Origin of the sequence: Aeromonas sp. EERV15 (genome assembly GCF_900079845.1) — a bacterium.
In the GTDB taxonomy this organism is placed as follows: Bacteria; Pseudomonadota; Gammaproteobacteria; order Enterobacterales; family Aeromonadaceae; genus Aeromonas; species Aeromonas sobria.
The window spans coordinates 1-57,671 of record NZ_FKKY02000003.1 but is presented as its reverse complement, the minus strand read 5'-3'; the positions used below and the strand labels follow the sequence as shown (position 1 = coordinate 57,671).

The following is a 57,671-nucleotide window of genomic DNA, read 5'->3' as shown; positions in this document are numbered from 1 at the left end:
CCAGCAGACCCTGGGGAATGCGCTGGATCAGGTCACCCAGCAGTCGATGCCGCTGGTGATCGCCAGCAGTCAGACCCAGATCGCCCTGCTCAGCGCCAACAAGTGGCTGGGGGATGTGCTCACCGAGCAGGATCCCAAGCTGTTGCCCGCCGAGGTGGCGGAGTTAAAACAAGCCAAGGCCGAGGTCGACAAGATACTAGGCACCCTGCGCCAGCAGCTGGCTCATCATCCTGAGTTGCAGGGGGAGATGGGTGCCCTTGGCCAACAGGTCGACCGCTATCTGCAACTGACCGATACCCTGCCTGGTGAACACGAGGCGTTGCTGGCCCGACTGCACAAGGTCAATCTGGCCAAGGGGCAGTTTCAGGTCAGCCTGCCCCAGTTCAAGAAGAATCTGGGTGACATGATGATCACCATCGACGACAGCTTCATCAAAATGCTCTCCGAGACCCTGACTACCAAGCTCTCCGCCATCGAACTCTCCACCATGGATGCCCTCAATCAGACCATTCCGGCACCCATTGAAGGGGCGCTCAAGCGCAACAAGATGCAGATCGAAGGGTTCAACAGCACCATCAAGGATCTGCAAGGGGAGCTGAAGAATTTCGACAACGACATGGGCCACTATGTTCACGGCTTTGTGCGTGACACCACCGCCAGCGAAGGGGTGCTCTCCCAATATCTGGCGCTGATGAAGCAGCAAGAGCAGATGCGGGAGAAGAGCAAGCAGGCCAGTGCTCTCATCGTCGAGATCCAGAACCGGCTTGAGCGGATCACCGGCCAGAGCCAGCAGTTGATGGGCCAGAGCATTGCGCACGCCAGAGCGGTGCAGAGCCAGAGCACCCTGACCCAGGGGTCCAGCATCGTGGTCGCCATCCTGATCGCCATGCTGGTGGCCTACACCCTGGGCAAGGCCATACGCCGTCCGCTCAAAGAGCTGCTGCAGGTACTGACCTGTGTGACCCAGGGCGATATGACCCAGCGCATCGGTTTTCGCAGCAACAACGAATTTGGTCAGTTGGCTAGCCAGATCAACCTGCTGATCGCCCAGATGGGGGAGGTGCTGGCCCAGCTTTCACAGGCATCGACCCAGCTCAACGATGCCGCCCACGGCAACCGTCACACCACCGAATTGGTGCGGGCGGATCTGGAGAAACAGCGGCAGGAGACCGCCTCGGTCGCCGCGGCCATGACCCAGATGGAGGCCTCGGTGCGTGAAGTGGCGCAGGCGGCCAACCAGACCCTGGAGCGGGTGCAGGATGTGGAGAAGGCCTCCGAGATGGGGCGCAAGGTGATGGCAGGCAATATCACCACCACTCATCAACTGGCGGGCAAGCTGCAACAGACCGGCAAGGTGATTGGCGATGTGAGCGCCATGAGCAGCCAGATCGGCAATATCCTCGATGTTATTCGCGGCATCGCCGAGCAGACCAATCTGCTGGCCCTCAACGCCGCCATCGAAGCGGCGCGGGCAGGCGAGCAGGGGCGCGGCTTTGCGGTGGTGGCGGACGAGGTGCGCAGTCTGGCGGGCCGCACCGCACAATCCACCAGCGAGATCCAGACCATGATCGAGAACCTGCAGCAGGGGGTTGCCAAGGCGGTGACCGTGATGCAAGAGTGCTCCCGCGAGATGGACAGCTGTGTGGATCAGAGCTCTCATGCCAACAACGCCATGGAGGAGGTGCAGGGGATCGTGGTGCTGATCAGCGATATGTCGAGCCAGATCGCCTCTGCCGCCGAGCAGCAGCAGGCCACCAGCGCCGATATCGCCACCAATCTCAATCGCATCTCCGATATCTCGGATCTCAACTATCAGGGTATCGAGCGGGTGGCCCAGACCAGCCAGCAGCTGGACTCACTGGCCGAGCAGCAGGAGAGCCTGGTCAAGCGATTCCGCCTCATCGCCTGATGAGTCGGAACTTAAAACACAAGGCCCCGCAGATGCGGGGCCTTGTAGTTAATGGGGTTAGCTGAGCGCTTATGCGTAGGCGATAGCGCCTTTGCCGACCCCTTCATAGGCGACAATCTTGACGAATTTATCGCCCACCATCTGCTTCACTTCGTGGGCGATGTAGCAGGCCAGCAGCTCGACCGTGGTGTCGGTGTCGATCATCTCCACCTCGGCGGCGGGAATGGCCAGCTGGAACAGCCCTTGCGGTGCCACATATTTGAAACCCAGATGGTGATCACCCAGCTGGGTATTGGCGCGAGGGCTCAACGCCAGCTCGGTCAGCGCCACCTTGTCCTCTTCGGTGCCGAGGTAGATATCGCTCCAGCGTTCGGCCCAGTTGAGTTCCAGTTCATCATCGCGCTCACCATCCACGTGGATCTCGATGGGAGAGCGGTGGCCGTGGGCGATGCGCTGGCAGTTGCCATCGTGCTTTTTCAGGCCGTGGCTGTAGTGGTAGAAGGCACCGGTGATCGCCTCCTGACGCAGGGTCAGGGAGAGATCCTTGATATTGTCCGGCAGCCGTTTGGCCAGTACCGCCAGCAGGTAGCGGGTCACCGACTCTTTATCGACCTGGGGGGCTTCAATAAAGGCAAAGCCCTGGGTCGGGCAGCGCAGGTGGATGGAGCGCTCCGGGCGCAGCAGATCCACCGTGCTTTCGTCATCGTCCAGAGTCTCGATGTGGATCAGCGGGCACTCGGTCGGCACCAGCAGCTTGTGATCCACCTCTTCATCGATAATCGACTTGATCAGCTTCTTTACCCGGCCAAAGTCCAGCAGCATGCTCATTTCGTTGAGCTCACCGCTCATTTCGATATCTACCAGCCAGCTCTCGCCCACCATGCCGCGGCGTTCGCACAGGTAGCTGGAGTCGATCACGGTCAAATCTCTTACAAATAACTTCATCAGTCAGGCCTTGCTATAGCGAAAGGGCAGTTTGCGATATTATGACTCGCGATTATCGGCAAAGGAACTGGAACCCCCCATGAACAAACTGCTTATCAAGAATGCCACCCTGGTCAACGAAGGCCGCATCTATGCCTCCGACGTGTTGATCGAGGGGGAACGGATTGCCCGCATTGCACCCGATATCGAGGCGCCGGATGCGCTGGTCATCGATGCCGCAGGGCGTCACCTTATCCCCGGAATGATCGATGATCAGGTCCACTTCCGGGAGCCGGGGTTGACCCACAAGGGAACCATCGCCAGTGAATCCCGGGCCGCCGTCGCTGGTGGCACCACCAGTTTCATGGAAATGCCCAACGTTAATCCCCAGACCACTACCCTCGATGCCCTCGAAGCCAAATACCAGATCGCTGCCAACTCCTCTGCGGCCAACTACAGCTTCTATCTCGGCGCTACCAACGACAACCTTGAAGAGATCAAACGGCTCGATCCCAAGCAGTCCTGCGGGGTCAAGGTGTTCATGGGCTCCTCGACCGGCAACATGCTGGTGGATAACCAGGAGACCCTGGCGGCCATCTTCCGCGACTGTCCGGTGATGATCGTCACCCACTGCGAAGACACCCCGACCATCGCCAAGGCGGAAGAGGCAGCACGGGCCAAGTGGGGCGAGGATGTGCCGATGGGCGAGCATGGCCGCATTCGCAGTGACGAGGCGTGCTACAAATCCTCCAGCATGGCGGTGGCGCTGGCCAAGCAGTACGGCGCCAAGCTGCACGTGTTGCACCTGACCTCCGCCAAGGAGCTGTCGCTGTTTACTGCCAGCCACGATCTGAGCGAGCTGAAAGACAAGAACATCACCGCCGAGGTGTGTGTCCATCATCTGTTCTTTAACGACACCGATTACGACACCCTAGGCAGCCAGATCAAGTGCAACCCGGCGGTGAAGAGTACCGCCGATCAACACGCGCTGCTCGATGCGGTGCGCAATGATGTGCTCGATATCATCGCCACCGACCACGCTCCTCACACCTGGGAGGAGAAGCAGAACAGCTACTTCAAGGCGCCGTCAGGCATTCCGCTGGTGCAGCACTCCCTGCAGGCACTGCTGGAGCTCTATCACAACGGCGTGTTCAGTCTGGAGACTATCGTCAAGAAGACCTCCCACGCGGTGGCCGAGCGCTTCCAGGTAGAGGATCGCGGTTATATCCGCGAGGGTTACTTCGCCGATCTGGTGCTGCTGGATCTGGGCAAGCCATTTGTGGTCAACGATGACAACATCCTCTACCACTGTGGCTGGTCGCCCTTCAACGGCTACCGCTTCCATAGCACGGTGGAGATGACCCTGGTGAACGGCCAGATCGCCTGGCAGAACGGTCAGGTCAGTGACGGGATTTTAGGCAAGCGGCTGACCTTTAACCGCTGATTGTTCGCAAAGCAAGCGAACGCACCATAGACGGGGTTTTGCTCTCTTTTCCTTGTTGACAGGGCGGGGTCATCTCCATAAACTCTGCCCCCGTCAGCCGAGCTGACTCCGTCGGTGTGTAGCGCAGCCAGGTAGCGCATCTGCATGGGGTGTAGAGGGTCGGAGGTTCGAATCCTCTCACACCGACCAAATTCCCCGGTAAAGGCCTTGTCAAACGACAAGGCCTTTTCTTTTGCGCGCAATTTGGCGCCTGTGTGGCCCAGACTGGCGCAGACAAGCGAGGCGGGCAGGAGCGGCGGGTCGAGGTGAGCAGACGAGTAGAGTACACAGATAGAGGATTCGGGCAGAGGAAACCGGCTCTGTGATTGTGCCGCCACCGGGGTTTGTGCTGTAGTAACGACTACGTTGCCCACATCCCAGCCGAGGTCCTTTGTGCCTGCTCTCCTGTCAAAAGCAGTTTGTCTGCTGATGCTCACCCTGCTGCTGGTGGGCTGCGCCACCCCTTATGAGAGTGAAAAGTCGTTCTGGAATGGCCAGACCGGTTTCTCCCAGACCCGGCTTGGCCCGGACAAGTGGCAGCTGGAGTTTGTCGGCAACGATCTGGTGGACAGAGAGACCGCCCGCAAATATGTGCTCAAGCGAGCAGGGGAGCTGGCGCTCGCAGAGGGCTACTCCTGGCTCAAGGTCGATGAGCTGACTATTACCCGTGATGCTGTCAGCGTGACGCCGTCACGGCCGGTCTTCGGTTTTGACGAGGATGAGCCGGATCTCTTTATGGCCCAGATGCAGGTGCAGCACCGCATCTCGGCGCTGCTCACTTTCCGTTTGTTGCCACAGGCTGTCGATCAGCAGAGTCTGTCTGCTAAATATCTCGCAGAAATAAAAACAAGCAGTGATTAATAGTGGCTTTTTGCAAGATCCATATCACATACACCTAATGACAGCATAAAATTCTAGTGAAGCCTCTGGATTTAGCCCCTGCTTTTAGGCATTCTCCCAGCATACCGGCCGCCAGGAATCAACGGCCCGGATCACAAAAACGGACTGTAGTGGCTCCCACGCCATTGTTTACGGCTTGCACCAATCAAACCCGGGACTCCCCCATGAAAATGAATAAACTGACGGTTGCCATCCTCATCGCCATGATGTTTGGCATCCTAACCGGCCAGGGCTATCGCATGTTTGCCGCAGATCAGGCGGCGGATTTTGCCAATAACATCACCATCCTCACTGATATCTTCCTGCGACTGATCAAGATGATCATCGCCCCGCTGGTGTTCACCACCCTGGTGGTCGGTATCGCCAAGATGGGCGACACCCGCACCGTGGGGCGTATCGGTGCCAAGACCCTCGGCTGGTTCATGCTGGCCTCCCTGATGTCCCTGAGCCTGGGTCTGGTGATGGTGACCCTGATGCAGCCGGGCGTGGGCCTCTCCCTCTCCCTGCCCAATGACACCGCCAGCTCAGGGATTGCGGCCGGTGCCATTAGCCTGAAAGATTTCGTGACCCACGCCATTCCCAAGAGTGTGGTCGAGGCGATGGCCACCAACGAGATCCTGCAGATCGTGGTGTTCTCGCTCTTCTTCGGTCTCGCTGCCGCTGCGCTGGGCGATCTGGCCAAGCCGGTGGTGGTGCTGATGGCCAGCGCCGCCGAGATCATGTTGAAAGTGACCGGTTACGTGATGAACTTTGCGCCGTTCGCGGTATTCGGTGCTATCGCCGCCATGGTGGCCAAAGAGGGGCTGGGTATTCTGGTGACCTACGGCAGCTTTATGGCCCAGTTCTACATCGCGCTGGCTTGCCTCTGGCTGCTGCTGATCGCTATGGGCAGCATTTTCCTGCGTGGTCGCGTCATCAAGCTGCTGGCGATGATCCGCGAACCCATCCTGCTGGCATTCTCTACCGCCAGCTCTGAAGCGGCCTATCCGAAGACCCTGGATCGTCTGGAGAAGTTCGGTTGTGACAAGCGCATCGCCAGCTTCGTGCTGCCGATGGGTTACTCCTTCAACCTCGACGGCTCCATGATGTACTGCACCTTCGCGGTGATGTTCATCGCCCAGGCTTATGGCATCGAGCTCTCCATGGCCCAGCAGATCACCATGCTGCTGCTGCTGATGGTCACCTCCAAAGGAATGGCCGGGGTACCGCGCGCCTCTCTGGTGGTGATTGCCGCCACCCTGAACCAGTTCCATATTCCGGAAGCGGGCATTCTGCTGCTGCTGGGGATCGACCACTTCCTCGACATGGGCCGCTCTGCCACCAACGTGCTGGGCAACGCCATCGCCGCCAGCGTGGTGGCCAAGACCGAAGACAGTCTGGGTGAAACCGTCGCGCTGGGCGAGAGTGAGCCAGCCAAAGCCTGATCACAACGTCATGAAAAATAAACAACAACGGCCCGCCAATGCGGGCCGTTGTTGTTTATGGCTCGTCTACACTGCTAGATAGTTTTCATCTGGAGTGTACGGTTATGAACATTGCTCGTCGGCTTCAACTGATAGCGCTGCTGGTTATGCTGGCGCTTGTTTTCCTCAGCTGGTTCAGTATCAACCGCCTTGGGGCTGGCAATCGAGACTTGAGCTATGTGACGGACAATACGGTGCCCAGTATTGCGCTGATCAAGGAGGTGCAGGCTGCGTTTTATGAGCTGCACTCCCGAGTGCAAAGTCACATTCTCAATACCGATGATGGCAAGATGCAGCAGATAGAAGCCGATATTGCCGAGCATCGCAAACAGATCAATTCGCAACTGGAGAAATATAAAGCAGAGATGCTCTCCAATGACGAAGACCGGCGCCTGACCGACGATGATCAGCGCATTATTGCGCAATATTATCAGGAGATAGACAAGGTTCTGCAGCTCTCCAGACAAAACAAGAACGATGAAGCGCGAGACATGCTGGCGGGAGAAGCCACCAGAGTGTTCCAGCAGTTTGCCAAGGCAATCGAGCTTCACGTCAACTTCAATATGGATTTGGGGCTGGCGCTCAAGAAGCAGGGCCAGGAGAATTATGACAACAGCCTGCAAACCCTGTTGTTTATCGCCGGTGGTGCCACCGTACTGACGATGGGGTTGTTTGTCTGGTTGTTCAATCAGGTGGCCAATCCCCTTCGCACCGCCATGGATACCCTGACCCGGATCCAGCGCGACCTCAACTTTACCCTGAGAGCAGATGTGAAACAGCAGGATGAGATTGGTCTGACCCTCAATGCGGTCAACCGGCTGCTCGATACGCTGCAACAGACATTTACCGAATTTTCCGTCGGCAGCTTGCAGATCAAGAGCACTGCCGAATCCCTCTCTCAGGCAGCGCAGCACCTGGCCAGCTCGGCTAATCAGGCCAATGATGCCACCAGTCTGATAGCCGCCGGTGTGGAAGAGATGACGGTCAGCATCACAGATATCTCCCAGCGCACTCAGGAGACGAGCCGTATCACCAACGAATCGGGGCAACTGGCGACCGAAGGGGGCCGGACCATCGAGCGCACCGTCCATGCCATCAACGAGATAGCCGACTCCATTCGGCAGGCCTCGGCCGAGGTCATTGCGCTGGGTGAGGGCATTTCGCGCATTGGCGGTGTGGTCAACGTGATCCGTGATGTGGCGGGGCAGACCAACTTGCTGGCCTTGAACGCGGCCATTGAAGCGGCGAGGGCCGGGGAGTCCGGCCGTGGTTTTGCGGTGGTGGCGGATGAGGTGCGCAAACTGGCGGAGCGGACGGCGCAATCCACCCAGGAGATCTCCGCCACGGTAGAGGCGATCCAGCAGGAGTCGAACAATACGGTCTCCCGCATGCATCTGGTTGAGGAGAAGGTGAGCCAGGGGGTCACCATGGCGACCGAGAGTGGCGCCATTATTGCCGAAATCCGCAGTGCGTCGCACCGGGTGATGGATCAGGTGGGCGAGATCACCAATGCCATCCGCGAGCAGAGTTCGGCCGCCGAGTCGATCGCTCATCAGGTAGAGCAGATTGCTCAGGTCGTGCAGCAAACCAGCAGCACAGCGGAGGAGACCTCAGCCGCAGCCGAGGAGCTCAATGTCACCACCGAGAGCATCCACCAGCAGATATCCCGCTATCGTATTCAGTAACGCCGAGAGTTGTTATCCATCCGCTATCCCCGCCAGCCAGCTGGCGGGGATTTTTTTATATGGCTTGCTTAGAAACCTGAGCCCGGTTGCTGCAAAAATGCCGCCTCTTCCGGTGTGCTGGTGCGACCGAGTATGTCGTTGCGGTGGGGGAAGCGGCCAAAGCGTTCGATGATCACCTGATGGCGGCGGGCAAAGTCGGCAAAGCCCGCGAAGGTCGCCTGCGCCGGTGTGCCAGCCTGCTCGGCAGCGAGTGCCTCGAACAGAGCCACGCTTCTGGCCTGCTGTTCGCGGGATTCGGCATGCTCCAGCGGCAGATAGAAGAAGACCCGCTCCAGTGGCGAGAGGGATTTGTCAGCCCCGATGGACAGCCCTTTCAGGCAGAGATCCCTTGCCAGCGGATCCTGGGCAAAGGCCGCAGGCGTGCCGCGATGGATATTGCGGGGCAGCTGGTCGAGCAGCAGGATCAGCGCCAGCCGACCGCTGGGGAGATCGGCCCAGTGGGCCAGCTCCCCGTTGGCGGCAGCCTCTGCTTGCGCGCCAAATTGCTTGGCCAGCAGGGCATCCATTTCGCTGCTTTTTCCCCACCAGAGCGGGGCTTGCCGTGTGGCCCGCAGGACGTCATCGGCTTCGTCGCCAAACCAGAGATCGAGCAGAGGTTGCCAGGGTTGCATGGGAACTCCTTGAGGTGATTCAGAGGGAACCAGGAACAAATGGCTCAGGGGTGCTGCCGAAACGGCGGCTTCTCGTTACACTGTGCCATCTTTTGCCCGAAAGACGTAACCCCCCGATGGCGAGCACCGGATTCTTGGCTCGGCCGATGATGGCCTGCGATCGCCATGAGGTGGTCCTGTTGACCTTGGTGGTTATCGGGACGTACACCTCTCTCCCGGGGTTGTTCTCACTGATATAAGGAATCTTTGATATGGCCGGAACCAGTTTGTTGGCCCTGCTCGACGATATCGCCAGCGTGCTTGATGACGTGGCGCTGATGACCAAGATGGCGGCGAAGAAGACTGCCGGGGTGTTGGGGGATGATCTGGCCCTCAACGCGGAGCAGGTTTCCGGAGTGCGTGCCGAGCGGGAGCTGCCGGTGGTGTGGGCGGTGGCCAAGGGCTCATTTCGCAACAAGCTGATTCTGGTGCCCGCCGCCATCGCCATCAGTGCGCTGGTGCCCTGGCTTATCACGCCTCTCTTGATGCTGGGAGGCGCTTACCTCTGTTTTGAGGGGGCCGAGAAGCTGGCCCACAAGTTCCTGCCTCATGAAGTGAGCGAGGGTGAGGCACACACAGCTCCTATTCCCGATGATCTGGTGGCCTTCGAGCAGCAGAAGGTGAAGGGAGCGATCCGCACCGATTTTATTCTCTCTGCCGAGATCATCGTCATCGCCCTTGGCACGGTTCAGGGGGCAAGCCTCGCGCTGCAGCTCTCGGTAGTGGCAGGCATCGCCCTGCTGATGACCATCGGGGTCTACGGGTTGGTGGGGCTGATCGTCAAGCTCGATGACATCGGTCTGCATCTGCTGCAAAAGCCCGATGGCAGCGCCCTGCGCCGCGCGGTGGGGCAGGGGCTGCTGGTGACGGCGCCCCGCCTGATGCACCTGCTGGCACTGGTCGGCACCATCGCCATGTTTATGGTGGGCGGTGGCATTCTGGTGCATGGCTGGCCCTTTGCCCATCACCTGATTGAAGGTGCAGCCGCTGTTGTCGCCACCCTGCCCACAGTGGGGGCCGTACTGGCGGCGGTGACGCCGACTCTGCTCAACGCCGTGGCCGGTGTGGTGGCGGGTCTGCTGCTGGTTGCCGTGATGACGCTGGTGAGCCGTCTTGCCCCGGCCAAGGGATAAGCGAGCTTGCGGGCCATTGTCTCTTTTTTCCTCTCTTCATTTTTTGGCCTTCGGGTTGCCCGGTCTCTGACTTGCTGCCCGCAGGTCTGCTGCGCCTCCCGATAAAGGCCTTTGCGAGAAGCTATGTATCAACAACAGTGGAATAACGACCATATCTACCAGGGCCTCGACAGCACCGAGCTGGAAGCGGACATGCATGCAGCCCGCCACGCGCTGGAAGAGCTGGCCAGCTATATGGCGGGTCTGGACGGGGTGCGCGACGCTGACGCAGCGCTGCTGGATTTCTTGCGGGAAGTGCGGTTGCGCGCCAGTGATATTCGCCATATCGGCTGGAACGTCGCCATTCTGGCCGCGTGCCGCGGCAGTCAGGATGCGCGGGATCCGCAGGCCAAACAGCTGGCATCTCGCGCCCGCGCCCTCAACGCCGATCTGTTCAAGACCCTGGCGCCGGTGGAAGATCTGATGCTGGCGCTGCCGGAAGATCAATTCGCCGCGCTGATGGCGGATCCGCTGCTCGGCGAGGAGGCGTACCGCTTGCGCCATGAGCGTCGTTTGCAGGATCAGCGCCTGCCGGTGGAGGCGGAGCAGCTGGTGATTGGTCTGGGCACCGATGGCCTGCACGGCTGGGGCAACCTCTATAACGATCTGGTGGGCAAGATCCGCTTAACCATTGATGGCCGCGAGATGGGGCTGGCGGAGGCGAGCAATTTGCTCTCCAGCCCGATACGTGCGCTGCGTTTAGAAGCCTTTGATGCCATCAGCGCCGGTTGGGAAGGGGAGCAGGAGACGGTTGCCGCTATCCTCAATGCCCTTAACGGCTGGCGGTTGGAGCTGGCCCGTCAGCGCGGCAAAACCCGTGTGCTCGATGCGCTGGATCTCTCCTGCCATCAAAGTCATATCGAACGCGCCACCCTCGATGCCCTGATGAGCGAAACCTGGCGGGCCCGTGGGCTGGGTCAGCGCGCCTTGGGATTGATGGCCGCGCGGCTCGGACTCGACGAGCTGGGGCCGGAGGATCTCTTTGCACCGCCCCCGGCTGCCAGTAGCCGCGAGATCCCGTTTGAGGAGGCGATCGAGTTGATTGCCGATGCTTTTAGCCGTTTCGATCCCGAGATGGGGGAATTTGCCCGCATGATGGCCGAGAAGGGATGGATTGATGCGGCGCCCACGCCAAATCGCCGCACCGGCGCCTACTGCACCAAGTTTGCTGCGCCGGTGGAGCCGCGGGTCTTTGTCACCTATGCCGGCACCATGGATAACGTCATCACCCTGGCTCATGAGCTGGGCCACGCCTGGCACAACTGGGTCATTCGCGATCTGCCGATGAGCCAGCGCAGCTACCCCATGACGCTGGCGGAGACCGCCTCCATCTTCGCCGAGACCCTGGTGCGCAGCGCCCTGTTCGAGCAGGCGCAAAGCCCGGAAGAGCAGCTGGCCATCGCCTGGGCGGAAGCCGATGGCGCCGCCACCTTCCTGGTCAATATCCCAGCCCGCTTCGATTTCGAGCAGGCCTTGGTGGCCGAGCGGGCGCAGGGCTATGTGCCGGCAGAGCGGCTCAAGGCGTTGACCGACGAGGCGTGGGGGCGTTGGTATGAGGGAAGCCTGACCCGCTATCACCCCATGTTCTGGGCCGCCAAGGCGCACTTCTCCATCGCCGGGCTGGGTTTTTACAATTATCCCTATCTGTTCGGTTATCTGTTCAGCCTCGGGGTCTATCAGCAGTTGATGAGCCGCAAAGCTGCAGGGGAAGAGGGGGTGGCCGAGGCGTATCGCGCCTTGCTGCGCGATACCGGCCGGATGAGCGCCGAAGATCTGGTGGCCAAACATCTGGGGCAGGATATCCGTGAGGCTGCCTTCTGGCAGGGGAGTCTGGCACAGGTAGCGCAGGCGGTGGCGCGCTTCGAGCAGCTGCCCGCCTGATTGGCTGAGCTGTGATGTGAGTAGCAGGCCCCCGGACCGCGAGAGTGTCCGGGGCCTGTTTGTTATGCCTGCTCCTGCTCCGGTTTGACCGGGCCGACCAGCAATGGTTTAGTCTGGTGAGTCAGGTCCGGTTGATAGCCGTTGAAGAAAAGGTTGAGTACCACCGAGCTGATGGTGGCCAGCAGGATGCCGCTATGGACCAGTGGTTGCAGCGCCGCCGGAAAGTGCTGGAAGAAGGAGCCGGAGACAGTCGGGATCATGCCAAGACCGAGGCTGATAGCGACAATGTAAAGGTTGTGGCGGTTGCTGTTGTAATCAGCACGGGCAAGGATGCGAATGCCGGTCGCCAGCACCATGCCAAACATCACTATGCCAGCACCTCCCAGTACGAAAGGAGGGATGGAGGCAACCATCAATGACATTTTTGGGATCAGGCCAAAGGCGAGCAGGATCCCCCCCGACATCACGCAGACCCAGCGACTCGATACCCCGGTCACACTCACCAGCCCGATATTTTGGGAAAACGAGGTGTGGGGGAAGCTGTTGAAGACTCCGCCGACGATGGTGCCGATGGCATCGACCCGCAGCCCGCGCACTATGTCGCCGCGACTGGCCGGATGGCCGACGATGTCGCCAAGGGCCAGAAACATCCCCATCGATTCGATAAAGGTGATCAGCATGATCACCGTCAGGGTGGCGATGGAGATAGGGTCGAAGGTGGGCCAACCAAAGGCGAACGGCACTATGGGAGCAAACCAGGCCGCGTCGCCAAGGCCGTCGAGGCTCACTTCGCCCATACCGATGGCCACCACGAAGCCGAAGATGATCCCCAGCAGCACCGAGATATTGCTGAAAAAGCCCTTGGTGAAGCGGGTCACCAGCAAGATGAAGGCGAGCACCGCAAAGCTGGTGCCGATATAGCGCAGGCTGCCATATTCCGGATTGCCCTTGCCCCCCGCCATCCAGTCGATCCCCACCTGCATGATGCTGATCCCGATGGAGGTGATGACCACCCCGGTCACCACTGTGGGGAAGAGTGGCATCAGCCTGCCGATCAGCGGCACCAGCAGGGTGGAGATGATACCTGCGGCGATGGTGGCGCCAAAAATGCCGGTCAGCCCCAGATCCGGGTTGGCACCGATGGCCAGCATCGGCATCACGGCGGCAAAGGTGACCGACATGATGACCGGCAGCCGGATCCCGGCAAAGCGGCCAATCCCGACACATTGCAGCAGGGTGACGATGCCACAGCAGAATAGATCTGAACTGATGAGATAGGATATTTGATCCTTGGGCAGCCCCAGACTGCCGCCAATCACCAGTGGCACCGCCACGGCACCGGCATACATCACCAGCACATGTTGCAGGCCCAGGGTAAAGAGCTGGCCCATGGGGAGCATGCGCTCCACTTCATCCACCGGGCACTTGCGCGCACCCGGTCGGGGGGAGGGGGGATTGGTCTCGTTCATGAACACAGCACTCCTTGAAGCCCGCGCAACCGCCACAGGCAAGATAGTGAAAGCCGCAGCTTTCCCGGTCATTGATAGCGAGCATGGTCTGACGTACCCGATCCATCTGCAGGTGTGATGAGGGGATCTGGTGCTGGTGTTGGTCAGTGCACAAAACATGCACAACGCCGGTCATGAGCGAAAACGTTTGGCTGTAACGCCTTGTTTTTGTGGGGTGAGTCACATCCCGGCTTGATAAATGACCCTGGTCAGGGGGCGGGCGTTCGCAGTGGCATCTCAGATTGGTAAGCGTTTTATCATTATCGTTCTGGCGATCTCACTTTGATAGCTACGCTCGGGCAAGAGCCTGATGGCGCCCCCTTGCCCCAATGCGTAATCAGGGGGCGGGCGTGATCCAAAGCAAGAAAGTGCGATGTTTTGGTGGCGCACGGGGCCGCCGCTGGGGTAGTTTCGATAAAACCGACACAGATCCTGAGGTCTTATCCATGATCATCTATCTGCATGGCTTTGATGCCACCAGCCCCGGCAATCACGAGAAAGTGCTGCAGTTGCAGTTTATTGATGATGATGTGCGTTTCGTGCACTACAGCACGGTTCACCCCCGTCATGATATGAGCCACCTGCTTAAGGAAGTGAAGAAACAGCTCGACATGAGTACCGATCCCAAGCCGCTGATCTGCGGTGTGGGGCTCGGTGGTTACTGGAGTGAGCGGATCGGCTTTCTGTGCGGCATTCGTCAGGTGATTTTCAACCCCAACCTCCATCCGGCAGAGACCATGCAGGGCAAGATCGACCGGCCAGAGGAATATGACGATATAGGCACCAAGTGTGTAACTGAATTTCGTAATAAAAATTCAGGAAACTGCCTGTGCATCCTTTCCGTTCAGGATGAAGTGCGCGATAATCGGGACACTGAACGTGAATTGAAGAACTATTACGACATTGTGTGGGATGAGCGCGAGACCCATAAATTCAAGAATATCTCGCACCATCTGCAGCGGATGAAGGCCTTCAAAGAAGCTTGAATCATCACGTCGACCGATTTCGTTTTAGGGAGCCACTGGCTCCCTTTTGTTTTGAGGAACCGAGGAAAAATCATCATGATGAATATTGTCGTTGTCGGCGGCGGCGCCGGTGGTCTGGAGCTGGCCACCAGTCTGGGTCGCAAGCTGGGCAAAAAGAACAAGGCCAAGATCACTCTGGTTGATCGTAACCGTACCCACCTGTGGAAGCCGTTGCTGCATGAAGTGGCCACCGGCTCAATGGACGCGGGCATCGATGCCCTGAGCTACCAGTCCCATGCCAAGAACCACGGGTTTGATTTCCAGCTCGGCACCCTGACCGACATCCAGCGCGACGAAAAGCGCATCGTGCTGGCGCCGATCCATGACGAGAATGGCGAGATCGTGGTCAATGAGCGCGCCTTGCCTTATGACATGCTGGTGATGGCCATCGGCTCTGTTTCCAACGATTTCAACACCAAGGGGATCAAGGATCACTGCATCTTCCTTGACAGCCCTTCCCAGGCCCATCGTTTCCACAACAGCATGATGAACCGCTTCCTGCAGTTCGCCACTGAATACAAACCGGGTGACAAGGTGAAGATCGCCATCGTCGGCGGCGGCGCCACCGGTGTTGAACTCTCTGCCGAGCTCTACAACGCGGTTGAGCAGCTTTATGCCTACGGCTTCAAAAACCTCACGGCCGATAGTTTGAAAGTGACTCTGGTGGAAGCGGGTCCCCGCATTCTGCCGGCCCTGCCGGAGCGTATCAGCGGCGCCGCCCATCAGGAGCTGGTCAAGCTGGGGGTCGATGTACGTACCGCCACCATGATCACCGAAGCGACCAGCGAAGGTCTGCACACCAAGGATGGCGAGCTGATTGAAGCGGATCTGATGGTGTGGGCGGCCGGTATCAAGGCGCCTGACTTCATGAAGGATATCGCTGGCCTTGAGAGCAACCGCATCAACCAGCTGGTGGTGAAAGAGACCCTGCAGACCACCCGTGACGAGAACATCTTCGTGATCGGTGACTGCGCCGCCTGCCCGCAGCCGGATGGCAAGTTTGTGCCACCGCGCGCCCAGTCTGCCCACCAGATGGCCAGCCAGGCGTTCAAGAACATTCTGGCCAAGATGAACGGTGGCGAGATGAAGCCCTACCTCTACCACGACCACGGTTCGCTGGTGTCCCTGAGCCGCTTCTCCACCGTGGGCAGCCTGATGGGTAACCTGATGCGTGGCTCCATGATGGTGGAAGGCTACATGGCACGTATGGTCTACATCTCGCTGTACCGGATGCACCAGGTCGCCCTGCACGGCTACGTCAAGACCGGCCTCATCATGCTGGTGGGCCGTATCAACCGGGTGCTGCGCCCGACCCTGAAGCTGCACTAAGCCTGCAGTTGGCCCCCTTCAGAACGTAAAAAGGAGAGACCATGGTCTCTCCTTTTTTATGAGCCCTTGTCAGGAAAACTGGTTATTGGCCCAGATAGGTGCGATCGAAGAAGGTGTTGACCCAGTGGGGACGGTAGATGGCAAGCACCGTCATCGCCATGCCGTTGAGCAGGGCTTCGGGGAACAACAGCAGTGGCCAGATGGAGAGGTAGTCTGCCGTAATGGTGTGCCAGGGGTAGCTGTCACTTAGCCCCATTAGCAGCGCGCTGGCCGCCACCTTGACCGAAATGGTGATGGCGCCGCCGAGAAACGCCGCCACGAAGATATAGACAAAGAGATGGCGCGGCAGCCAGGCCCAGCTTGCCAGAAACAGCAGCCAGCTGGTGGCCACTGGCAGGGCGATACCAAGCAGCGCTTGCCAGCCGAAGTCAGCCAGATTGGTGACGCCGAAGTAGCCGAGTACCAACAGGGTCAGGCAGGGGGCGAGCAGCGCCAGTCGCCAGCCCAGCAACAGGGTGAGGGTGGTGAGCCCGAGAAAATGTACCTCCAGCCCCTCATGCAGACCGGCCCGTAACGTCCAGAGTGGTACCAGAGCGATGGCACTGCCCAGCAACAGGTGCTGATAGAGTGGGGTGTCATGGAGGGTTTGCCACAAAGAGCGGCGCAGGCTAAAGGCCAGTAGTACCAGCCAGAGCAGGAGGGCGGCGAGTTGTCCTTCACTCATCTTGTCGTCCAGTCATGAAGTTGGGGTGAGTCCGGGCGGCCTTCCTGACCGGCCCATAGCAAAACAGGCTGACGAGTCAGCCTGTTTTCACCATCAATATTTGACGTTGTCGTGGTACTTGCCGAGGATGCCCTTGACCCGTTCCATGACCTCTTTACTGGGGGGCTTGATCCCGCTCAGCTCGTAAGGGTCGCCCAACACATCCCACTTGTGTTTGCCCAGCTCGTGGTAGGGGAGCAGTTCGATCTTCTCAACGCTCTCTCCCAGCTCGGCGATGAACTGGCCGAGCCCTTCGGCGCTCTCGTCATCGTCGCTCCAGGTCGGTACTACCACGTAGCGGATCCAGATAGTCTTGCCTTTGGCGGCCAGATAGCGGGCAAACTCCAGGGTATAGCGATTGCTGACGTGGGTCAGTGGAATGTGTTTCTCGTCATCGATCTGCTTGATGTCGAGCAGTACCAGATCGGTCTGTTCGAGCAGCTTGTCGACCTGTTCATCGAGATGACGGACGAAGCCGTTGGTGTCGAGGCAGGTGTGAATACCCTGCTCTTTACAGGCGGCAAACAGTTCGGTGATGAAGGCCGGTTGCAGCATGGCTTCACCGCCGGAGGCGGTCACACCGCCGCCAGAAGCATTCATGAAGTGACGATAGCTGGTGATGTCCTTCATCAACTCCGGCACTGTCACTTCACGACCACCCTGGGTATCCCAGGTATCGCGATTATGGCAGTACTTGCAGCGCATCAGGCAGCCTTGCATGAATACGATAAAGCGTATTCCCGGACCATCGACAGTGCCGCAGGTTTCAACGGAATGGATCCGGCCAAGGGTGCCTTGAGATGCGGCCGGTTGGCTGATTTCAACGGCGGGGATCCGATTAATGACAGTCATAGACAACTCCAACGATTCGAGCAGGACGTTATTTTATTACATAAACCCCTATTGATCCTACACCTTTAGTCTGGCGCCCGACTGCCGAGCAGCTGCTCAAGGGCCTTGACGGTGAGCGGGCGGCTGGTGAGGTATCCCTGATAATGCTGGCATCCCAGCCCTTTGAGGATGGCCAACTGCGCCTCCTCTTCCACCCCTTCGGCGGTGACGGTAAAGCGGAATACCTGAGCCAGGTCGAGGATCGCCTTGACGATGGCGCGGTCCTGTTCGCTGTTAACCAGGGTCTGAATGAAGCTTCTGTCGAGCTTCACTTCATCGGCGGGCAGATCCCGCAGATAGGCCAGCGACGAGTAGCCGGTGCCGAAGTCATCGATGGAGATGAGGATGCCCAGCTCCTTCAATTGGCGCATTCTGGCGATGCTCTCGAGCCGATTCTCCAGCACCACCGATTCGGTCACCTCCAGCAGCAGGCGGGAGGGGGGCACGCCGGTGTCGCGCAAAATGTACTCCACCTGCTGCACGAAGCCCTGGGTGTGGAACTGGCGGGCACTGACGTTGACCGACAGATGGGGGATCTGCAGGCCGCGGTTGAGCCAGAAACTGTATTGGGCGCAGGCGGTTTTCATCACCCAGTAGCCGATCTCGAGGATCAGGCTGGTCTCCTCGGCGATGGGGATGAACTCGGCGGGCGGCACCATGGTGCCATCGCTACGCTGCCAGCGCAGCAGTGCCTCGATGCCCGACAGCGAGCCATTATCGACCCGGTATTGCGGCTGGTAGTGCAATTGCAGCTCGTGATGACGCAATGCGTCGCGCAGCTCATTGGTGAGGGTCAGCCGGTTCTTCTCGTGCTGGGCCATCGCTTCGGTGAAGAAGACATAGTTGCCCTGACCGGCTCGCTTGGCCATGTGGGTCGCGGTGTCGGCCTGTTGCATCAGGATCAGATGATCCATCTCGTTGCTGGAAAAGAGGCTGATCCCCACCGAGGCGCTGCAGTGCAGCTTGTGATCACCGATGTCGAACGGGGTGCGAAACAGCCCCATCAGCTCGCGGGCAAAGTGCTCGGCCAAAATTTTGGCGGTGACTTCCCCCTGCCCAAGCTGGGTAAAGAGCAGGGCAAATTCATCCCCTGAAATACGCGCCTGCACCAGATTGTCCTGGGGAAGATCCTGGAAACGCAGCACCACTGCCTGCAGCAGTTGATCGCCACAGGCGTGGCCGAGGGAGTCGTTGATCGACTTGAAGTTATCGAGATCCACCAGCAGCAGGGCGCCCCACTGACCACTGGGTTCGCTCAGGGTTTGCTGCAAAATCGTGTTGAGGCTGCGCCGATTACGCAGGCCGCAAAGCTCGTCATAGTAGGCAAGCTGCTCGATGTGCCTGGCAGCCTCTTTCTCTTGAGTGATGTCGTAGAAGCTGCAGATGAAATGGCTCAGCTCCCCCAGATCATTGTTGACGCCACTGACCATCAACCGGATTGGCAACAGGTGGCCATCCCGGTGCAGGCAACGCTCTTCCCCGAGCCAGAATGCCTGTTCGGTGACGGTGCGGCTGACATCAGCCCTCAGGTTATCCCCGTAGTAGGTGGGGCGCAGTTTGCGAATGGAGTGACCGATCACCTCAACGTCACTGAATCCGGTGATCCGGCTGAAGGAGTGGTTAACCTTGAGAACGATGCCGCTGTGATCCATCACCAGCAGACCATCGTGGGTATTGAAGGCCACTTCCGCCAGCCGCAGGGCGTCATCGGCTGCCAGACGCTGTAGCTCGATAGCGGCCCGCTCGTGCTGGCTGCTCAGCAAGTCGAGCAAGGTGTCAGGATCGCTCAGCGGCGTGTCTAGTAGCAGAGTGAGCTGCCCGATAGGAGTACTATCCGGGCCATGTAGTGGAATGCCTATATAAGCGCTGGCATTGAGGGCCAGTAAGCGGGGCGCTTTGGGGTAGCGCAATGGCAGATCTTCCACATAGATAGCCTTGCCATGCTGGAACAGCTCCATGGCAGGACCGGGATCTAGCTGGATGGGTTTGCGGGGGGGTAATGCTTCTTCGTTACAGACGTAACGGGGAATAATCCACAGTTCCTGGCCGCGGGGCTGAAACTCGCCGACCCAGCCAATGCGAGCACCGCTGGTCGCCATGGCCCAGTGAACCAGGGTTTCGCAATAACGGATCCCGGTCAGGTGATTGAGCTCGGCAGGCAATGCCAGTTCAGGCTCCTGCTGTCTGGGCTGCCAGTTACCGAGCAACTGGGCACAGTGGCGAACCAGCAGCAACATATCATCACTGAATGGCGTGGGGTCGAGATACTCCAGACTCAGCACCCCGAACAGCTTGTCTTGCTCCAGCAGGGCGCCATCGAGGCGCGAGCGCACACCGGAACTGGTCAGATAGAGGTGATTGCTCAGCATCGGCTGATGGGCAGCTTCCGAGAAGCTCAAGGATTTGCGGGTACGCAGGGCGCGGATATAGCGGCTGTCACCGCGAATGGGGTAGAGCGCCTCGACCCCCAGGGTGAACACCGGAGTGAGTTGCTCGCAGCCCAGATCGCCATTGGCCTGATAGTGCCAGAGGATGAGCCGATCGGCCCCCAAGCTCTCTTTAAGGGCCTCGAGTAGCAGCGCATACTGCTGCTGGCTTGCCATCTGGCTGAGGCGCGGCAGTTGCAATGCCAGATCGGCGATGGGCTCCTGGCGAAGGTTCTGCAGACAGATGAGCCAGAAGCCATCCTGCTCGTGGGCGAGGGCGATGTGCCACCGCTGGTTGGCAAAGCGCACGGTGATCTTGCCGCCATGGCCATTGGCCAGCAGTTGTTCGATGGGCAGGCGCAGGGCATCGGGGAGCTGGGCAGGCCAGGGAGCGCGCGGCTCGTCGAGCCAGTAGAGCGGTGTTTGCATCACGTCGGTCAGGGCGACCAGCCGTTGACTGCGCAGATCCAGCCGGAAAAAGAGTGGCGTCTGGAGGGCAGGAGGAAGATGACTGAGTGCGGTAGACGACATGAACAAACAACATCCTGTTAAGCAACCGTCGGGGTTGCAAGAATACTGCAAAATGGTGTGAAACAAAATTTCATTGAATTCTAAATTAGAAAAGTCTAATTTATTGCCCATTATCATGTATGAGGAGTCTTGCAGATGAAACGGATCCTGATTATCGGTGGTGTCGCGGGGGGCGCATCGGCGGCGGCTCGTGCTCGCCGTTTGAGTGAAGAGGCTGAGATCGTGATGTTCGAGCGGGGCGAGTTTGTCAGCTTCGCCAACTGCGGTCTGCCCTACCACATCGGGGGCGATATCCCCAATCGGGATGCCTTGCTGCTGCAGACCCCCCAGAGCTTCAAGCGCCGTTTCAACGTCGATGTGCGGGTCTTCCACGATGTGATCGAGATCGACAGGGCGGGCAAGACATTGCTGGTGCGCAACCTGCAAACCGGTGAAGAGCAGCGCGAGCATTACGATGTGCTGTTGCTGAGCCCGGGGGCGGCGCCGATCCGTCCTCCCTTCCCCGGCATCGACAGCCCCCATGTCTATACCCTGCGCAATATTCCGGACATGGATCGCATTCTGGCAGCCCTGCACCACGATCAGCCGCGCCACGTCACCGTGGTGGGGGGCGGATTTATCGGGCTGGAGATGATGGAGGCGCTGCACCAGCGCAAGCTGGATGTCACCCTGCTGGAGCTCTCCGATCAGGTGATGGCACCGGTGGACAAGGAGATGGCCAACATGCTCCATGCCCGCATCCGGGAAGAGGGGATCGACCTGCGCCTGCGCACCGGTCTCACCGCCATCGAGAGTCTGGATCTGCCTGCCGAGAAAACCTCCGCCGTACCGACCGCCAACAGTGGTGGCCTGCGCCTGACCCTCAATGACGGCTCTCATCTCGATACCGGTCTCTTGATCCTCGCCATCGGTGTCAAACCGGAAACCCTGCTCGCCGCCAAGGCGGGGCTGGAGCTGGGCCCGCGTGGCGGCATCAAGGTGGATGCCGGGATGCGTACTTCGGATCCCTTTATCTATGCGGTGGGGGATGCGGTCGAAGAGATTGACTTCGTCACCGGCGAATCTGTGCTGATCCCGCTGGCGGGCCCGGCCAACCGGCAGGGGCGCATCGCCGCCGACAATATGCTGGGCCGAAGCGAAACCTACAAAAAGACCCAAGGGACCGCCATCTGCAAGCTGTTCGATCTGGCGGTGGCCAGCACGGGGCTGAACGAGAAGCGACTGGTGCAACTGGGGCTGCCGTTCGAGAAGGTCTATGTCCACCCGGGCAGCCACGCCGGTTACTACCCGGGCGCCCATCCGGTCAGCCTCAAGCTGCTGTTTGCCCCGGATGGCAAGATTTACGGCGCCCAGGCCATCGGCAAGGATGGCATCGACAAGCGCATCGATGTGCTGGCGGTAGCCCAGCGCGCCGGTCTCACCGTGTTTGACCTGCAGGATCTGGAGCTTACCTATGCGCCGCCATTCGGGTCGGCCAAGGATGTGATCAACATGGCGGGCTTTGTGGCAAGCAACCACCTGAAGGGGGACACCCTGCTCTGCCACGTGGCCGAGGTGCAGACTCGTAACCCCCATCAGCTGGTGGTGGATGTGCGCAACGGCCCCGAACTCGACAAGCTGGGTCGCATTCCGGGAGCGCTGCATATCCCCCTCGACGAGCTGCGTGGTCGCCTCCATGAGCTGCCCAAGGACAAAGAGCTGCTGATCAGCTGTCAGGTCGGGCTGCGCGGCCACGTCGCCTGCCGCCTGCTGAGCCAGCACGGCTTTAAAGTGAAGAATCTCTCCGGCGGCTTCAAAACCTGGCAGATGGCCACCGCCGAGTAACCGTTTTATTTCTGTGCCTGTTTGCCCCTCTCCCTTGTGCGTGCAAGATGAGGGGCTTTTTGTCTCTGCTGTTCGCCCCCCTTGTTACAGCAATATTTCGACACACTTTTTTTCCTGTGCTGGGCAAAATTAACGTTTTGTTCAGGGGATGGGTGCTATAACCCCTGCCTCGTTCATGATGAACCGTGTAGTAGGGAGAGTGACATGCTGGATATGCTGATGGCCATTTGGCATCAGGATTTTGACGCCCTGGTTCAGATGCAGGCGGTGCCCCTGCTGATCAGTTGCCTGATGCTGGTACTGCTGCTGGAGTCCGCATTCGTCTTCCTGCCCCTGCCGGGGGACAGCCTGGTGCTGCTGGCCGGCGGGTTGGTGGGCATGGGGGTGTTTGGTCCCGAAGTGACCCTCTGTCTTCTGCCGCTGGCGGCGGGGCTGGGAGCCGTGCTGGCGTACTGGCAGGGACGGGTCCTGCAGCGCACCCGCTTTATGGATCATATCGAGCGGATGCTGCCCCCCGACAGCCTGCCCAAGGCGACTCGGCTGCTGAAAAAGTACGGTTTTCTGGCGATGTTCTCCTCCCGTTTTATCCCGTTCGTGCGGGTGCTGACGCCCATGCTGATGGGGATTGGCCGCCTGAGCGTGCTGCGGATGTGCGTGGCCAGCTTTGCCAGTGCTTTTATGTGGGCGCTCTGCCTTAGCCTGGTGGGCAAGCTGGCGATGAATACCCCTTTCTTCCTCCACCACAGCGAGCTGTTGACCCGGGCGCTTTTGATCACTTCGCTGGTGCTGTTTCTGGCGGCCGTCATGGCCATCCTGTTTCGCTGGTTCAAAGGCGGGGCAAAAAACCAGACCACCCACGACTAGGTGACAACCCTTGCCGCACTAAATCAGTGGGCAAGGGGGTTACTGTGCAGCAGAGGCGCTGAATTGTGCCCATCCGGGTAATGAGCTTTGTGTCGGGCGAGCAGGATGCCTTATCCTGTTTCCTGCCACGCTGCGCTTGCAGCGCTCCAACTCGGGATGGAACCTATGCGCCTCTTCGACTCTCCCCCTGCCTCTCACCGCTCTACCGCTGGAACCGGCGTTTTGCGTCCCCGCTGGTCGGCCCTGCTGCTCTCCGGGCTGGCTGCTCTGCTGCTGGCCGGTTGTGGCCCTGATAAGCCCGCCACGCATGCCGAAGCCAATTCGCCGACCACGCAACCCGCTGCGCAGCAGGAGGCCGGTGCGCCGAGTTCAGTTGTACAAGCCAATGCCCGCCAATATCGGGATGCCCCGGCGCTGGCGCTGGTCTTCTCCGGCCCATTGGCCCCCAAGGCAAACTGGCAGAGCTGGCTCGCGGTCAGTGAAGGGGGCAAGCAGCTGCAGGGGGAGTGGATCCTCGCCGAAGATGGCCGCACCCTCTATTTTCCGAACGTTCAGCCCGATAAAAGCTACGAGGTGAGCCTCAAGGCGGGGTTGGGCCCAGGGCCCCAGAGCTGGACCCTCAAGACCCGCCCGCTGGAGGCGGGGGCCTCCTTTACTGCCAGCGGCATGGTATTGCCGCTGCGCCAAGAGCTGCGCCTGCCCATCAGCGCGGTCAACGTGGACGAGGTCAATATCGACTTCTTTCGGGTCGATGCGGAATATCTGCCCCGTTTCCTGGCCGAATATCGCCCCGGTTCCGGCATGGGCAACTGGGAGCTTGAGCAGATCACCCAGCGGGCCAAGCGGGTGTTCAGCGGCCGTTACGCCCTGGAGCTCGATGCCAACCGGCGCGAGACCCGCCTCATCAATGTGAAGGAGCCGCAGTTGGCCGAGGCCGGTGTCTACTTTGCGGTGATGTCGCCCCTTGGCAACTACGACTGGCGCAAGGAGACCACCTATTTCGCGGTGAGCGACATGGGGCTCAGTGCCCGTCGTTACCGCGATCAGCTGGAGGTGTTCGTCAGCTCCTTGGCCAGCGCCGACCCCCTCAAGGATGTGCAACTCTCCCTGCTCGACGAGAAGGGCAACCGGCTGCAGGTGCAAACCACGGATCCCCAAGGCCATCGCCGTTTCGATCAGGTGCAGGGGGCTCGCCTGTTGCTGGCCGAGCAGGGCAAGCATCTGGCGGTGCTGCGTCTCGATGGCGCGGCGCTCGATCTCTCCACTTTCGATCTCGGCACCCAGCCTTGGGAGGCCCAGCAGCTTTATCTGTTCAGCGGGCGCGACCTCTATCGCCCCGGCGAGCGGCTCGACAGCGAGATCCTGCTAAAAGGGCAGGATGGCCAGCTGCTGCTGGGGATGGCGGTGGAGCTGGAGGTGAAACAGCCGGACGGCCAGCTGCTCGAGCAAAAGCGGCTGTTGCCGGACAATCTTGGCGCCGCCCACTACGGACTGCGTCTGCCGGATGATGCGCCGCTGGGGCGCTGGACCATCAACCTCAAGACCGCCGCTGGCAGCCGTTTCGAGTGGCCTTTTCTGGTGGAGGAGTTTCTGCCGGAGCGCTTGAAACTGCAGCTTGGCAAGGGGCCGGATGGGGAATTGCTGACCCCGCAACAGGCGCTCACCCTGCCGCTGCAAGGGGACTATCTCTACGGTGCGCCAGCGAGCGCCACCAAGGCGAAGGCGGAGGTGAAGATCAGCCGCGCTACCATGCCTTTCACCCAATGGCAGGAGTTCACTTTGGGGGATGTGCTGCTCACCGAGCAGGCCAAGGATCTCGAGGCGCGGAGTCTCACCCTCAATGGGCAGGGGCAGGGGACTTTTTCGCTGCAAGATGAGCTCGATGGGGTGCGCGGTCTCGGGCCGCTGGAGGTGACCTATCGGGTGTCGCTCTCCGAGCCCGGTGGCCGCGCCGTCAACCGCAGCCGCACCCAGTATGGCTGGCCCGCGGGCAGCCAGTGGCCGGCGCTCAAGGCCGATTTCGTGGCGGATCGGGTAGAAGGGGGCAAACCGCTGCCCTTCCAGATCCTCAATCTGGATGACAAGGGCCAGCCGGTGGCGGGCGAGGTGAAGGTGCGGCTGGTCAACGAATACCGCGACTACTACTGGCACTACGCCGATGGCGAGGGTTGGAAGTACGAGTTCAACAGCCAGCCCTATCTGGAACAGGAGCAAACCCTGCAGCTGGATGGCAAGGGGCCGACCCCGCTCACGCTGCAACTGGCGGCGGGCTGGTATCGCCTCGAGGTGGAGAACAGTCAAGGCCATCAATCGAGCCTGCGGGTGGAGATCGGCAGTTACGCCTGGGGTGGCGGTGGTGAGCAGGCGCGGCCTGACAAAATCGCCATCACCCTCGACAAGCGCGCCTATCTGGCGGGTGACAAGGCTAAAGTGACGCTGGTGGCCCCGCGACCCGGCAAGGGGTTGCTGATGGTGGAGGATGGCGACGGCCTGCGCTGGTGGCAGCGCATCGAGATCAAGGGGGCCGGTGGCGATGCCAAGGATGCCCGCGGCGAGTTCGAGATCCCGGTTAGCCCCGAGTGGCAGCGCCACGATCTGCATATTTCGGCCCAGATAGCCGCGCCAGACAGCGGTTCAAAGCCGGTGAGCCAAAAGAGTGTGCAGAGCCTGCGCTCGGTCGGGCTGGTGCCGCTCACGCTGGACCGGGAAGCGCGCCGTCTGCCGCTTACCCTGAGCGCGCCTGATAAAGCGGTGCCGCTCACCCAGCTGGAAGTGACCGCTACCTCCACCCCCAACAGTCAGGGGCGGGTGGTGCTGGCGGCAGTGGATCGGGGCGTGCTCAACATCAGCGACTACCAGCCCCTCGACCCGTTCGAGATCTTCTTTGGCCGCAAGCGCTTCGCCCAAGATTTGTTCGACAACTATGGTCAGGTGATCCCGCCGCAGGATGGCAAGCTGGCCCGCCTTAACTACGGTGGCGATCGGGCGCCGCTGAAAAAGGGCGGTGCGCTGGAGAGCCGGGTCGAAGTAGCTGCGCTCTGGAGCGGCGAGGTGAGTTTTGACGAGAGCGGCAAGGCGGTGATCCCGCTCGAACTGCCCAACTTCAACGGCGAGCTGGCGCTGATGGCGCTGGCCTGGAATGAACAGCAAGTCGGCGAGGCCGAGCGCGCCGTCAAGGTGGTAGCGCCATTGGTGGCCGAGATCGGCTGGCCGCGCTTTGGTGCCAGAGGGGATGAGACTCGGGCGCTGGTTCAGCTGCGCAACATGAGCGGCGAGGATCAGACCCTCTCCCTTGCCTGGACCCTCAATGGCGGGCTCAAGGTAAACGGCGAGTTGCCCAGCTCGCTGTCTCTTAAAAACGGCGAGGAGCAGTGGCTGACCCTGCCGCTCACCGTGACCGGGGCGAGCGGCGTGGCGAGCCTGCAGTTGGCGGCCAGCGGCAAGGATTTTGCCATCAGCCGCGACTGGTATTTGCCGCTACGCTCCCCCTGGCCTGCCCAGACTCGTCAACGCTACCAGATGCTGGCCCCGGGTCAGCAGATGAGCTTTGCACCGGGCGAGCTGGCCGGGCTGGATAGCACCAACCTGCAGGGGCTGCTCAGCCTCTCCGGCACCCCGCCATGGGAGCCGGCTGCCCAGTGGCAGGCGCTGGCCGACTACCCCTACGCCTGTCTGGAGCAGACCTTGTCGCGCGCCTGGCCCTATTTGCTGACCACGGCCGATGAGCGGGCTGTCTGGAGCAAACCCGCAGAGGGCAAGAAAGCGGCGAGCGAGGCGGACGTGCAGCGTGCCCTGCTGCAACGACTGCAGCGGTTGCAACTGCCAAGCGGCGGTTTTGGCCTCTGGGATGGCCGCTCCGACGAGGAGCAGTGGCTCACCGCCTATGCCGCCGACTACCTGCTGGCGCGCAAGGAGGCGGGCGACGCAGTGCCGGAAGCGATGCTCAATCAGGCGCTGAACCGGCTGCAAAGCTATCTCACCGACAGCCAGTACGGCGAGCGCTGGAGCAGTGCCCCCGAGCACAGCCGGCTTGCCTATCAGGCTTACAGTGCCTATGTGCTGGCCCGGGTGGGCAAGGCACCGCTCGCTACCCTGCGCCTTATCTGGGAGCAGCAGGCCGATCACGCCCGCTCCGGTTTGCCGCTCTTGCACCTCTCGCTGGCCCTCTCGGCCATGGGGGATGAACAGAATGCCGCCAAGGCCCTCAGCCGGGCATTGGCGACTGAACGCGGTGACGACTACTTGGGGGATTACGGTTCACCGCTGCGCGATGAAGCCCTTGAGCTCTCCTTGCTGCGCCAGCACAAGCTGGCTGCGGAGCGCTGGCCGGCCCTCAGTGCCAAGGTGGCTGACAGTCTGGCTCATCGTCAGTGGCTCAGCACCCAGGAGCGGCTCGCCCTGCTGCGACTCGCCCGTTTCGACCCAGCCGTCGACTGGCAGGCCAAGGTCGCCTCATCCTTTGGCAGTGAATCCCTGAGCGGTTCGGCCCTGTTGCAGCTTGGTGCCCCCGAGGCGCTGGCGGCGAGCGCCGTCACCAACGAGGGCAAGGGCTCGCTCTATGTGCAGCGCACCCTGATCGGCTACCCCGAACAAGCGCCAGCACGGATCAGCAAAGGGATGAGCGTGACCCGCAGTTGGTTCAACAGCGACGGTCAGCCGTTCGATCCCGCCAAGGTGAAGGTGGGCGATCTGGTGGTGGTGCGGCTCAATGTCAGCAGTGAATCGGCAGTGCCCGATGCGCTGCTGGTGGAGATGGTGCCGGCGGGCTTCGAGTTGGAGAATCCGGCTCTTGGCAACAGCATCAAGCTCGAAGAGCTCTCCATTGAGGGGAAACCGGCGTGGCAGAGCGAGTGGAACGACTACCTCAAGCATCAGGAGTTTCGCGATGATCGCTACACGGCGGCGCTGGATCTGAGCGAGGGGAGCAACCAGCAGCTGGTCTACCTGATGCGGGCGGTGACGCCGGGTCGCTATCAGGTGCCGCCGACTCAGGTGGAGGATATGTACCGGCCCGAGCTGCGGGCCGTGGGTGAGGATATTCACGAGGTCGTTATCTCTGAGTAGCTGGCGCTTTATGAGTCGCAGATGCCCTCTGAGCAACGAGCCCTCCCTTGAGCGGGTTCGTCTGATCACTTTTTGGCAGCGCGGTTGGCTGAGGCTCGGTCGCAGTGGCCGCGCCTGTCGGCGCTGGCTTGGCCGTCTGCCGCGCTGGCTGCGCTTCTCGCTGCTGGGAGTTGTAGCACTGCTCCTGTCATTGCTGGCGCTGGATCGTATCTTCCCGCCGCCACCGCTCGACCCTGCCTATGCCCGGGTGGTACTCGACATGAAGGGGCGGCCGCTGCGCGCTTTTGCCGATACCAGCGGCGTGTGGCGTTACCCCGTGACGCTGGAGCAGGTCTCCCCCCGCTATATCGAGGCATTGCTAGGTTACGAGGATCGCTACTTCTGGCGGCATCCCGGAGTCAATCCGGTGGCCATGGTGCGCGGTGTCTGGCAGTGGCTGCGCTACGGGCGGGCCGTGTCGGGGGGCTCGACTCTCACCATGCAGGTGGCGCGCCTGATCGAGCCCTACCACAGGAGCGTGCCCGGCAAGCTGCGCCAGATGGCGCGCGCGCTGCAGCTGGAGTGGCATTACGACAAACGCACCCTGCTCACCGTCTACCTCAACCGTGCGCCGTTTGGCGGCAATCTGGAGGGGGTGCAGGCGGCGAGTTTTGCCTATCTCGGCAAGAGCGCGGCCAAGCTGACCTATGCCGAAGCTGCGCTGCTGGCGGTGCTGCCACAGGCCCCCAGCCGCAACCGGCCGGACAGGCATCCCGAACGGGCCCGCGCCGCCCGCGACAAGGTGATGCAGCGATTGGTGGCACAAGGGGTCTGGCCCGAGCCGGTGTGGCAGGAGGGGCGCATCGAGCCGGTGCTGGCTCGCGGCCATTTCACGCCGATGGAGGCACCGCTGTTTGCCCGCCTCGCCGCTGACCATCAGGCGGGGGCGCTGGTGCACACCACCATAGACGGCGATCTGCAGCGCTGGCTGGAGGGGCGGGTGGCCAGTTATATCCGCCGCTTCCCCGAGCAGACCTCTGCCGCCCTGCTGCTGGTGGACAACAAAACCATGGCGGTGCGCGCCTATGTGGGCAGCGCCGAGTATGGCAACCTGCGCCGCCACGGTTACCTCGACATGGTGCAGGCGATCCGCTCTCCCGGCTCCACCCTCAAGCCATTTATCTACGGCCTAGCGATGGATGAGGGGCTGGTGCACTCGGCCTCTTTGCTCTCCGATGCGCCAAGAGTGGGCTCTGATTATCGCCCCGCCAACTTTTCCGGTGCCTTTCAGGGGCCGGTGACTCTCACTCAGGCATTGCAGCAATCCCTCAACGTGCCTGCGGTGCAAGTGCTGGAGGCACTCGGGCCGGACAAGCTGGTCAGCCGCCTCGACAACGCCGGGGTGCGGCTGGCGCTCTCTGACAAACCCAATCCGGCTATTGCGCTGGGGGCGGCGGGGATCCGGCTCGAGCAGCTGGTGGCACTCTACAGCGCGCTGACCCGTGAGGGGCAGGTGGCGATGCCGGTCTGGCTGGCGGGGCAACAGGCGGTGTCGCGCCCCTTGTTGAGCCCGGGGGCGGCCTGGATCATCTGGCAGATATTGAGCGCGCAGGGACGGGCGGATCAGCCCTTTGCCAGCGAGGCGACCGGCCGGGTCAACCGACTGGCCTGGAAGACCGGCACCAGCTACGGCTATCGCGATAGCTGGGCGATGGGGGTCTCCGGTCGTTGGACCATCGGCGTCTGGTTGGGGCGTCCCGACGGCACCCCCTTGCCGGGTTTTTACGGCCAGAGTGCGGCGGTGCCGCTGCTACTCTCTGTCTACTCGCGGCTGGCCGACAACAGCCCCTTGCCGGTGCAGCCCAACACGGTAAGCGAGGCCGAGATCTGCTGGCCGCTGGGGCGCAATGCAAGCGCTACCCTGCCTGAGGCCTGTCTGCAACGCCAGAGCGCCTGGCTACTGGAGGCGCGGGATCCCCCCACCTTGCCGGATCCTATGGATTGGCCCTCGCCGCTGCGCCAAGTTGCACTGACCGCCGAAGGCAAGCCGACCCTGGCCCGCTGTCAGGATGCGGCGCAATCCGGCTTTCGGGCGCTCTGGCCGCTGTCACTGGAACCCTGGCGCACACCCGGCGAGCGCAGACAGGCGCTGCTCGCCAGCAGTTGCAAAGGTGAAAGGCAGAGCGCCGAGCTGCAGGCCCCCATTCGCATCGTGGCGCTGGGGGAGGGCAATCTTATTCGCAGTCAGCGTTACCGGTTGCAGCCCAAGGTGCTGGGCGGTGTCGGCAAGCCGTTCTGGTTTCTCAACGGTCAGCGGCTGCGCTGGGACGGGGATCAGGTGCTGAGTGTGGCGGGACGCTATCAGCTGGTGGTGGTGGACGAGGCGGGCAACAGCGATCGTATCGAGTTTCACGTGGTGCGTCCTGACAGTGAGGCCGGCACCATCACCCGTTGAGCGTTTTGCCGACAGCCATTGAGGTGAATGTAATTAAGCCTTTGAAATGCATCAATATTTGATTGGGTGAATTAATTCATGAATAATTACGAACTCATTCAAATCCAATCTGGAGTTCCCTTTTGCTGCGTGTTTTGTGTCCCTTGCTGGTGCTGATGAGTTCGGGCTGTGCCACTACAAATCATGGTGATCACCATGTTTCTCCCGAACGTACCGGGTTCTATTCACCTTTCGAGCCTGGCTCAGAAAGCTTTGTACGCTGTTACGAGAAACAGTTTGCCTGTACCAGTGAGGGTATCCGCCGTGACAAGGCGATGGAGGCCCGTAGGCAGGCGCAAGAGCGGGCCAATCACCGTGGTGATGACTGGTAGGCCGCAGATAACGAGAGGGGTTGGCAGATGCCAACCCCTTTTTAATTCCGCCGATTCAGCCCGGTTGGCGCAGATGGCCGAGCCGGGTGAAGAAATGCTGGCTCTTGCGCTGGTGAAAGTGGCTCTTCTTGATGGGATGGAAGATGAGATTGCTGTCGGGATGGCTTGCCTTTAACTGATGGATCATCGCCATGGCGGGCAGGCTGGTGCTGACCAGCGTGGTGAGCGGCATGCTGAGGGTCTCGGGCCCCAGCAGTTGATTGAGACCTTGCTGGGCTTGCTCGAAGCGGGTCAGAACCGCCGGGTCGGCATAGCCGCTACCCAGCATGGCGAGCAGATGGTCGAGGGCCTGATGAAATTCGGCCAGTTGCTGGCGAAAGCCGCTGCGCCCGCGCAGGGCAATCAGCGCTGCAAACGGAATGTCGGCCAAGTGAGTGGGCACTTGCAACGGGATCTCGAGGTGGAAGCAATCCTGACCACCCCGGTTGTGGTAGCGGGATTCCAGCAGGTGAAGCAGGCGGTCGAGATAGTCGTGATCGGTAATGAGGGCGCCGTCATTGGCGAGTGCCCACTCACGGGCAAGGCGCATGGAGAGCAGGTTGGCAAAGCGCCGCGCCATTCTGATCCCCCCCTCATCCCGGGTCGCAAAGCCGTGGGTCAGGCAAAAACCGTGCAGCCGCTCCAGTCCGGTCTGAGCCGGGCAGAAGCAGTCATGGTTGGTACGCTGGCGCCAGCGATCAATCAGCTCCTTGTTGCCAAACACCTTGTGGCGCACGAAATCGGGGGCGATAAGGCCGCTGATCTGGCTCTCCAGTTGCGGGGTGATGGTTGCGAAGAAGGCGGGGTCCGGACGCTCGGCCAGCAGATCGGTCTGATCTTCCAGCGTGTCCAACAAGGCGGTGAGGCCACTTTTTTCACTGACGGTGAAGACGAAGGCGAGTCGCTCCAGATAGAGCAGGGCAAATTTGAGCCAACGCTCGTCGCGTACCTCCATGCCGGGGTAGTAGATATAGGTCTTCATCGGATCAGTCTGTTGTCAAAAATCTGGCGAGGCGCAGGCTCGGGAATATACGCAAGATTGCGGGCGGGCGGCAAACATTGCATGGCGTAATGTGAGCAAGCGCTCATTCAGTAGCCGCTTGCCACAAAGTTCTGATATAATCCGCGCCCTTAAATCAAGGCCACCCGAGTCAAAACCATGAAGTTCATTATCAAGCTGTTCCCGGAAATCACCATCAAGAGCAAATCAGTTCGCCAGCGCTTCACCAAGATGTTGCAGGGCAACATTCGCAACGTGTTGCGTCGCTTCGACGAGGATGCCCGCGTACGGATGGATTGGGACAAGCTGGTAGTGAGCTCCCGCAATGATCAGTTCCACGCCCAGTATCTCGAGACCCTGGCCTGTATCCCGGGCATTCAGTACTTCCTCGAAGTGAAACTGAGCAACTTTACCGACCTGCACGACATCTTCGAACAGACCCGCGCCGTCTGGGGCGATCGCCTGAAAGGCAAGACCTTCTGCGTCCGTGCCCGCCGCGTTGGCAAGCACGACTTTAGCTCGCTGGAGCTGGAGCGTTATGTGGGCGGTGGCCTCAACCAGCATTGTGAAACCGCTGGGGTGCGCCTGAAAAAGCCGGACATCCAGGTCAATCTGGAAGTGGAAAATGACGAGCTCTACATCATCAGTGCGGTGCACCACGGCATGGGCGGTTTCCCTATGGCCACTCAGGAAGATGTACTGAGCTTGCTCTCCGGTGGTTTCGACTCCGGTGTCGCCTCCTACCAGTTCATCAAACGCGGCTGCCGGGTGCACTACTGCTTCTTCAATCTGGGTGGTGCTGCCCACGAGATCGGGGTCAAGCAGGTCGCCTATTACCTGTGGAACAAGTTTGGCGCCTCCCACAAGGTGCGTTTCACCGCTATCGACTTTGAACCTGTGGTGGCCGAGATCCTCGAAAAAGTGGATAACGGTCAGATGGGCGTAGTGCTCAAGCGAATGATGATGCGTGCCGCAGGTCAGGTTGCCGACTACTTCCAGATCCCGGCACTGGTGACCGGCGAGTGCGTGGGTCAGGTCTCCAGCCAGACGCTGACCAACCTCAACGTCATCGATCGGGTGATCGACAAGGTGATCCTGCGCCCGCTCATCACTTGGGACAAGCCGGATATCATCAGCGAAGCGCGCCGCATCGGCACTCTGGAGTTTGCCGAGACCATGCCGGAGTATTGCGGCGTCATCTCCAAGAAGCCGACCGTGAAAGCCGAGCTCTCCCGCATTGAAGCAGAAGAGGCCAACTTCGACTTCGCCATTCTGGACAAGGTGGTCTCCGAGGCCCGTTACCTCGATATCCGCCGTATCGGTGAAGAGACAGCCGCGGAAGTGCAAGAGGTCGAAACCACTCAAGTGCTGGGCGCTGACGAGGTGATCCTGGATATCCGCTCTGCCGACGAACACGACGAGAAGCCGCTGGTGGTGGAAGGTCGTGAAGTGCTGCACCTCCCCTTCTTCAAGCTGGCCACCGCCTTTGGCGATCTGCCCAAAGAGAAGACCTATCTGCTCTATTGCGATCGCGGCGTGATGAGCAAGTTGCAGGCGCTCTATCTGAAAGAGAAGGGCTTTGACAACGTCAAGGTATACCGCCCGTAAGCGTGCTTTCACCTCCAATAAAAAATCCGGCCACTGTGCCTAATGCCAGTCAGTTAAGCCTGACTGGCATTGTTTTTATTGGCTTTTTTCACACTATATTTCTGTGGCCTTGGCTTCACGCAGCGGGGATAACTTCGCTCCCTTCGGGCCGGCAATACAAACTGCCCCGCCTGTTTCTCCAGCTCCGCAACGCGTCCCGGGATATTCCCCGGCGACACATACGGCATGCAGCTCAACTCATGGATGAGATAGACCGATGCCATGTGAAAACTCAGCTGGCTCGTCGTGTATCCCTTCAGGCTCGCCGCCATCTTTACCATCTGGCTGCGCAGCAGGTTGTACGCCAGCAACACACCCCATAGCTCTTGCCGTATCCCCACCGCCTTCTTGCTGCGCAGGGTCAGCCGGTGCTGCTGCAGGCTGTGCTTCATCTCCCGATAGCCCAACTCGATTTCCCAGCGATGGCTGTAGAGCTCGACGATGTCGGCACCCGGGAAACGCATCGGGTCAACCATCGAGGTCAGCACTTGCCGCTCCTTGCCGTTGATGTTGCGGGTCAGCAAGCGGGCTTCCACCGTGTCCGGCAGCTGCGGCCACTTCTTGCGTGCCTGTGGACTGGTCGTCAGGCGTACCACTACATCCTGACGCCCCAGCTTGCGCACCACCTCGTATTGCGTGCCCTTTTTGAGTGGCAGCAACCAGTGACGCTCGCAGCCAGCGGTTTGCCAGGCATGCAGCAGGCCGAGGGAGTAAAACCCCTTGTCGAACAGGGTCAGCGAGTGGTCCGGCGTACGCGCGACAAGCTGTTAGGCCAACACCATCTCGTTGACGGCGCAACTCTCCATGACCGCCTGAACAAGCAGGTGACTGGTCAGCTCCATCTGGCAGAGCATGCGCACCTGCGGATAGGCGGTCTCCCCATGCTGGGTGCCGGGTTTGGCAAAAGCGGCGGCATTATCCGGGGTATCGGGCGTGCGCCACATCACGCCATCGACGGCGAGCAGTCGCAGTCCGGCCCAGCCGGGGTGATTGGCCTGCTGGTGCCAGCCTGCGGCGGTCTCGTGAAACAGGCGTTCGATGCTCTTATCCCCGAGCTTTTGGCGAGCTTGCAGGAAGGCGCTGGGGGCAACGAAGGGGCGGTCACCGGGCAACAGGATATCGAGCTGATTGACCAGCTGGGTCATGGGGACGTGGCGGAAGATGGCCATGCCGATGATGGCCCAGACCAGTCGCTCCATGGGCATACGGCGACGGCGCAGGGTAGCGACGCCCTCTTCGCCGAGCAGAGTCGTGATGAGCTCGGGGGAAATGAGGTCGGAGAGTGACTCAAACTGGGCGGCATTGCTGGCGTGGAGAAAGTCGAGAGCTTGAGCGATACGCATAAAAAATCCGAAACCAATCAACAGGTTTCGGATTTTCACACATCAGAAGGATCGGTCAATGGATCCTTAACTGATCGGCATTAGGCCACTGTGCCGGATTTTTTTATTTCACAGAGTCAGCCATGACCATCAGGGGCAGGGGACCGGGGTGAAGGAGTCTTGCCCCTGGCAACGCCAGCCCATTTCCGCCTCCCGCATCTGCCACAGGTTGTCGTTGCGATAGAGGGTCAGGATGTAGATCATGTCGCTCATGCTGCCATCGAGGGCGACCGAGAGCACCAGATCATTGTCCAGCTGCTGGGCGTGGATGCGACTGGGTATGTCGCCATGGCCAACGAATCGTAGTGCTACCTCACGGTAGTCATTGACCCAGTGCTGCTGTTGATGGCTTGCCTGACGTATCTGCTGGTTGAACTGCTGCACCGGCGCCGAGGCCAGGCGTCCAAATACCGCTTGTGCTTCGGCGTGGGCTACTGTCACGTTCGCCAGGATAAGAGTGGTAAGCATACCGATTTTGCGCATGAGAAGTTCCGGCTAACAACGACTGTTTCTATGACAACAGAAAAGCCGATTTGGTTCAACGCAAGGCCCACAGCGACATGATGGCGCTGTGGGCCTGCTCTCAATTGCGTTGCAGCGAGAAGGTTGGCAGTGACAGGTGCCAGTAGATAGCGGCAACCCGCAGGCCAAACACGGCCGTCATGCAGATGAGCATGGCGGTTACCCTGTCCATATTCGCCTCCAGCGCCAGGGTATAGAGAATGCCGCCGAGGATACAGGCGGTGGCATAGATCTCTTTTTGCAGCACCATGGGCACTTCTCGCGCCAGCACATCGCGGATCATGCCGCCGGCTACCCCGGTCATGGTGCCCATGATCACGGCAATCAGCCCCGGGGTGCCGAAGTTGAGGGCCTTCTGGGCGCCAATCACGGTAAAGAGGGCCAGTCCGAAGGCATCGGCCACCGGCAGCACATACCAGGGCATCCTGCGGGGCAGTTTGACCATCCACATGCCGATCAGCGCCGTCGCGATGACGACCCAGATATAGAGCGGATCGCGTACCCAGAATACGGGGGTTGCCCCCAGGATCATGTCACGGATGGTGCCGCCGCCGATGGCGGTGACCGCCGCCAAAACCATGACGCCAAACCCGTCCATTCTGAGCCGGCCAGCCACCAATACCCCTGAAAACGCGAATACCGCAGTACCAAACATGTCGCTGATGTAAACAATCTGCTCAACCAGTGTCTGCATGGAGAACAACTCACGCCAAATTGTTGATGGGGCCGCGATTTTAGGGGCTGGCGAGCCCAATCGCCAACTGTGCTCGACAAAATTGAGAGTCGGCCGTGATTTTTTCTCGCTGCCGAACCGGGAGAGTCTCGTGTGTGCCCGCTTGCCCCCGCCGTTGGCGGGGTTCAGGACGTTGCTGCTATCGCGTGTTTTGGCCCGTTTTTTTCCTTAAGTTTCCCCCTGACCCGCCGATATATAAGGTAAGCGGCGTTAATGCGATGAAGCGTTGAAAAAATGCTAAAGACATCCAAAAACGAGCCGTTAAATAAGGCGCATCGGGCACAGAAAATAATAAAGCCTGAGCAAATAGAAGAGTAATTTTAATAGCTTAGGAGAATAGTCATGGCCATGTTTATCAATACTAACGTATCCTCGCTGAATGCTCAGCGCAATTTGACCAATGCGAACAAGTCGCTCGATTCCTCTTATACCAGACTGGCTTCCGGTCTGCGTATTAATAGTGCCAAGGATGATGCCGCTGGTCTGCAAATTTCCAACCGTTTGACCTCCCAGATTAATGGTCTTGATCAGGGAAACAGAAATGCAAACGACGGTATCTCGGTTGCCCAGACTGCCGAAGGGGCGATGGATGAAGTCACCGGCATGCTGCAACGTATGCGCACGTTGGCCCAGCAATCGGCCAACGGGTCAAACAATGCGGACGATCGCACGGCCCTTCAGCAGGAATACGACCAGCTAAAGACCGAGATTAATCGTATTGCGGCCGACACGACTTTTGGTGGTCAAAAGTTACTGGATGGTAAATATACTGGCTCCTTCCAGGTGGGGGCCGATGCTGCCCAGACCATCACCTTCAAGATGACGTCGGCCTTTACCATCAGCGGTATTGCCAGTGCGACTAAAGACAGTGCAAAGATCGTCAAAAATACGGCGACAAGTTTATCCAAAGAGCCCTATAAGGTCAGCCTCACCGCAGCTACCGCCGTTAAGGCTAGTATGGTGAAGAGCATCACGGCGGCGAGCACCGCCCAACTGTCGATGGCCAACCTTGACTATATGATCAAGGCGGTGGACAGCAAGCGTGCCGAGTTGGGGGCGGTACAGAACCGTTTTGACTCCACTATTCGCAACCAGTCCAACGTCTCGGAAAACGTCAGTGCCGCTCGTTCACGGATCCGTGATGCCGATTTTGCGGTAGAAACGGCTAACATGACCAAACAGAACATTCTGCAACAGGCGGCATCCAGCATCTTGTCGCAGTCCAACCAACGTCCGCAGTCTGCTCTGTCACTGCTGCAGGGCTAATAAAAGAAAACAGGGCGGTTGTTCAGGCCGCCCTGGTCAAGAGATGGAACAAAGGGGTGTTCGGGTCGCACTCTGTTCTATCGGGAGAGATATAATTCTCTACTAGTAATGCCAAGTGTTGTCCAGCTGTTCAGTTCTGTCACGCTTGGTCATATTCTCCTGAGCATATGCTCATCTTTAGGCCGGTTTACCGGCCTCTTTTTATTGTGTCGCCAAATTGACGTCACCCTGTCAGTTTAAAGCATGAACCATGCCAATACATTCCATTCCGTAAAATCAGGCCTCGTCTGATGTTGGCAGCTCGGCTACGTCGTTCAGTCTCCTTGCCCTATTGCCGCCTACCGGAGAAAACTTGCCGCTTTAGGCAACAATTTTCCTAAAGCTTGTCTCTGCGCTGCCGTTAAATAAAGTGAAGCAATCGAGGGGTGTTCGGAATCCAACGCTTGCACTACTGCGGGTGGCCTGTTCGTTCAAACAGACACCCGCCAGAAGAGACAGGAATGTTCAACCTGCTCTTCAAACGGTGGGACGTCGTTTTGTTAGGACGACGCAACCTGCAGTCGCATGTTCTTCGGGAGAATTTTTATGGCCATGTACATTAACACCAATACATCATCACTGAACGCTCAGCGTAACCTGATGAATACCAACAAATCGTTGGATAGTTCTTATACTCGTTTGGCATCTGGCTTACGCATCAACAGTGCGAAAGATGATGCTGCTGGTTTGCAGATTTCCAACCGTTTAACCTCTCAGATTAACGGCCTTGATCAGGGTAACCGTAATGCCAATGATGGTATCTCGGTTGCGCAGACGGCCGAAGGGGCGATGGACGAAGTCTCTGGCATGCTGCAGCGTATGCGCACCCTGGCACAGCAGTCTTCGAACGGTTCAAATAACGCCGATGACCGTACCGCTCTGCAACAGGAATACGATCAGCTCAAAACCGAGATCGATCGTATATCGAGCGACACCACGTTTGGTGGCCAGAAGCTGCTCGATGGCAAATACACCGGATCCTTCCAGGTGGGTGCCGATGCTTCCCAGACCATCACCTTCAAGATGTCGTCGGCCTTTACCATCAGCGGTATTGCCGGTGTGACCAAAGGCAGTGCCAAAATAGTCAAGAATACGGCGACCAGTCTGTCTAAAGAGCCCTACAAGGTCAGCCTCACAGCCGGTACTGCCCTGAAGGCAAGTATGGTGAAAAGCATCACGGCGGCGAGTACCGCGCAGCTGTCGATGGCGAACCTTGACTATATGATCAAGGCGGTTGACAGCAAGCGTGCCGAGCTGGGTGCGGTGCAGAACCGTTTTGACTCCACTATTCGCAACCAGTCCAACGTAGCTGAAAACCTGAGCGCAGCACGTTCACGGGTGCGTGATGCCGACTTCGCCGTTGAAACCGCCAATATGACCAAGCAAAATATCTTGCAACAGGCTGCATCCAGTATCTTGGCCCAAGCCAACCAGAGACCTCAATCAGCGTTATCCCTGCTGGGTTAAGAGTGAGCAAAGACATAAGAGAGGAGGGACAATATGGCAAGTGAAATTGGAAACCCGTCATCGGTCACTCCTTCTTCTCTTCAGTCCAATAGCAAGAGCGGCCAGCAGGCCGCTCCTTTGCTTTCTGGTGTGCCCGAAGAGCAGCAGGTGACAGCGGGAGCCTCGATCCGAGATGGAGACAGAGTGGAGCATGCAAGTCATCGATCCAACCAGCCCCCCATCGATGTGGAAAATGAGGTACAAAAATTGCAGGAATTCAGCCAATTACAAGGATGGACAGTTAGCTTTAGTGTAGAGCGGGACTTGGATAAAGTGGTTATTAGAGTTATGGATGCGGACACGCGTGCTGTGATCCGCCAGATCCCGAGTGAAGAGCTGCTTTCCATCAGTAAACGTCTTCAGACATTGCGTGAGACCGATGGTAGTTCGGGCTCTCGTAGTGGACTATTGCTGGATAACCAAATCTGAGTTTAGTGGGGGAGGTAAATCAATATGGCGAGGATTACTTCGGCTGGCGCAGCTTCCGGAATCGATTTGGAATCGATCATCTCAACCAGTGTCGCGGCCAAAAAGGCTCAGTTGGAACAGCCGCTAATTAAAAAAGAGACGTTCGCCAAAGTCTCTTTGTCTGGGGTTGGGCAGCTTAAGTCAGCGATCGCCTCTTATGTGACCACGCTCAAAGGGATGACAAAGAATGATGCTTTTAACAAACGCATGATTTCTGTCACCCAAGATAAGGATAACCCTGTACTGAAGGTGGAGAGCAAGACGGGGACATCAAATGGACAATACAATATAACTGTCAATAAATTGGCAACGACCAGCAAGTTTGCAGCGGTTTTTAACACCGCGACAGATCCACTGGTGACTCAAGACGGTACTTTGACGTTCAGTGCCGGTACAAAAACGTTCTCGGTTGACGTCAAAGCCGGTGACAATCTGGAGAATATTCGAAAGCGCATTAATAATGATGGTGACAATTTCGGCTTGAGTGCCAACGTCATCAAAACTTCGGATGGCAAGGTGAAACTCATCATGGATTCCGGTATCAGTGGTGACGGCAAAGATATGACGATAAGCGGGTCGACAGGGGAGTTGTCGAGTTTTGCATCCTCTCTCACTGCTGGCAAAACCCAGTCAGCAGGCAGTGCCGAAATCGATGTCGATGGTAACAAACTCACCAGCGATACGAATACGTTTGATGATACCATCATGGGGTTAAAGATCACGGTTCTGCGCACATCGGACAAGGACACCTCCAACAATCTCAAGCCAAACAAGGTGGATATATCCACTGACAAGGATGGGATTAAAACTATTCTCAAAAGCTTTATTGATGGCTATAACGCGCTGGTCAGCAAATCTAATGAGTTGGGTAAACGCAACACTGTCGTGTCGGGTGTACAGAAAGATGATGGCGGTGCTCTGGCCGGAGACTCTATGCCGCGTACAGTCGTCAATCTCATGAGCAGTACAATAACGGAAAAATCAAGTGCTTCCAGTGACCTGTCAACCATTTTTCAGATGGGTGTCAAGATGGACAAAGATGGAGTACTGTCGCTTGATGACACAAAATTTAATGATGCACTAAGCAAAAATTATGAACAAGTGGTGGCATTGTTTAGTGGTGATGACGGTTTAGCAAATAAATTGGCTGGACAATTGGATGTTTATTCAAAAAGCGGCGGGCTTCTCTCCAAAAGGGAGGACGGGTTGAACTCGCAGTTGCGTGAAGTTTCTCGTAAGAAAGCCGATACCACCACTCAGATGGCCAAGTATGAAGAAGCATTGCGAATTCGCTATGGTAGTCTGGATACTTTGCTGGCAAAGCTGAACAAATCAGCCTCTTATCTCAATATGCTGAATACTAAATAGGGAATAAATAACTTCCTTTGATTAGTCAAGATGGAATGAACACATGTATAAGAAAAACCTTAAAGCCTATACCACGATGAATTTGCAAGCGGAACTGGCCGTCGCCGATCCACATAGGGTGATCCAGTTAATGATGCAAGTGTGTCTTGAGCGTTTAGCACAGGCAAAAGGGTCGATAGAGAGACGTAATTTTGAAGGGAAATCTATAGCAATCTCCAAATCTATGGCCATTATCAATGGTCTGCAAGACTCTTTGGATATGAGCTATGGCGAAGTTCCAGAACAACTTTCTATGTTGTACGACTACATGAAAGAGCGCCTTCTGGATGCAAGTAAAGATATGGACGTAGCGGCGATCGATGAGGTGGCCAAGTTGATGATTACTGTCAAGTCAGGTTGGGACAGTATTCCATTTGAAGAAAAGAGTGCTGCGCTATCAAAGATGAAAGGCTCATAATGTCAATTCAATATCTGATAGAATTAACCTCGGCTATTCGTGATGCTCTTGTAAGGGATGATTTTTTTGAGGCAGAAGCACTCATGGACGTTCGTTTTAACTTTTTGATGGAAAGTGATCTCAATCTCATGAAATTACAGTCATCATCGACCGATATGGCGTTACTTTATGAAGAAGAGTCACGACTCAGAACAACCCTTAATACATATCATCAAGAAACCAAGGCTGAGCTACTGTCTTTAATGACAGTGAGCAAGGTAAGAATGACATACGACTCCAGGAAGCAGAGTGATGAGTGATAAGCATTTAATTGAAGCGGAAAATGAGCTTTCCAGACTGGCTATGCAAAGTGAGCAGGAAAAAGCTATGTTTGTCACTCTTCCGGCACGTTTTAATGAAAATATGACTGCTTTTGAGATGTTTTTCCCTCATCTCCATGCTGAGTTAAAAGATTATGTGCCAATGCGTCCCTTCCGCTTTTTTTGTAATGAAAATGGCGAGCCAAATTTACTTTGGACAGATAGCAACGAGGCTTTGTATGGTGACTCACCCTATGAGTTGGCCAAAGCCCAAGTTGAGAGTGTCTTATCAAAAAGCACTCTTGGTGTAATGAATTTAAAAACCAGTGAAAATTATTTCAATCAAATTCATGATGAGTATCTGAACAAAGTAATTGATTTGTTTAATGAACGCCGAGATTCATTGAGTCTAAATAACACCCTTCCTGTTTCGATCCCTATGATGCTGATGTTTGGTGTCGGTCTTGGTTATCAATTGGGTTATCTTTACGAAAAACATAAAATAAAAAATTTATTTATTGTTGAACCTGATACAGACTTATTTTATGCTTCTCTTTTTACTTTCGATTGGGCTCCAATATTGCAATATCTTGATGACAATAACCTTGGCGTTCATATTTTTGTGGGTAGTGATGAAGATAATATAGTTGAGGATTTAAACACGGCAATTAATAAGAGGGGGGCATTTTGGGCAACCAGCGTATGTTCATTTTGGCATTATCCATCAGATAGGATTTCGAGCGTCATTAAAAAGGTTGAAAAAAAATTCCACCTTATAAGGCTGGGGTGGGGTTTCTTTGATGACAATATATTAGCGTTTTCGCATAGTTATGCCAACATTAAAAACAAAGTGCCTTTTTTACATGCTAATAAAAAGGTTGTCGATGATGAAGCACAACATCCCGTTTTTATTGTTGGGAATGGACCTTCCCTCGATAAGTCGATACCGTTTATTGTTGAACATCAACAAAAAGCAATAATTATCGCATGCGGAAGTAGTGTTAGCGCCTTGTACAAGGCTGGGATAAAACCTGATATATTGGTCGCCGTAGAAAGAACAAAGAGTACAGCTGATTTTTTGGCTACTATGAATGCGCCTGATTATTTAAGAGATATTCTATTTTTGGGTGCTGATGTACTGCATCCTGATTGCTTTTCATATTTTGAACAGTCTGCAATAGGATTTAAGCCTTGTGAACCGATGCATATATTGCTTTCCACCCTTGGATTGATTGATGATATCGCTTTTTTATCCTGTGTGAATCCCTATGTTGGCAATACCGGGTTGAGTTATGCGGTAACATTGGGCTTTAAAAAACTCTATATGTTTGGTATTGATAACGGCTATCGCTCGAAAGAACATCATCATTCTAGGTTGAGTTCTTATTTTGATGAGAATGGAAATGTGATTGACAAGCTTAAGGATGCGGTCACTTCATCAGGAGAGTTACTTGTTCCTGGGAATTTTGGTGGCGAAGTAATTTCCAATCCAATATTTAGTCTGGCTATCAAGCAAATGGAAACGTTGCTGTGTATGGCTAAAGATATTTGTTGTTATAATATTACGGATGGGGCGAAAGTAGAAGGTGCAATACCGTTAACCTTGGATGATATTTATATAGAAGAGCCTTCATGTAGTAAAGATAATATTGTTGCTCATATTAGACATGATTTTTTTACCCCGTTAAGTATTGGTGATGCTGAGTTGGGTCAATACATGGGGTTTGAAGTTTTTAATAAATTGATTGACTTGATGGTAGGGGAATGGGAAAAAGTAACCATTAGCCATGATGACATCATTGAATTGATGCAAAGGCAATATAACTATTTATTGTACATCATGACGACCAGCGAGAGGCACCTACAGCGAGTACTTGAAGGGTCAATGAACTATTTCTTTTTTGTGATGCTTAACGCGATTCACTCTATTGATTTAGACCAAGAAAATGAAGCTGATCGCGCCTTTGTAAGCGAAATGATAAACGTGTATATTGATTTTTTGCTGAAAACTAAAGAAAAATATAAATATGCGCTTTGCTCTAGTGATGAATCATATTATGAACTGTTGAATCACTTTAGAAAAAGTTAAAAACAATTTATTTAATGTCGTGCTTTAATATTGGCGCGTTATCCATTAAAAATCCCGCATCGGTGTATTAAAACGATGCGGGTTTTATAAGTGGCTATACATATAGTAAATGTATAGTCATAAGGAAAAACCGTCATCCACGACAATATTTTGTCCTGTCACATATCTGGATTGATCTGATAATAAAAACATAATGCTACCTATAACATCTGAAACATCAAGCATTCCCTTTCCACATGTCTGTTGTTTATACGCTTGACAAAAAATTTCAGACTGATTATCAAGCAATCCCCCCGGACTGACCAAATTAATTCTGAAACGACTGTCATTGACATATGTGATAACATATTTACTCAAATGTTGTATTGCTGATTTTATTGCAGCATACTCCACTGGCATTGTCATTTTTGTATTTTTGTAAATATCAAAATTAGGCGAAACTACACCATATATTGATGACATATTGACTAATGAAAACGTTGCTTCATGTGTTTTGAAGTAAGAGGCGCATTGCTGGGTAAATAAAAAAGCACTACCAAGATTAAGAGCTACATTTTCATTAAAACTGTCAAGTGATACATCAAAAAAATGAGAGCCATATGTTTTGTTTCTTGGGTAGGTGGCATTGACTGCACCATCCATATGTTCCTGTTGAACAAAGAACGCCTTGATGCTTGCTTCACAGGTTACATCCAGCGATATCAACGTCAAATTTTCGTCTGCAGTATCGACACCAAGATTGACAAGTCGTTGAGTCATTAAATCAACGTTGATATCTGCCGCGATCACTTTAGCCCCTTGAGCCAGAATGGAAGGCACCAGACGAGAACCAAGTAAACCACCTGCACCTGCGACCAAAAAGCATTTGTTTTTTAACAAAGCGTTCATTATTTGCGTTCTCCTATAATAGCCTCTGCCAGTTTGAAGTCATAAATATCATCAATATCTACGGCTCGTTCTTTAGGCACTTCGATACTGGTCACTTTCCCAGAGAATAGTCCGTAATTTCCTAACACAAAGGTTGGAGTCGTTGAATACACCACAGTAGTAATATCAAATATTTGAGGTGTATCCTGACGGCGAACAATTTCGCCAGAGGGTTTATTTACTAACTCAACGAATCCATCCATTGTTTCCTTCACCATATTGAAATAGGGGCTGCGATTGGCTGGTGTAACGGAGATACAGATATCGGCACTCTGCCCATGACGTTTAGTAATAGCCGCCTCAACATCCAACACACTACGTAGCGGGCTAGTTGCTGGCAAGCTGATAAACCCATCGAATGCCCCATAATGGGCAATAACCCACTCAATAGCATGTCGCCAAGAAAGCCACTCTGGACTGGTATCAGTCGCGAGCTCTGCAGGGCGTTCAATAACAACTGCTCCTAATGAAACGGCAACATAAGCAATTGCGGGGTCATCCGTAGAGACAAATACCTGGCTAATTGAAGGTGACGCCATAGCCGTTTCGATGGAATACTGGATCAAGGGTTTACCCGCCAATGGGCGAATGTTTTTACCTGGCAACCCTTTTGAGCCACCTCGAGCGAAAATAAACGCGAAATTTTTCATCTGATTCGAGATCCGGTTACGTGTTATCGATGATGATAGTGCGCTTTGATCTGTTCAATTAGCGCAACCGTTCGTGTTGCACCCTCAATAGAGATACAGTGATTCGTTGTCCTCTGAATAAGATTGACAAAGTCGGTCATCATGCCTAGATATATCTCATTTTTATCCCAAGCTGGCTCACAATAAATGGTATCAATACCGTTGGCCGAGCTCAATGAGATCGAATTTTGAATAAGGTCCCACTCTAGCGTACCTTCACTGCCAATCACTCGGCATTTGCGATGCGCTTTTCGTTGGAGAAAGTCCAGGTGAACAGTGGTAATGACGCCCGTTGTGCTGCTAAGCATGATATCAGCCATGTCTTCAACCGACAGGCCAAGTTCTTCTGAGGTGTACAGATTTGCATATTTTACTTGAAGTGGCCCAAGCAGCCATTGGATATAATCGAACTCGTGGCTGAGCTCCAGTAACACCCCTCCACCCAATTCCGCACGTGCGGAGACACTATGACGGTAATCTTTGTTTGGGCGCCAATCAGGCAAATATTGACCAATTTCGACATGAGCATAGTAGCAACGCCCCACTTTTTGCTCATCCAATAGCTCCTTCATGATTAATGCTGACGGTAAATATCGAAGACAGTATCCGACAGCAACAGGAGTATTATGCTCACGACTCGCAGTTTGGATTGCCTCGCAATCTGCAAGTGATACAGCAAGGGGCTTTTCAATCAAGACTGGAATACCGGCCTCTATCAGAGGGATTGCGTGAACCGCATGCAATGTCGCAGGGGATGCGACGATCGCTAATTCGATGCGATGCTGAATTAATTCTTCTACCGAAGAAACAAACACATCGCAATCACTAACCTCGGTTGCGACAATCTGACCACTTGCTGACATAGCGTAGATGGAAGCTAAAGGGTAGAGATATTTAAGATTCTTTCTATGGCGGATAGATATATTACCTAGGCCAATAACTGCAATACGCTCCATTATGACTATAATCCCAGAGTCGCAATATCAGACTGAGCCCTGTTAAAATCCTCCATTCGTCCAATATCCAACCAATATTCGTGAAGTGGGAACATTGATATGCATTTTTTTTCTTGCATATGTCTTTCAAGCAGGGTCGGCATATCAATTCGCTCTTCTTTTGTCACCGAACGCACTATATGTGGGTTGACAACATAGATGCCAGCATTAACAAAAAAATGATGTACAGGTTTTTCAACCATACTGGTAATATTATTCCCCTCACCCGTTATCACTCCATAAGGAATTTGATAACTATACTCACGAACACACATAGTGGCATCTGAACCATTCTGAATATGAAAATCTAGCAAGCTGTTGAAATCCACAGTTGTCAACACATCACCATTCATCATTATCAGTGGTAGTTTAGGCAGTTCGGCAGGCAATAAACCTAATGCACCACCTGTTCCAAGGGGATGTTTTTCATGTATATATTTAATATTTGCGCCCCATGCAGAGCCATCACCAAAATAATCAGCGATAAGTTCAGGCATGTAGTGAGTTGAAATATAGATATTTTTGAACCCTGCTTTGATAAATTGATTAAGGAGAGTCTCCAAAATTGGTTTATCACCTATTTTTAGCATGGGCTTCGGACAGGTATCTGTGAGTGGCTTTAAACGAGTCCCAAACCCGCCCGCCATGATCAAAACAGGATTATTATACGTTGGTTGACTGGTTGCCCGTTCCCAGGTCTCTAGCCCAATCAGTTGACCTGTCTCATTAAGTACTGGCAAAGAGAGAATGCTGTAGGAGCTCATGGTGTCCAGCAACTGTGCGCGGGATAGCTTGGCCGAGACAGTAATGGGAGTCTTATTCATCACTTTCGTGACGCTCTGGGTTAATGCTACATTACTCAATATGGCTCGGCGGATATCTCCATCGGTCACAACGCCGAGCAGATGGCGTTTGTCATCCACCACTAGGCAGATTCTTAGTGCAGCAGCATTAATCACAGTCAACGCATCATGCACAGTGTGTTTGGTGGACAATACGACCTTTTCCCAATTCTTGCTCATTCAATTCATCCTCTACTGCTTGATCTGTCCCACACGGCCCCTGGCAACGAATGCAATTCGAGCTGCATCCAACGAACGTGTCACAGTGGCGCCCGCTCCTACGACTGTATCGTTACCAATCATGATCCCCTGAATAATCGCAGCGCCTGTGCCAACATGCACACGGGCTCCCGTCATCACGCCACCGGATAACACGGCTCCAGGGGCAATATGGTTATCGGCACCAATCTGGCAGTCATGATCCACAATTGCGCCGGTATTGATGATAGTGTTCGGGCCGACTCGGGCTCCTGTCTGGATAATGGCTCCGGCCATCACCTGAACCCCTTCTGTCAGCTGGACATAGTCCGATACTATGGCTTGTGGCGAGACGACTCGAGCGAAGTGGTAACCTAATGCTTGATAGCGGGCGAACAATTCGGCTCGTAGCCGATGCCCAGGTAAGGATCCGATGCCATTGACCAGTTCCACGTCATCCGGTGAGAGACTCAGAATCTTGTCTTCGTCATGCCAACACGGGATATTTGCCAGTGCGGTGCATCCAGCCTCCAAATGTGGTGCTATCATGGCCATCGGTGTTCGCCCTTGGCGGCGTAATATTTCCACCAGTACCGAGGCATGTCCCCCGGCACCGAGTACCAGCAGTGGCTTATTCATGGAGCAGATCGTCCTCCGAATAGCTATGTTTGGCCGGCTGGCCAAGTAGCTGCCAATAGGAATAGGGGCTCATTCCATCCCCAGGCCGCTTGATCGCCAGATTATCGGCATTCAGCAACGTTCCTTGTGTAATGTCACAGGCAGCAACCAGGCTCTTGCGTGCGATCTCCTTGTTCTTGAGCTCGCTCGGGCGAGGCCCTTTGATGCCATCTCCCAGTGCCAGCTCTACATCGCGGATCCCTTTCACCATAGTGGCCAGTTCATCGGGTTCAAGAGAAGCCTTGTGATCAGGCCCTTCCATGTTGCGATCCAGAGTGAAGTGCTTCTCGATGAGGCAGGCTCCCCGGGCTACTGCCGCCACAGGGATGGTGATTCCCTGGCTGTGATCCGAATAACCGACCGGCAACCGGAATGCATGAGACAGGGTATTCATGGCTTTGAGGTTGATATCCTCCATGGGTGCCGGATATTCAGTGGTGCAATGGAGCAGGGTGACCTTCTTGGCCAGCGCCGCCTGACCGGCCTCGCTGGCATAGGCGGCCATGAAGGCGGCCTCGCCCGGCTGCGCATCCTGCGGCGCAGTCAGGCCAAAGGCGATCACCCCCAGGGCCGCTTCCACTTCTGCCAATGTGGCCATGCCGGTCGAGACGATCAACTCGCAACCGGTGCGGGCATGGGCAAGCACGAAAGGAGCATTGGTCAGTTCCCCAGAAGGAAGCTTCAGTGTTTGCAACTTCAATCGGTTCACCAAGAAATCCAGACTTTCGGTATCGAATGCGGTAGACAGAAACTCGATGCCGAGGGACTCGCAATGGGCGATCAGTCGAAGATGGGCCTCGAACGAAAGCTCGAGGCGGGAGAGCATGGCAAACTGGCTCTCTTCCTTGCCGGTGTTGGTGGTTTGATAAGCGGCCTGCTTGGCCTGGCGAGTCACCAGATTGGCCGCCTTGAAGGTCTGAAACTTGACGACATCGACGCCTGCCCGGTGGGCAGCATCGATCAGTGCCACGGCGAGTGCTTCGTCGCCATTATGGTTGACGCCGGCTTCGGCGATGATGCGGATCATGGCGACGGACTCCTGTCGAGATCATGGAACTGTTTGATGGTGGGGATGGCGAAATGCTTCAGGCGTGCCACGATTTGGCCGCTGGCGTCCCCTGCACCATAAGGATTGACATAAGCATCCGGGCCCATAGCCTGCAAGGCCTTGGCAATGCATTGCGTAATGGCCTCAGCCTTCGCGTCGCAATGAAGCACACTCTTCGCTGCCAGGCGCCCTTGTTGGCGTTGGCCGATATTGATGGTCGGGACACCCAGAGAAGGCACTTCAATGATGCCGCTCGACGAGTTGCCGATCACGGCGGCACAGTGTTTCACCGCGCTCAGGTAACGTCTGTAACCCAAAGACGGGATGGCCAGCACGCGTGCAGGATTGGCTGACGCATACTGCTCAAGCAGTGGAATGATGGCTCGACCACCGTCATCTGCATTCGGGTACGTCAGGATAACCTGATGGTCGGGATAGTTATCCAACGCCGCCAGCAGGGCACTGAAACTCTCCCTGGCAGGTTCATCGGCCAGAGTCACGGGGTGATAGGTCACCACGAAGAACGGTGAGTCCAACGTAAACCCAAGAGAGGATTGCAGCTCGTCCATGGATAGCAGCGGTGTCTTGATGATGTGGTCCAGACCGACGGCACCTACGTTGAACACCCGCTCAGGCGCCTCCCCCAACTGAATGACACGCTGTCGATAGGGCTCGGCGGCCGTGAAGTGCAGGTAGCTCAACTTGGTAATGGCATGGCGAATGGCGTCGTCATAAGCCCCCTCGGTGATCTCGCCACCATGGAGGTGTGCTACCGGTATGCGCTGCAACATGGCCGCCTGGGCAGCCGCCAGCGCTTCAAAGCGATCCCCCAGGATCACCAGCACATCCGGTTGCAACCGGGCCAATGCATCTGCCAGCCCGAGCAAGGCCACGCCCATGCTTTTGACCACACCCACAGAGGTATCGGAGGAAAGCAGCATCTCGATGCGCTCATCGATTTTGAAGCCATCCTGCTCTATCTGCTGATAAGTCAGGCCGAACTCAGGGGACAAGTGCGTACCCGAGACGATCAGCTTGAGCTCTAGGTCGGGATCCGCGGCAATGTCTTTCATCAACCAATAGAGCAGCCCGTATTCGGCGCGAGTACCGGTAAAGACGGCAATGGTGTTGGCCATGTTTAGACCTCGACAGGCGAGCTGGGCAGGTTGATCAGATGGGCTTCCAACCATTCGGCATTGTTAAGCTCCCCACGCAAGGCATTAGCAAACATGGGCAAACGATGCATCAGCTTCCATACAGGCCGGGTCATGACACCAGCCTTGTTCAGCTCGGTCAGCAACATATCCCGCTGGGTTTGATCTTCACAGACAATGGCATTGAGCCAGTAGTTGGAGCGTCCATAAGAAGGCTCGGTCACAAACTGACATGGCTGTCCCTTGAAGAACTCGGCATAGTGCATGGCAAGAGCCCGCTTTTGCGCCAGGAATTGCGGCAGGGATTCCATCTGGGCACATCCGAGGGCCGCATTCAGATTGGGCATCCGGTAGTTAAAACCAGGTTCATCATGATAGAACTCGAACGGATGGGGCACCTTGGCGGTGGTGGTAATGTGCTTGGTGCGCGCACCCTGTTCGGCATTCTGGCAGAGCACCATGCCGCCACCACCCGTGGTGATGATCTTGTTGCCATTGAAGCTCAGGGCAGAAAATGCACTCAGTGTCCCCGTGTGTTTGCCTTTGTAGCAGGAACCAAGGCTCTCGGCAGCATCTTCCACCAGTGCGATACCCCAGGCCTCGCACACGGCCTGAAGCTCATCGAGTTCAACAGGATGACCAAAGGTGTGCATAGGCACGACGGCTTTAAGGCGGCGTCCACTTGCCTTGTGGATGGCACCTGTCTCGGTGCGAGAAGCATGCTCTTCCAGCCAGTTGGCCAGGGCTATGGGGCACAGCCCCAGGCTCTGGCGTGATACATCGACGAACATGGGTGCTGCGCCCATGTGATACAAGGCATTGCAGGTCGCCACAAAGGTCAGAGGCTGGGTGATCACCAGATCGCCTGCCTGCACACCAGCCATGTAGAGCGCGATATGCAGCGCCGCCGTGCCATTCATGGTGGCAACGGCACGGGCTGAACCGGTAAAGGTGGCTATTTGCTGCTCAAACTGCTCAACATAGGCACCGACACTGGAAACGAAGGTGCTTTCGAGGGTATCGAGCACATATTGACGTTCATTGCCAGCAAAGGTCGGGGCGTGAAGAGGGATGAAGTCATCGGTTTTGTAGGTATCACGAATAAAACGTATCAATTGAGTATGCATACCAATTCCTTACATCTTGCCGTCGAGATATTTGCCCGTTTCTTTGTGACCAAAATCCGGGATCATGGCGAAGAACAGTTCGACGATCTCTTTCTTGTCCCAGGCTCGTTTTGTTTTCATGGCTGTAATTGTCTGCTCGAAATGGTTGAGCAGATCATTCTGATATGAGGGTTCATTCTTGATGATGCCCAGGTTCTCGAACCGGGCCATATCCAGCACTTCCTTGTCAGTGAAGAACTCTTCGAAGTCTTTTTCACCCGTGGTGTCGCTCTCGGTAAAGAGGCAGGGCCACATCCCCTGCTCAGGCAGGCTCGCCATCAGGGCTCTGGCTTCATCCTCATCCTTGCACAGATACGGCTTGTAACCATGCTGCTCCAGATACTTCACGGCGATTTCGGCGAAGGTAATCAGGTGCAGGGATTCGCTGAGCTTGGGGAAGAAGATATCCCTGTTTTCACCGAAGATGCAGGACATCAGGCACAGCTCACCGGACTCCTGGGGGGTCACGAAGTAGCGTTTGATGTCGTTGGGGGCGACGATGGGCTGACGCTTTTGCAAACGCTGGTTGAAGCCATGCAGCAAGGAGCCATCGGAGAAGGCCACGTTGGCAAAGCGCGCGGTTGAAATGGCAATCTGTTCGCTGCGGCGCATCAGGAACATCTCCATGATGCGCTTGGACGCCCCCATCATGTTGACCGGATTGGCCGCCTTGTCCGTCGAAACACAGAAATACTTTTTCACTCCCATGTCGATGGAGTGCTGGATGGTTTTGTCCGTGTTGAACACGTTGACATCGATCATGCGCATCAACGTGAAAGGATCTTTCTCGCTGCGTACATGTTTGAGCGCAGAAAGGTTGAGCACGTAATCATAGGCGCCGTCGGCTTTGATAAAGGCGTCATATTCAATAGAGCCGATATCCAGCGCGAACGTCTGGAAATCACCATCGATATACCCGAACGAGCTGCGGATATCGCGCACCAGCTCGACCATGTTGTTCTCGCTGATATCTACAATATGCAGCTTACGGGGATTTCTCTTGAATATTTCCTTGCTCACAGCTTGGCCGATTGAGCCTGCCCCACCCAATACCAAAAATCGGGAATTCGTCACTGTCTGACAGAGAGCTCTATCCACTTGTTGGACATCTCGATCAAACAATGAAATGTTACGACCAATCAGTGCAAGTATCTCGTCGTTCATTTTGTATCACCAGGGCAAGGCAAAAGAATGAAGGTCATTACCATGAAGATTTCATCATATCGATAATTGAATATGATGCTGATAGGTCATGGTTCAATCCTCTGTTAGAAGCAATTTTTGGGCCATAATAAATATGATGTCCATTCAAGGACGGCCAGGCTTGATAGCCTGGCAAACCTGCTCCACCGCATTGAGGGCTCTCGGGGTGAAGCGGTGCAGCTCATCCGAGTTGATCAAATCGAGTCGCTGATGTTGCACGGCGTCCAGATTGGGCCAATTCTGCCAATGACGCAGGGCGTCAGGATCTTGACTCCCCGCCAGGATCCGCGCGGGGTTGGCTCTGATCACCTGTTCCATGTCCACTTGCGGGTAGGGGGTCTTGGCATTCGCCATGATGTTGATCCCGCCACAGAGTTCGATGGCTTGAGCAGGCCAGGCATCGCCGCTGACGCTGGTGAGCGGAGGGTACCAGAGCTGGTAGAACACTTTGACGCCGGTTGGCTGCCCATAACGCTGTTGCAGGTCATGCAGGCGCGCCAGATAGCGATCGGCGGCTTTGTTGGCACGATTCTCCACCCCCAGCAATTTGCCGAGAGCCCTCATCTCGACGGCCAGCGAGGCAAAATCGGTGGGCTCCGAGTAGAAAACCGGGATACCCAGCTGCTCCAGCGGGGCCAGCATCCGTGACTGGGCCGAGCGCCAGCCCAGGATCAGGTCCGGTTTTTGCGCCAGCAGGGCCTCGACATTGATGCTGCGATAATTGGCCACCTTGGGCTTGGTTTTCACTTTGGCGGGATAGTCTGAGGCATCATCAACGGCGACCAGCTTGTCACCTGCACCGATGTCATAAAGCAGTTCGGTAAGATGGGGCACTACGCTTACCACCCGGCTCGGAGTTGCGGCGAGCAGCGCACCGGGCAACCAGGCCAGCAGTACGCAGGGCAGCCAGATAAGCAATCGCAACCATCTAACCATGAAATAACCCTGCCACAGTGACAAGCAGCGCCAGCATCAACCAGCCCCAGCCCATTGCTTGCAGAATATTGAGTACCTTGCGCGGTGACTCGCTATCGGGGTCATCACCGCTGCCAAGTACCGGCCAGCGTTGCAAGGTTCCCTGATAGTAGCGAGGACCACCAAGGCGGATCCGGCACTTGTCAGCAAGTAGTGTCAACAGCATCCCGATGGCGGGATAGGGCCAGATCGCACCACTTCGCAGCAGTTGAGCGGCCTGCTTGAGGCGCGGTAGCAGGAGCGGCAGCTCCAGCAGCAAAATGACGGGGGCATTGAGCCCCTGATAGAGGGCGCTGGCGGCCCGGCCAAAATAGCCAAATGCGGGATCTTTCATGCTCCAGCCCTGGCTCATCAGCTGGGTCAGCCGCCATAGCAGGGCGCCTTGTACCCCGGCGAGGGCGTACCCCAGCAGCGGGCCAGCCCATTGGCCGACCAGACGCAGGGCGCAGCTTTCGGTTGCTGCTTTGGCAATGCCCATGGCAGAAAGTTTGCCGGTTTCACGTTTGAGCCAGGGAGCCGCCTGCAATCTCGCCAGCGGTAGGGTCTCCTGCGTGGCGAGCGAGCGGGTGGCATGGGCAAGTTCGCGCAGCGGACGGGATTCGATCATCAGCAGCAGGAACAGCAGGTCAAACAGCGGCTCGCTCAGGGCAAGATTGCGCAACGACCAGAGCCCGGCTGCGCAGGGAACCCAGACCACCAGCATTGCCAGCATGCCTGCTTGCAGTTGTTGGCGTGATGTACCATCGGCTCTGTGCACCTTGTGACCCAGTCGGGTCAGCAGGGGTGTGACAGCCGAGAGTCGCAGATGGGATGGCCACGGGATCACCGCCTCCAGCAGGGCCGCCCCCACCAGGATGGCCGCCGTCGTCGAGAGGAGGGCGTCGGCCATCAGTTCGAGCGAGCCGATTTCGATCACAGCTTGCCGAGCATCTTGATGATCACTTCGGCAGAGTGCTTGCCCGCTACTTCGATAAAGGCATCGAAGGATTCAACCTGTTCCTTGCCGGCGATATCGGACATGGCGCGCACCACCAGATAGGGCACCTTGAACATGTGGCACACTTGACCGATGGCGGCACCTTCCATCTCGACCGCCAGCATTTGCGGGAAGTCGGCGCGGGCCTTGGCGATGGCGTCCGGCTTGCACATGAACTGATCGCCGGTGCAGATAAGGCCAACCTTGGTCTGGTGCTTGCCCTGTTCGGCAATGCAATCCTGGGCGACCGCGATCAGCTTCTCGTCGCAGGGGAAGGCGGCTGGCTGCTGTGCCATCTGGCCCATCTCGTAGCCAAAGGCGGTCACGTCCACATCGTGGAAGCGCATTTCGCTGGCAATCACCACATCACCGATATGCAGATCCTGGGCGAAGCCGCCCGCAGAGCCGGTATTGATGACGCAGTCAGGGGCGAATTTTTCCAGCAGCAGGCTGGTGGCCACGCTGGCAGCGACTTTACCGATGCCGGAGCGGGTGAGGATCACCTCTTTGCCTGCCAGCATCCCTTGATAGAACTCACAGCCGCCCAGTTGCAGGGTGGTGGGGTTGCTCATCTGGCTGCGCAGCAGGGCTACTTCTTGCTCCATGGCGCCGATAATACCTACTTTCATTGCTGACCTCGTCTTGCTAGCCGTGTGGCTGAATTTAAGTTGCTGTAGATCATAACAAAAGATGGCGTCTGCGCCGAGAGGCGCAAGTGAAAGGGGAGATGAATGCCGCGCACCGTACCAACTCGGTTGTCGTTTGTTCATCACAACATGCCAACTAGCCTCATCGGGGAAACAGGAGTTAAAGAAGGCTTGTATAAGCTGTGATCCTGTTCACGAATTGCGTTTTATTAGCTTGTTTTTAAATTTTCAAGAAAAGTAAGGATGTGGTCGCCTTGTGCTAGAGTGCGCGCTTTGCGGAATGCCAGCTTCCCGGCGTTCTGTTTATGTTTCCCGTCAGGAAGATCCGGGTATCAGCTCATAGGGATGTGATCGCCACACTCCATTCGCCTGTCAGCAGTAGAGGATCACCAGCCACTATGTTTTACAAGAATCTCTCCATAGGCAAAAAAATTGCCGTGGTCTTTGCGGTCATTGCCGCCGTCAACGTGATATTCGGTATCTTTCTCTCCAGCGAATTACGTGGCGTGCGTGATCGGGTGTTGAACTTTACCGACTCTACGCTGCCTAGTGTCCTGTCGGTCGAAACCCTGCTCTACGACATCTCCTATGTTCGTCGGTCCCAGTTTGCTCTGCTCGTGCTGAGCAATGATTCCGAGTTGCAGATGCGCCGCAGTAGCCTCCAGAACAGCATCCGCAAAATAGACACGGCTTTTCATGCCTATGAGGCGACCGTTGGCGCTGATCACGAGCGTCAGGTGTTTAATCAGGCGAAACAACAGTGGCTCAGTTATCAGCGTTCAGTGAACGACTTTGATCAAATGCTGATTCAAGGGCAGCCAGAACAAGCCAAAACACAGCTGTTTACCTCTTCAACCGCCTTCAGTTCATTGGAGCTGGCGATTAACGGTCTGGTAGATGTGAATCTCGGCTTTGTGAAAGAGAACCGCACCAGCCTGTTGGACAGTGTCAGCATGGTGATCTCGTTTGCCATGGTGAGCATCGGGAGCCTGCTGCTGTTTATGATGGCGATGACTTGGTTCCTTACCCGCCAAATTTGTCTGCCACTGCAGGCTGTGGTGGCGCAGGCCAATGCCATTGCCGCTGGCGATTTGACCCACCAGTTGGAGCGCCAGCATATCGGTCGCGACGAACTGGGAGCACTGGCGAAGGCATCCCTCAAGATGCAAGATAACCTGCGTGGCCTGATTGAAGAGGTGGTCGCTGCGGTTACCCAGCTGGGCGCTGCAATTGAAGAAGTGAGCGCGGTTTCCGAGCAGTCCGCCAAAGGGATCCAGAGTCAGCAGCAAGAGATTTCTCTGGTGGCGACGGCCATGGCCCAGATGAAGGCGACCGTTGCCGATGTGGCGGGCAATACCGAGAGTGCCTCCGAATCAGCCAGCTCTGCCAATGCGCTGGCCCGTAGCGGCAATCAGGATGTGCAGAGCTCGTTGGTAGCGATCTCCCGTGTGGCCGAAGAGATTGAGCAGGCTGGCACGCTAGTGGCCGATCTGGAGCGCGAGTCTGCCCAGATCAATGTGGTGGTCGATGTCATTCGTGGCATTGCCGATCAGACCAATCTGCTGGCCCTCAATGCCGCCATCGAAGCAGCCCGTGCCGGTGAACAGGGCCGCGGCTTTGCGGTGGTCGCTGATGAGGTGCGCACTTTGGCTGGACGCACCCAGGCCTCTACTGGCGAGATCGTTGCCATCATCGAAACCCTGCAGTCTCGCGCCAATCAGGCGAAAGAGGTGACCGGAGTGAGCTGTGACATGATCCGCCAGTGCGTGACCCAGAGCGAGCAGACTGGTACCGGGATCCAGCAGATAGAAGAGGCGGTGGCGCAGATCGCCGATATGGCGATCCAGATTGCCAGTGCCTGTGGTGAACAGGATGCGGTGTCTGACGAGCTGGGCCGCAACGTCGAGCGGATCAACGAATCCGCCAATGAGGTGGCACAGGGGGCTGATCATACTGCCCGTGCGTGTCTGGAATTGAGTCAGCTGGCTGTTGGGCTGAAACAGACTATAGGGCGCTTCCGTCTCGCCTGAAGAGTTGGTTGATACATATAATCCAAGCACCCGGCTATATGCCGTAATGCCGATCAGTTAAGGATCCATTGACCGATCCTTCTGATGTGTGAAAATCCGAAACCTGTTGATTGGTTTCGGATTTTTTATGCGTATCGCTCAAGCTCTCGACTTCCTCCACGCCAGCAAGGC

At 56.6% G+C, this 57,671-nt stretch carries 43 protein-coding genes, 1 tRNA gene and 1 pseudogene (1 of these 45 running past the window's edge); 23 read left to right on the top strand and 22 right to left on the bottom strand.

The genetic code is table 11. The annotated features are described in order from the left end of the window. Positions 1–1,909: the 3' portion of a methyl-accepting chemotaxis protein gene (locus BN4575_RS03490; protein WP_068977160.1), read on the top strand. The gene continues 104 nt to the left of window position 1, outside the view; the window shows 1,909 of its 2,013 coding nt (coding positions 105–2,013); the start codon falls outside the window, past its left edge; its stop codon occupies positions 1,907–1,909. A 69-nt stretch (positions 1,910–1,978) separates the two neighbouring features. On the opposite strand, the gene BN4575_RS03485 is transcribed toward BN4575_RS03490, so the two are convergent. Next, entirely contained in the window at positions 1,979–2,854 is an 876-nt protein-coding gene (locus BN4575_RS03485) for a 6-carboxytetrahydropterin synthase (protein ID WP_068977159.1), read from the bottom strand. Positions 2,855–2,933: 79 nt separating this feature from the next. On the opposite strand from BN4575_RS03485, the gene BN4575_RS03480 reads away from it, so the two are divergent. The 5 genes from BN4575_RS03480 to BN4575_RS03460 all read left to right on the top strand — a co-directional run bounded on the left by BN4575_RS03480 (position 2,934) and on the right by BN4575_RS03460 (position 8,364). Further along, positions 2,934–4,277 carry a dihydroorotase gene (locus BN4575_RS03480; protein ID WP_042022181.1) on the top strand — a complete coding sequence of 448 codons (1,344 nt, stop codon included), beginning with the start codon at positions 2,934–2,936 and terminating at the stop codon, positions 4,275–4,277. 112 nt (positions 4,278–4,389) lie between these two features. Further along, positions 4,390–4,466: transfer RNA gene (locus BN4575_RS03475), tRNA-Pro, on the top strand. 279 nt (positions 4,467–4,745) lie between these two features. Next, the gene (locus tag BN4575_RS03470; protein WP_068977158.1) at positions 4,746–5,177 is read left to right on the top strand and encodes a CC0125/CC1285 family lipoprotein; all 432 of its coding nucleotides are present in this window, start codon (positions 4,746–4,748) and stop codon (positions 5,175–5,177) included. A gap of 203 nt (positions 5,178–5,380) precedes the next feature. Further along, a complete protein-coding gene (locus BN4575_RS03465; RefSeq protein WP_068977157.1) occupies positions 5,381–6,640 on the top strand; it encodes a dicarboxylate/amino acid:cation symporter in 1,260 nt (419 codons plus the stop codon). Positions 6,641–6,744: 104 nt separating this feature from the next. Beyond that, the gene (locus BN4575_RS03460) at positions 6,745–8,364 is read left to right on the top strand and encodes a methyl-accepting chemotaxis protein (protein ID WP_068977156.1); all 1,620 of its coding nucleotides are present in this window, start codon (positions 6,745–6,747) and stop codon (positions 8,362–8,364) included. Between the two features lie 68 nt (positions 8,365–8,432). Here BN4575_RS03460 and BN4575_RS03455 read toward each other — a convergent pair whose 3' ends face one another. Then, positions 8,433–9,035 (bottom strand): DUF924 family protein, encoded by a 603-nt coding sequence (locus tag BN4575_RS03455; RefSeq protein ID WP_068977155.1) that lies wholly within the window; start codon positions 9,033–9,035, stop codon positions 8,433–8,435. A 251-nt stretch (positions 9,036–9,286) separates the two neighbouring features. Between BN4575_RS03455 and BN4575_RS03450 the strand changes: the two genes are divergently transcribed. Together BN4575_RS03450 and BN4575_RS03445 are read left to right on the top strand one after the other, a co-directional pair. Next, positions 9,287–10,207, top strand: a complete 921-nt coding sequence (locus BN4575_RS03450; RefSeq protein ID WP_042053196.1) for a DUF808 domain-containing protein — start codon at positions 9,287–9,289, stop codon at positions 10,205–10,207. 123 nt (positions 10,208–10,330) lie between these two features. Continuing rightward, a complete protein-coding gene (locus tag BN4575_RS03445) occupies positions 10,331–12,127 on the top strand; it encodes a M3 family oligoendopeptidase (RefSeq protein ID WP_068977154.1) in 1,797 nt (598 codons plus the stop codon). 62 nt (positions 12,128–12,189) lie between these two features. On the opposite strand, the gene BN4575_RS03440 is transcribed toward BN4575_RS03445, so the two are convergent. Next, positions 12,190–13,596 carry a nucleobase:cation symporter-2 family protein gene (locus BN4575_RS03440; protein WP_068977153.1) on the bottom strand — a complete coding sequence of 469 codons (1,407 nt, stop codon included), beginning with the start codon at positions 13,594–13,596 and terminating at the stop codon, positions 12,190–12,192. Positions 13,597–14,081: 485 nt separating this feature from the next. On the opposite strand from BN4575_RS03440, the gene ycfP reads away from it, so the two are divergent. Continuing rightward, complete coding sequence (gene ycfP / locus BN4575_RS03435) at positions 14,082–14,621, top strand: alpha/beta hydrolase YcfP (protein ID WP_042022510.1); 540 nt, start codon at positions 14,082–14,084, stop codon at positions 14,619–14,621. Positions 14,622–14,696: 75 nt separating this feature from the next. Then, entirely contained in the window at positions 14,697–15,989 is a 1,293-nt protein-coding gene (locus BN4575_RS03430; RefSeq protein WP_068977152.1) for an NAD(P)/FAD-dependent oxidoreductase, read from the top strand. An 82-nt stretch (positions 15,990–16,071) separates the two neighbouring features. Here the strand turns inward: BN4575_RS03430 and BN4575_RS03425 are convergent, their stop codons facing one another. The 3 genes from BN4575_RS03425 to BN4575_RS03415 all read right to left on the bottom strand — a co-directional run bounded on the left by BN4575_RS03425 (position 16,072) and on the right by BN4575_RS03415 (position 20,600). Next, a complete protein-coding gene (locus tag BN4575_RS03425) occupies positions 16,072–16,713 on the bottom strand; it encodes an energy-coupling factor ABC transporter permease (protein ID WP_042022197.1) in 642 nt (213 codons plus the stop codon). Positions 16,714–16,806: 93 nt separating this feature from the next. Continuing rightward, complete coding sequence (gene pflA, locus BN4575_RS03420) at positions 16,807–17,604, bottom strand: pyruvate formate lyase 1-activating protein (protein ID WP_082186804.1); 798 nt, start codon at positions 17,602–17,604, stop codon at positions 16,807–16,809. Between the two features lie 65 nt (positions 17,605–17,669). Next, positions 17,670–20,600: a sensor domain-containing phosphodiesterase gene (locus tag BN4575_RS03415; protein ID WP_068977151.1), complete on the bottom strand. Its 2,931-nt coding sequence runs from the start codon at positions 20,598–20,600 to the stop codon at positions 17,670–17,672. A gap of 135 nt (positions 20,601–20,735) precedes the next feature. Here BN4575_RS03415 and BN4575_RS03410 point away from each other — a divergent pair, with 135 nt between their 5' ends. The 4 genes from BN4575_RS03410 to pbpC all read left to right on the top strand — a co-directional run bounded on the left by BN4575_RS03410 (position 20,736) and on the right by pbpC (position 30,786). Beyond that, on the top strand, positions 20,736–22,424 hold the full coding sequence (locus tag BN4575_RS03410) for an FAD-dependent oxidoreductase (RefSeq protein WP_068977150.1): 1,689 nt from the start codon (positions 20,736–20,738) through the stop codon (positions 22,422–22,424). A gap of 204 nt (positions 22,425–22,628) precedes the next feature. Beyond that, positions 22,629–23,288, top strand: a complete 660-nt coding sequence (locus BN4575_RS03405) for a DedA family protein (RefSeq protein ID WP_068977149.1) — start codon at positions 22,629–22,631, stop codon at positions 23,286–23,288. Positions 23,289–23,453: 165 nt separating this feature from the next. Next, positions 23,454–28,352: an alpha-2-macroglobulin family protein gene (locus tag BN4575_RS03400; RefSeq protein WP_068977148.1), complete on the top strand. Its 4,899-nt coding sequence runs from the start codon at positions 23,454–23,456 to the stop codon at positions 28,350–28,352. A gap of 10 nt (positions 28,353–28,362) precedes the next feature. Continuing rightward, positions 28,363–30,786, top strand: coding sequence for a penicillin-binding protein 1C (gene pbpC / locus BN4575_RS03395; protein ID WP_068977147.1), 2,424 nt, complete (start codon positions 28,363–28,365; stop codon positions 30,784–30,786). A 426-nt stretch (positions 30,787–31,212) separates the two neighbouring features. Here pbpC and BN4575_RS03390 read toward each other — a convergent pair whose 3' ends face one another. After that, the gene (locus BN4575_RS03390; RefSeq protein WP_068977146.1) at positions 31,213–32,178 is read right to left on the bottom strand and encodes a hypothetical protein; all 966 of its coding nucleotides are present in this window, start codon (positions 32,176–32,178) and stop codon (positions 31,213–31,215) included. A 177-nt stretch (positions 32,179–32,355) separates the two neighbouring features. Here BN4575_RS03390 and thiI point away from each other — a divergent pair, with 177 nt between their 5' ends. Continuing rightward, positions 32,356–33,804 (top strand): tRNA uracil 4-sulfurtransferase ThiI, encoded by a 1,449-nt coding sequence (gene thiI, locus BN4575_RS03385; RefSeq protein ID WP_042022213.1) that lies wholly within the window; start codon positions 32,356–32,358, stop codon positions 33,802–33,804. 53 nt (positions 33,805–33,857) lie between these two features. On the opposite strand, the pseudogene BN4575_RS03380 reads toward thiI, so the two are convergent. The 3 genes and pseudogenes from BN4575_RS03380 to BN4575_RS03370 form a co-directional block, all read right to left on the bottom strand. After that, positions 33,858–35,186 (bottom strand): annotated as a pseudogene (locus BN4575_RS03380) (IS4 family transposase). A gap of 129 nt (positions 35,187–35,315) precedes the next feature. Next, positions 35,316–35,708, bottom strand: coding sequence for a hypothetical protein (locus BN4575_RS03375; RefSeq protein ID WP_068977145.1), 393 nt, complete (start codon positions 35,706–35,708; stop codon positions 35,316–35,318). Positions 35,709–35,808: 100 nt separating this feature from the next. Beyond that, positions 35,809–36,441 carry a trimeric intracellular cation channel family protein gene (locus tag BN4575_RS03370; protein ID WP_005333975.1) on the bottom strand — a complete coding sequence of 211 codons (633 nt, stop codon included), beginning with the start codon at positions 36,439–36,441 and terminating at the stop codon, positions 35,809–35,811. Between the two features lie 381 nt (positions 36,442–36,822). On the opposite strand from BN4575_RS03370, the gene flaB (BN4575_RS03365) reads away from it, so the two are divergent. The 7 genes from flaB (BN4575_RS03365) (at position 36,823) to BN4575_RS03335 (ending at position 43,972) form a co-directional block, all read left to right on the top strand. Further along, the gene (flaB, locus tag BN4575_RS03365) at positions 36,823–37,746 is read left to right on the top strand and encodes a flagellin B (protein ID WP_068977144.1); all 924 of its coding nucleotides are present in this window, start codon (positions 36,823–36,825) and stop codon (positions 37,744–37,746) included. 585 nt (positions 37,747–38,331) lie between these two features. After that, the gene (flaB, locus tag BN4575_RS03360; RefSeq protein ID WP_068977143.1) at positions 38,332–39,252 is read left to right on the top strand and encodes a flagellin B; all 921 of its coding nucleotides are present in this window, start codon (positions 38,332–38,334) and stop codon (positions 39,250–39,252) included. A 33-nt stretch (positions 39,253–39,285) separates the two neighbouring features. Further along, positions 39,286–39,720 (top strand): flagellar protein FlaG, encoded by a 435-nt coding sequence (locus BN4575_RS03355; protein ID WP_068977142.1) that lies wholly within the window; start codon positions 39,286–39,288, stop codon positions 39,718–39,720. A gap of 24 nt (positions 39,721–39,744) precedes the next feature. After that, positions 39,745–41,127 (top strand): flagellar filament capping protein FliD, encoded by a 1,383-nt coding sequence (gene fliD, locus BN4575_RS03350; protein WP_068977141.1) that lies wholly within the window; start codon positions 39,745–39,747, stop codon positions 41,125–41,127. A 43-nt stretch (positions 41,128–41,170) separates the two neighbouring features. Then, positions 41,171–41,584, top strand: coding sequence for a flagellar export chaperone FliS (fliS, locus tag BN4575_RS03345; RefSeq protein WP_068977140.1), 414 nt, complete (start codon positions 41,171–41,173; stop codon positions 41,582–41,584). Next, the gene (locus BN4575_RS03340) at positions 41,584–41,883 is read left to right on the top strand and encodes a hypothetical protein (protein WP_068977139.1); all 300 of its coding nucleotides are present in this window, start codon (positions 41,584–41,586) and stop codon (positions 41,881–41,883) included. Before fliS ends, BN4575_RS03340 begins: the two co-directional genes overlap by 1 nt. Continuing rightward, on the top strand, positions 41,876–43,972 hold the full coding sequence (locus BN4575_RS03335; protein ID WP_068977138.1) for a motility associated factor glycosyltransferase family protein: 2,097 nt from the start codon (positions 41,876–41,878) through the stop codon (positions 43,970–43,972). Before BN4575_RS03340 ends, BN4575_RS03335 begins: the two co-directional genes overlap by 8 nt. A gap of 117 nt (positions 43,973–44,089) precedes the next feature. Here the strand turns inward: BN4575_RS03335 and BN4575_RS03330 are convergent, their stop codons facing one another. The 12 genes from BN4575_RS03330 to mtnN all read right to left on the bottom strand — a co-directional run bounded on the left by BN4575_RS03330 (position 44,090) and on the right by mtnN (position 55,452). Further along, positions 44,090–44,860: an oxidoreductase gene (locus BN4575_RS03330; protein WP_068977137.1), complete on the bottom strand. Its 771-nt coding sequence runs from the start codon at positions 44,858–44,860 to the stop codon at positions 44,090–44,092. Continuing rightward, positions 44,860–45,549: an acylneuraminate cytidylyltransferase family protein gene (locus tag BN4575_RS03325; protein ID WP_068977136.1), complete on the bottom strand. Its 690-nt coding sequence runs from the start codon at positions 45,547–45,549 to the stop codon at positions 44,860–44,862. Before BN4575_RS03325 ends, BN4575_RS03330 begins: the two co-directional genes overlap by 1 nt. Before the next feature lie 23 nt (positions 45,550–45,572). Further along, complete coding sequence (locus tag BN4575_RS03320; protein WP_068977135.1) at positions 45,573–46,544, bottom strand: Gfo/Idh/MocA family protein; 972 nt, start codon at positions 46,542–46,544, stop codon at positions 45,573–45,575. Between the two features lie 5 nt (positions 46,545–46,549). After that, entirely contained in the window at positions 46,550–47,605 is a 1,056-nt protein-coding gene (locus BN4575_RS03315) for a nucleotidyltransferase family protein (RefSeq protein ID WP_068977134.1), read from the bottom strand. Between the two features lie 12 nt (positions 47,606–47,617). Continuing rightward, complete coding sequence (locus BN4575_RS03310; protein WP_068977133.1) at positions 47,618–48,262, bottom strand: acetyltransferase; 645 nt, start codon at positions 48,260–48,262, stop codon at positions 47,618–47,620. Further along, on the bottom strand, positions 48,255–49,328 hold the full coding sequence (neuB, locus tag BN4575_RS03305) for an N-acetylneuraminate synthase (protein WP_068977132.1): 1,074 nt from the start codon (positions 49,326–49,328) through the stop codon (positions 48,255–48,257). The genes BN4575_RS03310 and neuB overlap by 8 nt, the downstream gene beginning before the upstream one ends. Further along, complete coding sequence (gene neuC / locus BN4575_RS03300; protein ID WP_068977131.1) at positions 49,325–50,485, bottom strand: UDP-N-acetylglucosamine 2-epimerase; 1,161 nt, start codon at positions 50,483–50,485, stop codon at positions 49,325–49,327. The genes neuB and neuC overlap by 4 nt, the downstream gene beginning before the upstream one ends. A 2-nt stretch (positions 50,486–50,487) precedes the next feature. Then, positions 50,488–51,630, bottom strand: a complete 1,143-nt coding sequence (locus tag BN4575_RS03295; protein WP_068977130.1) for a LegC family aminotransferase — start codon at positions 51,628–51,630, stop codon at positions 50,488–50,490. A 9-nt stretch (positions 51,631–51,639) separates the two neighbouring features. Beyond that, positions 51,640–52,833 carry a UDP-N-acetylglucosamine 4,6-dehydratase gene (locus BN4575_RS03290; protein WP_068977129.1) on the bottom strand — a complete coding sequence of 398 codons (1,194 nt, stop codon included), beginning with the start codon at positions 52,831–52,833 and terminating at the stop codon, positions 51,640–51,642. Positions 52,834–52,977: 144 nt separating this feature from the next. Continuing rightward, positions 52,978–53,808 (bottom strand): cobalamin-binding protein, encoded by an 831-nt coding sequence (locus BN4575_RS03285; protein WP_068977128.1) that lies wholly within the window; start codon positions 53,806–53,808, stop codon positions 52,978–52,980. After that, the gene (locus BN4575_RS03280) at positions 53,801–54,763 is read right to left on the bottom strand and encodes a cobalamin biosynthesis protein CobD/CbiB (protein ID WP_068977127.1); all 963 of its coding nucleotides are present in this window, start codon (positions 54,761–54,763) and stop codon (positions 53,801–53,803) included. The genes BN4575_RS03285 and BN4575_RS03280 overlap by 8 nt, the downstream gene beginning before the upstream one ends. Beyond that, the gene (gene mtnN / locus BN4575_RS03275; protein ID WP_040067225.1) at positions 54,760–55,452 is read right to left on the bottom strand and encodes a 5'-methylthioadenosine/S-adenosylhomocysteine nucleosidase; all 693 of its coding nucleotides are present in this window, start codon (positions 55,450–55,452) and stop codon (positions 54,760–54,762) included. Before mtnN ends, BN4575_RS03280 begins: the two co-directional genes overlap by 4 nt. Before the next feature lie 416 nt (positions 55,453–55,868). On the opposite strand from mtnN, the gene BN4575_RS03270 reads away from it, so the two are divergent. After that, positions 55,869–57,500, top strand: coding sequence for a methyl-accepting chemotaxis protein (locus BN4575_RS03270; RefSeq protein ID WP_068977126.1), 1,632 nt, complete (start codon positions 55,869–55,871; stop codon positions 57,498–57,500). Positions 57,501–57,671 lie beyond the last annotated feature (171 nt).

Bases quoted from the DNA above. Each gene is read 5' to 3' on its own strand.
- BN4575_RS03485 (WP_068977159.1), bottom strand. From the start codon at position 2,854: ATGAAGTTATTTGTAAGAGATTTGACCGTGATCGACTCCAGCTACCTG.
- BN4575_RS03480 (WP_042022181.1), top strand. From the start codon at position 2,934: ATGAACAAACTGCTTATCAAGAATGCCACCCTGGTCAACGAAGGCCGC.
- BN4575_RS03470 (WP_068977158.1), top strand. From the start codon at position 4,746: ATGCTCACCCTGCTGCTGGTGGGCTGCGCCACCCCTTATGAGAGTGAA.
- BN4575_RS03465 (WP_068977157.1), top strand. From the start codon at position 5,381: ATGAAAATGAATAAACTGACGGTTGCCATCCTCATCGCCATGATGTTT.
- BN4575_RS03460 (WP_068977156.1), top strand. From the start codon at position 6,745: ATGAACATTGCTCGTCGGCTTCAACTGATAGCGCTGCTGGTTATGCTG.
- BN4575_RS03455 (WP_068977155.1), bottom strand. From the start codon at position 9,035: ATGCAACCCTGGCAACCTCTGCTCGATCTCTGGTTTGGCGACGAAGCC.
- BN4575_RS03450 (WP_042053196.1), top strand. From the start codon at position 9,287: ATGGCCGGAACCAGTTTGTTGGCCCTGCTCGACGATATCGCCAGCGTG.
- BN4575_RS03445 (WP_068977154.1), top strand. From the start codon at position 10,331: ATGTATCAACAACAGTGGAATAACGACCATATCTACCAGGGCCTCGAC.
- BN4575_RS03440 (WP_068977153.1), bottom strand. From the start codon at position 13,596: ATGAACGAGACCAATCCCCCCTCCCCCCGACCGGGTGCGCGCAAGTGC.
- ycfP (WP_042022510.1), top strand. From the start codon at position 14,082: ATGATCATCTATCTGCATGGCTTTGATGCCACCAGCCCCGGCAATCAC.
- BN4575_RS03430 (WP_068977152.1), top strand. From the start codon at position 14,697: ATGATGAATATTGTCGTTGTCGGCGGCGGCGCCGGTGGTCTGGAGCTG.
- BN4575_RS03425 (WP_042022197.1), bottom strand. From the start codon at position 16,713: ATGAGTGAAGGACAACTCGCCGCCCTCCTGCTCTGGCTGGTACTACTG.
- pflA (WP_082186804.1), bottom strand. From the start codon at position 17,604: ATGACTGTCATTAATCGGATCCCCGCCGTTGAAATCAGCCAACCGGCC.
- BN4575_RS03415 (WP_068977151.1), bottom strand. From the start codon at position 20,600: ATGTCGTCTACCGCACTCAGTCATCTTCCTCCTGCCCTCCAGACGCCA.
- BN4575_RS03410 (WP_068977150.1), top strand. From the start codon at position 20,736: ATGAAACGGATCCTGATTATCGGTGGTGTCGCGGGGGGCGCATCGGCG.
- BN4575_RS03405 (WP_068977149.1), top strand. From the start codon at position 22,629: ATGCTGGATATGCTGATGGCCATTTGGCATCAGGATTTTGACGCCCTG.
- BN4575_RS03400 (WP_068977148.1), top strand. From the start codon at position 23,454: ATGCGCCTCTTCGACTCTCCCCCTGCCTCTCACCGCTCTACCGCTGGA.
- pbpC (WP_068977147.1), top strand. From the start codon at position 28,363: ATGAGTCGCAGATGCCCTCTGAGCAACGAGCCCTCCCTTGAGCGGGTT.
- BN4575_RS03390 (WP_068977146.1), bottom strand. From the start codon at position 32,178: ATGAAGACCTATATCTACTACCCCGGCATGGAGGTACGCGACGAGCGT.
- thiI (WP_042022213.1), top strand. From the start codon at position 32,356: ATGAAGTTCATTATCAAGCTGTTCCCGGAAATCACCATCAAGAGCAAA.
- BN4575_RS03375 (WP_068977145.1), bottom strand. From the start codon at position 35,708: ATGCGCAAAATCGGTATGCTTACCACTCTTATCCTGGCGAACGTGACA.
- BN4575_RS03370 (WP_005333975.1), bottom strand. From the start codon at position 36,441: ATGCAGACACTGGTTGAGCAGATTGTTTACATCAGCGACATGTTTGGT.
- flaB (WP_068977144.1), top strand. From the start codon at position 36,823: ATGGCCATGTTTATCAATACTAACGTATCCTCGCTGAATGCTCAGCGC.
- flaB (WP_068977143.1), top strand. From the start codon at position 38,332: ATGGCCATGTACATTAACACCAATACATCATCACTGAACGCTCAGCGT.
- BN4575_RS03355 (WP_068977142.1), top strand. From the start codon at position 39,286: ATGGCAAGTGAAATTGGAAACCCGTCATCGGTCACTCCTTCTTCTCTT.
- fliD (WP_068977141.1), top strand. From the start codon at position 39,745: ATGGCGAGGATTACTTCGGCTGGCGCAGCTTCCGGAATCGATTTGGAA.
- fliS (WP_068977140.1), top strand. From the start codon at position 41,171: ATGTATAAGAAAAACCTTAAAGCCTATACCACGATGAATTTGCAAGCG.
- BN4575_RS03340 (WP_068977139.1), top strand. From the start codon at position 41,584: ATGTCAATTCAATATCTGATAGAATTAACCTCGGCTATTCGTGATGCT.
- BN4575_RS03335 (WP_068977138.1), top strand. From the start codon at position 41,876: ATGAGTGATAAGCATTTAATTGAAGCGGAAAATGAGCTTTCCAGACTG.
- BN4575_RS03330 (WP_068977137.1), bottom strand. From the start codon at position 44,860: ATGAACGCTTTGTTAAAAAACAAATGCTTTTTGGTCGCAGGTGCAGGT.
- BN4575_RS03325 (WP_068977136.1), bottom strand. From the start codon at position 45,549: ATGAAAAATTTCGCGTTTATTTTCGCTCGAGGTGGCTCAAAAGGGTTG.
- BN4575_RS03320 (WP_068977135.1), bottom strand. From the start codon at position 46,544: ATGGAGCGTATTGCAGTTATTGGCCTAGGTAATATATCTATCCGCCAT.
- BN4575_RS03315 (WP_068977134.1), bottom strand. From the start codon at position 47,605: ATGAGCAAGAATTGGGAAAAGGTCGTATTGTCCACCAAACACACTGTG.
- BN4575_RS03310 (WP_068977133.1), bottom strand. From the start codon at position 48,262: ATGAATAAGCCACTGCTGGTACTCGGTGCCGGGGGACATGCCTCGGTA.
- neuB (WP_068977132.1), bottom strand. From the start codon at position 49,328: ATGATCCGCATCATCGCCGAAGCCGGCGTCAACCATAATGGCGACGAA.
- neuC (WP_068977131.1), bottom strand. From the start codon at position 50,485: ATGGCCAACACCATTGCCGTCTTTACCGGTACTCGCGCCGAATACGGG.
- BN4575_RS03295 (WP_068977130.1), bottom strand. From the start codon at position 51,630: ATGCATACTCAATTGATACGTTTTATTCGTGATACCTACAAAACCGAT.
- BN4575_RS03290 (WP_068977129.1), bottom strand. From the start codon at position 52,833: ATGAACGACGAGATACTTGCACTGATTGGTCGTAACATTTCATTGTTT.
- BN4575_RS03285 (WP_068977128.1), bottom strand. From the start codon at position 53,808: ATGGTTAGATGGTTGCGATTGCTTATCTGGCTGCCCTGCGTACTGCTG.
- mtnN (WP_040067225.1), bottom strand. From the start codon at position 55,452: ATGAAAGTAGGTATTATCGGCGCCATGGAGCAAGAAGTAGCCCTGCTG.
- BN4575_RS03270 (WP_068977126.1), top strand. From the start codon at position 55,869: ATGTTTTACAAGAATCTCTCCATAGGCAAAAAAATTGCCGTGGTCTTT.